Here is a 57,671-nt window from a genome sequence, read left to right on the forward strand (position 1 = left end):
TTAACCCGGGAGCAAGTTCATATACTGTTTCGCTTGTCAATAAAACGGATGGGCCAGCAGGATGTGTCTCTAAAGCAGTTTCAAAGGTAGTAAAACCAATAGATCTTAATTCGATTTCTATTAGTTCGAACCCTGGACCTTTCTGCCCAAGCAGTACTCAGACGTTTACAGCGAATTTAGGCAATATTGTTCCGGATTCTATAGAATGGAGTTTGTAAATCCTAATTTTGGAAGCTTTATATCTGGTCAAGATTCCCAAAATGTTACAGTGAATATCAATGAGGTTGCTAATAATATATATACAACAAATCTTAAATTAAGAGTTGTTGTATGTGGGCAAGAAAAAATAGTGACCATGCCAATAAGTAAGTTAGCACTTCCGGTAATAAACTTTACAAATGTTGGAAATATTTGTTTAGGTTCAAATTTACATTTTACAGTTAACCAAGGAATTATTACCTCTGCAACAAATGTAACATTTACTTTTGCGAATGGATCTACTTATACAACAACGTTCAATCCGTCTGGAGTTTATGATTTCCCAAATAACGGGTATATCCAGAATAATAGCGGGGGGAATGTTTCTCAAATAGTTACTGTAACGTATAGCGGAACTAATGGATGTGCCTATAAGCCTACAGCAAGTGCAAGTTTCATTATTCTTCCGGAGACCATCATTACTGTTTCTCCAGTATACAATCTTGAAGTTTGTGGGGATTATCCTATGCAGCCTTACACCCTTACAGCTAATAGCTCTACAGGGCTTACCAATACTACAGGTTGGCAGTGGTTCAAGGATGGTTTACCAATCGGGAATAATACCAATTCATATACTTTATCAGGAATGGGAGTTGCCGGTACTTATCAGGTAAGAGCAACTGATCAAAATGGCTGTGTTGTTTATTCACAGGAAATTCATGTGACAAATTCATGTCCACCTACAGGTAATTGTCCATCACCACCACCATTCTCTTTCGTTCCGAAATGGACAGGTTGTAACACAATTACTGTAAGTAATGTGAATTTTACCACTTCACCGGATGAGATTCAATGGGTGTCCAACGGTATACTTACATTGGTGAGTCCTCAAGGATTGCCTTCAGCTACATTCCAGACTAATCTTGCGGGAGCACATATTGTTTCCCTTAGAGTGAGATATGGTACATGTTGGTATTCTGTAAGTGTAGAAGTTAAAAAACATTATGAACCTAAGTTCAATGTTGCTCAGACTTGTAACGGTAATGGATATAATGTTACTTTATACAATACTTCTACAGTATTTGATCTTGGTGCCAATACCAATGCAGTTGTGTATAAATTTAGTTTGCCTGGATATCCTGATCAGATTGGTCAGACTGCTAATTACAACAATTTGGCGCCAGGTACTTACACCTTTACAATGAGAGTATCTGCGCCAACACTTGGGTATCCTGAATGTGTAATGACTAAAACAGTTACATTAGCACCAGTTCCGGATCTTAATTTTGCACTTCCGAATACAGCATGTAAAGGAAGCGGGGTGAGTCTTTCTGCGGGGTCATATACTCCTGGAAATATTTATACCTGGAATTTTGACGGAACAGCCTTTGTGACTTCACAAGCAAGTACTCTTGTTACATTCAATACGGCTGGAGTAAAATCGGTGAGTTTACAGGTTAGAACGCCACAAGGATGTGTATATAATTCTGTTGTTCGTACAATTACGATCAATGAGGCTAATTTAAATGGAACGATTACTCCTTTAAGTGTAGTAGCATGTGAAGGAACATCTCCGGTAATTTCATTTGTTCCGTCAGGTACTGCACCAGCAGGATATATGTGGATGAACGGCAGTTCGGTAGCATCTGGAGCATCTAATTCAATGAACTACATTCCTACAGAATCAGGGAATTATTGGCCAGTGCTGATTGCAGCAAATGGTTGTAGAACTTACGATATGAGTATCAAATCGGTAGGTGTAGCATTTAAAAAACCTGCATTTGTAAATATTTCAGGACAAACAAATGTTTGTGCTAATAGCTCCATAACATTGAGAGGTATTGTGGGGGATAATACCCTTGAATACAGATGGCTAAGAAACGGTGTTCCAGTAGCAACAGGTTGGTCTGTTACATATCCAATTGTCTATACTACAAGTGGATTGTCTGCTGGTACTTATACCTTTAGGCTAGAAGCTCGTACACCGGGAACTACAGATTGTGCGGGATCTAAAGAATTTGTGGTTACAGTGAGTAATCCTCCTGCAGATCCTATCGTGACGGCTACTCAAATAAGCTGCCAGCCATATAGAGTTCAGTTGACAGCATCAGGACCAGCTAATGGAGAATATAACTGGAGTAACGGAATGAATGGACAATCTATTACAGTAGAAGAAGGAGGAGTATATAGAGTAATCTATACAGCTCCAAGCGGTTGTAAAGTATTTGGCCAGAAAGATGTACCGTTGAGTATAGAAAGTCTAATGTGGGTATTCCCTACAGGCTGTTATGATTATTGTAGAGATAAAGAACGTTATATTCTAGGACCAAAAGGTAACTTCGATTATCACCAGTGGGAGAGATTTGGAGTTAACTTACAAAGTGGAGTTAATGATGTTATTTATCCATTCTACTATATTGATGCATCTGGAACTTATAGATTAAGAATTGATCAGAATGCACCTGGACTTCATTGTGAGTATTATTCAGGAGCCTTTAATTACTATCCTGGTGAAAAATGTGGAATAGAGACTCAATGTCAATTTGATGTCAATATTACAGCATTTAAATGGGATGGTGATCATTATAACGTTCACGGAACGATATACAATGCTAGCGGCCAGCCGGTGATGCTTACGGTTTCAAGTCTTAATGGGTATGGAACTTATTTCCCATCTATGATTACAATTCCGCCAGGAGGAACATATGATATGAATTCTAATCCATTGGTCTTCTATCCAAATTCCAATTTCCCTGGAGGAAGTGATGCGATCTTATTCAGGGGGCAGGGTGATTGTAAGTTTGTTGCTGAGCCGGAAATTAAAGGCAAGTCTATTGCTACAACGGCTAAAACACCAAGTCTTACTACGGCTTCATCTTTGAAATTGCTACCGAATCCTGCGAAGGATATTGTGAAAGTTTCATACAATACAGGTAATGAAAAATTACTGGCAACACAGATCAAGGTTTTTGATACCATGGGTAATATCAAATTCCATAAGGAACTGAAAGCAGCTTCCGGAGAGGTAAATGTAGATATCTCTCACTGGTTGCAGAGTACTTATATTGTCATTGTACAAGCGGGAGAAACCTCGTTGCAAGGCAAATTGATTAAAAATTAATCCATATTTCATTTTAATAAGCAATGCCCTCCTAAGAGGGCATTGTTTTTTATATAATGTGATCAATGAATGACCTTATTGATCTGATATTTCAGTGATATTTATGTATACTCCTATTTTTTACTGATAGACTTTAGTACGTTTCCTCGCTGTAGACCTGCTTTCCAAGATAGAAAAGTTCATGCTTTTTAAGATTCATATTATCCTCAAAAATATCATGTACAAAACGAACCAATTCATTTACTTTTTCCCTTTGGGTAATTCTGATTCGGGATTCAAAATTAGTAGTGAATCCACTCTTGGTGTAGTTCAAAGATCCAAGATAAGCAACTTTTCGATCGATGATGTAAATCTTTGAATGCAGAAACTTATTGTCATAACGGTTGTTCCGGATAAATTTAAAATTTAAATTTTCGGAGTAATGATAAGTGTAGATTTCCATTTTTTCCACTTCCGTTTTCTTTTCCCAACATCGGAAAAATCCATATAGGGAAGCAACAGCCACTAAAAGAGCCACAAAATTATTTGAATTGGTAAGGTCATCAACCAGATGGATCCCAAAATAAATAAGTGCAAAGATTCCCAGGCAGAATAATACAATCGAAGATAAAAAGAAAAGATTTTTTAAACTTTCCCTTTTATCTTTTTTCTTTACATCAGTCACCCGGTTCTGATGAATGAGCTTTCGTAAAATATTTCCATATTGCTCCGGACGAAGATCACTGAATGCTAATCTTACATTGATGTTCCTGTTTTTCAGCATAATAAGATCATCCAGCTTTACTTCATCAATATAAGGAGAGATAATCAAAACTTCTGCCTTTGCATTCAGAATATCTTTATTGAGCTGATTCCCCGCATTTTGTCCGACAAATACTTCAACTCCCTCACTGTTTTCAGTATCAATTTTAAAATAATATTTTTTGTTTTCCTTATAATACACGTTCGTCTCTCTTAAATTGTATTGAAATTTATAGGTTTCCTGATTTGTGTTTCTTTCAAAACAATACCTATTCAAAACTGGAAAATCACCCTAAGTTTATACTTTAGGCTCCAAATTTACACTTCTTTTTATTGTTTGTTTTACGGGAAAGCGTAAAAACTATACCATGGTAAGGGTGAATGAAGTGTTTTTCCAAATGAGTGTGTGAGTTTCATAACCCATATTTCTGATTATACAATTTTTTACTCGGTACTTTCATTGTTCTCCAGCTTCTGAAAATAGACAAAGAAATCCTCTTCACTCGGGATGTTAAGTTTCTTTCTCAATCTGTATTTCTTTTGTTGAGCAGATTTATGTTCAATAGACATAATCGCTGCAATCTGTTTAGAACTGAAATTAAGACTGATCATAGCAGAAAGCCATAGATCTGTGGAAGAAAGGTCACTATTTCTTTTAAGTAAAGTTTCAATAAAATCTGGATGTATTTCCTGAAACCGGGTTAGAAAAGAAGAGTCATTGTTTTTAGCAAGCAGTATCAGTTCATTATTATTTTCAATGATTTTATGACTTAAATTTTCATTTTCACTCTGTAAAAGTGTTATGCTATTTTTTAAATCAGCAGTTTCATTAATGATTTGCTTTTTACTATGTTTCAATCTTTTGTATAAAAGGAATCCTGCGAGGATGATCAGAAGCAATACGAGCCCGGAAAAAATGATGACGTTGAACTTAAAAGTCTGTGCAGAAACTTCTTTTTCAGTCAATAATTTGTCAATAAGAAGATTTACTGTATTGTTCTGATTTTTGGATAGCTGTTCTTTTGCGTGGGTAAACTTATTATTGAATTCTGCTTGCTTTTCCTTATCTCCCAGATAACCATAAGTGTCTGCCATGGCCTCGTAGATAAATGGAATATTATAAACCTTACGGGTCTTAATATAAATATCCAATCCTTTCTGATAATAGGTTAAGGCAAAAGCATCTTTTTCTCTGGTCCTATAATAATCTCCTGCAATACGGTAAACCTGTCCTCTTCGTGAATCCAGGATTTCTTTTCTTTGATTAGCAAGAATAAGGGCGCGTTCGAGATAAAAATTTACAGAATCTATTTGTTTTGTATAAAACATATGGTGCTTCGCAATCAGGCTATTGATGAGGTCTGTATTTTCAATATTCATTGCTTTATGAAAATAGATAAGAGCAGAATCACTTTGCTTAGCTTCATAAAGAAAATCCGCTCTGTTAGAAAATACTTTGGTGAGGATATATTTTTTTTGATCCTCTACAGAACACTTACGGGTATGATAAAGTGCTTTTGCATTATATTCAAGGGCTGTTTTGTGTAGTCTAGCTACCTTGCTCATTTGCCCATACTCTTGGAAAACTCTTGCTTTGAGTGCTTCATTATCCGATTTGTTGAGTAATGATTCAGCTTTTTTTAAAAATACCAATCCTTTTTCATAGTTTCCAACTATAATGGACAAATTAGCGATGTTGATATAACAGAGTGCTGCTCCATCTGTATACCCATTTTTTTGAGCAAGATGGAGATATTCACGGTTTAGTTCTAATGCTTTTTCGTAATTTCCAGCGAGACTGAGGGCTTCATTTTTCTGAAGAAGCGGATAATCAAAACTTTCTTTTTCCTTTTTTTTTGACGTACAGCTACTTAGTAAGCTACAAAGTACGATAAATGGAACGAGGTTTCTTTTTAAGAAATCGATATTTTTCATAAGGTAGGATCGATGACAAAATTAAGAATAAATCAGAATAATTTTATGTTAAATAATAAAGATTTAAACATAATTGATATGGTCTTAATATTATTGTACAATAGAATGAATTGAATAAAGGATTGTTAACGAGAAAGGAGGGGAGACTGGAGTGACAATATAATCATGTGGGATAAATATCAGATATTCTGTATTTTCGTATATAATAATGCTGTTTTAATTCGAAACAAAGCGACCATGGAAATAACCAATAAAAGAAAGGATGTTTATATCAATACAAAAGCAGAATGGCGGCAATGGTTGGCAGAATTTCATCAATCTCATCAATCAGTTTGGGTCATCTGTAATACCAAAAAATCAGGACTTCCAGCAGTAGAATGGAGTGAATTGGTGGATGAAGCTCTTTGTTTTGGCTGGATCGATAGTACAAGAAAAACCATTGATGAGAGCTCTTTCAAGCAATTATTCAGTCAACGTAAACCGAAGAGTACATGGTCTAGGATCAATAAAGAAAAAGTACAAAGGCTGATCGATGATCAACTGATGGCAGAAGCCGGTTATGAATGTATCAGAGTAGCTAAAGAAAATGGATCGTGGGTAATCCTTGATACAGTAGAAGATCTGATCATTCCAGAAGATTTGAATAAAGCCTTCACAAATTATACAGGTTCAGAAGAATATTTCAGGGCTTAAGCAAGTCGGTGAAAAAAATGATGCTTCAATGGATTATCCTTGCCAAACGGCCGGAAACCCGGGAAAGACGAATTACTGAAATAGCAGAACACGCAGCACAGGGCAAGAAACCCAAACATTTTTTGTAATCATCTTTTAAATAGATTTAGTCAACTTTGTTTTTAACAGAGTAGGACTGTAATAAAAGCTATTCCTTATTTTTGCAGAGAATAATGACAAAGATGTTTATTCCAACATATGAGCGATATATTTTCTGACAATCATCAAATAGGAATGGTTTCCACATTTTCTGAACTTGTAAATACTCCTTTTCAAGGGGATATCAATGCAATATGTTGGCACAGAAATGTAGAGGGAGATTTTAAAGAAATTGTTTCTAAACTTAAGCTGCAAGAGAATATTACGGAAGTTTCTGCTGAAGATCTTTTGGCATTAGCGTTATCTGAAAAGGGAAGTGTTGCGAGGGAAATTATTTTAAATGATTTACAATTACTCACTGATTTCGGTGCTTCGCCTTCTCTTAATTTGCTTAAAAACTACGAACGGGATGAAGAGTTCGATTTCATTTCCACCGATGTGTACTCCTACCATGTGGATCGTTCACCTATTGGAACAGATACTTTTTTATGCACCTATTATGGAGCCGCTAGTGATATATTGCCCAATCACCAGGCTGTACAAAAGATAGACGTGCCTGAAATCCGTGAGAAGCTTAAAGAACTGTACGATGGCCCGGAAGATGAATTTGAAACCTTTTTGAAAGATTGTTTTTTCGATCTGCATTATCAAGCCAAAACCGATTCCAAACCTACGAATCTGGGAATAGGGCATCTTTGGCGACTGGCAGTAGATCATCCGACACAGCAGGTTTTGCCTTGTGTTCACAGAGCACCTGTTGAAAATGAAGGAGAATATCGGTTGCTTTTGATTTGTTAGGAAATGGTATTTAGTGAACTAAATAACCGAATTTCATTCAAAAGTAGTATATTTATAAGATATTTCTTTATTTCACTATATTTTGATTTTTATATTCTTGAAATAATTGTATTGAATTTTGATGGCTAATGACTAGATCGATTGTAATTTTAATTTTCTTTTTAAGTGGTTTTTTCTTTTTAAATGCACAAGAGAAGAAAGACTCGCTTTATTATAAAATAGAAGAATTTTCAGATAAAAGAAAAGTAACCAAATTTCTTCATCGCTTCATATTCCGTAGAGAAGCGGATTCTACATCTGTTAAGTCCAGAATTGAAAAGCTACCGCAGGAAGCTTATAATAAAAAATACATCAGGAATGTCAGGATCGAAACCATTGACCCTTTTGGGTATGATTCAAAAGATCAGAAAGAAAAATTAAAATGGTACGATTGGTTTACAGATCATCTTCATTCCACTACAAGAACATCTACCGTTAATAACTATTTGCTTTTTAAGGAAGGTGAACAATATAATGCTCAGAAACTTTATGAATCCGAACGTTTGCTGAGAACCATGCCTTTTGTAAATAGAGTTAACATCAGTGTTGCAGAAGATACTTCCAGTAAAGATTCCATTGATGTTGTGGTAAAAGTTCTTGATTCCTGGAGCTTGAAGCCGAGAGTCAGTTATTCCGGAAGTAAAATCGGCTTAGGAGTCACTGAGGAAAATGTCTTAGGCCTGGGACATACACTTGATTTTCTTTATAGAAATGATTCTAAAGAAAAGCAGGACTACTTTTTAGGAAGCTATACCACTTATAATCTTTTTGGATCTTATATCAGTGCTCAAATTCTTGGAGAGCGGGATTTTTTTAAAAATGAAAGAATCAGTTTCAATGTCAGAAGAGACTTTTTCTCTCCTTTAACGAAATGGGCAGGGGGTTTTACTTTTGATTATTTTAAGCGAAATGTATTGCTTCCTATAGAAACAGATACGGCTTTTCCGGAAGTTCAGATCAAAGTGTACAGCCAGGATTTATGGGGTGGTTATCAAATACCGGTTTCATCGGATCCTAGTGAAAAAGTTACCAGTAATATTGCCGTGATAGGAAGGTTTCAGAACTATCAGTATAAAGATAGTCCCGGAATCGATCGGTATAAATATTTTAGCTCTTACAATAGTTTTTTGATGTCTATTGGGTTAATTAACAGGCGATTTTCCGTTCAGAAAAATATTTTTCAATATGATTTGCCGGAGGATATTGCTTATGGAAATTCAGTGAGCATTATTGCAGGTGGTTTATCTAGAAATAAAGAAGTAAATCCTTATGTAGGTGTTTCCGCATCTTACGGAAGCTTCACAAGGTTGGGTTATTTTACTTTGAAAGCACAGTTTGGAAGGTTTTTCAATGAAGACAATCAAAACAAAGAATCATTCCGTATAGATGGAACTTATTTTACGAATCTTATGGATTGGAAGTTTGCCAAAGTAAGACATTTCTTTTCCCCCACCTTGGCATTAGGAAATCCGCAGCATAATTATTCTTACAAAGATCGTATCAATCTCTCTTCTCCGGATGAGTTTCCGGTTTATAATGCTGATTATATCGGGACAAAAAAAATGGTTTTAAGATATCAGCTTCAAATGTTCATTCATAAAACCTGGAAAAACTTTCATTTCAGCCCTTATTTAACAATGGCAGTAGGCTGGCTGGGAATGCCTGATGAAAAATTATTGAAAACACACGCAAATACTAAAATAGGAGTGGGCGTTTTAATTAATAACCCATTTTTGGTATTCAACAGAATTCAGATTTCTTTCACTTATTATCCTCGGGTTCCATTTGATAATAACTCTGTTTTTGATTTTAACAGCAACCGAAATAACCTTCTGCCTATGAATAGCTTTGCAACAGAGGTACCCCATTTTGTGAATTTCGGGAATTGATAATATAGTAATCCTATAGATTGTTTTGTTAAAGAATAGAGCTTGCTTTATTCTTCTTTCATCCTGAAATTTCATATGAAGAATCGCTAACCATTGAAAAGGCTTTCTTGTGTTCAGATCCGGAGAATTTATAATTTTTAACGATTTGATCCAAGTAATAGTTTTTCCGATTATATTTGACTTTCTTTTGAAAAGTCACTTTATATAGAAAAAACTAATTCAACCATAACAATGCTTAATAAAACAACATTAAAAGATTTTATCTACTGGACAGCTATTTTTATCGTGTCTATCTCTATGCTTATCTATGGTCTAAGCAAACCATTTCAATTTGCAAGTGTTGAAAATACACAAGTGATGAATAAACTATCGGGTCAACAGCTTATGTGGGCTTTTTATGGCTATTCAAAATTATATCCGATTATCATTGGCTTTTTTGAAGTGACAGGAGCGTTATTGATCTTATTTAATAGAACAAGAATTTGGGTTGTTTACTTTTAACAACGATACTCATCAATATTATTATTCAGGACTATATATTTCATATTATAGCATTGTCATCTGCAGTTTACTATCAGTTATTGATAATTTTACTATTAGTCTTTGATAGGGATAAAGTGATAAATTTGTTAAAATATTTATTTTTTAATCCCCAAAAAGGGAGAATTAATGTAATTATTATAGCTGTTTCTCTGATAGTTGCATTGATTTTAAAATTTTATGAAACAAAAATAATTTAGGATTTGATATTATTTATTATATTTAGAAAAGTTTAATACCAAAATTTATTTATGAAAACCAAGAAAACAAAATTTGAGAAATTTTCAAAACTTCCTAACTTAAACAAGGATCTATTGAATAAAGTGAAAGGAGGTGTAGCGGCAATCGAAGAATCTGCAGAGATTACAATATCTAATAAGTGTGGCCATTTCTATACAATCAGTGGAGAGTGTAGAGCAGACGGTAGCAGCTGCTGGCCTTGGCCTTTTTAATTATCAGGCATAATTAACAAAGGGCTATTCTCTAATTTATTGAGAATAGCCCTTTGCTATTATAGGCCGTTAGTCATCAGAAATTACAATTAAAAAATCATCGTAGCTTTTTCAAATATCAGATAAACTTTTAAAAGTTTTCACTTATTATCACCTATATGGAATATAATTCACTTTTCATCGTAAAAAAAAGAAACCTTATTACAAATAAGAATTATAAAAAGACCTTGTTTTTAAATTTATTTTCAGATTGGTTAGAAGATGCTCAACAAAAAATCTTAATTGCAGACGGTTTTATATCTGAAAAAGCGATAACATTTTCTTTTAATTCCCTATACGATACCATCATCGAAATATCAGAAAGGGCGCTAGTTGTTGAGTATAGAGTCTTTGAAGAAGAGATCAATAAAGAACCCAGCGAAGAAAAATTAGTTGAATTTGAAAAAGAGCTTTTATCAGTAGAGTACAGAAAATATTTACTCGATGAATATCCGGAACTTTTTAGATTGGTTTTCGAAAATATTAACTATTTCGTTGAGAATCTTAATGACATTATTTCTAACTATATAAAAGATTTTGAAGAGATTAAACAAATGTTTAATATCAAAAACTCTGATATTGAATATATAAGAATCGGGCTCGGAGACAATCATAATAAAAATAAAAGTACCAGTTTATTAAAAATAAATAACGAGTCTCCCATCATATTTAAACCGAGAGACTTAGCCCTTGAAGTATGCTTTTCTAATTTTCTTACCTATTATAATAATTCTTGTGGTACCAATATCTATTTACCTAAGACTTTATACAGAAAAAAATATTCATGGACAGAATTTATTAAGTCGTCCAATCAGGAAGCCCAAAAAGCTTATTTATTCGAAGAAATAGGACATACAATTTGTATTCTGTACTTCCTTAATGGTACAGATTTTCATTACGAAAATATAATTGTCAATGATACAGAAGGGTTGGTGCTTATAGATTGTGAATCTCTTTTATATCCTATTGTTAATATTCGAAGAAATGAGCACAATGTGCTTTCTATAGGGCTTTTGCCTAAAAAGATTAAAGTTGGAAATCAACAGGTGGATTTTAGTGGGCTAAATCTCAATGCGGATATCACCCAAGACTCTCCAATAGAAAGAGAAGCTATTAGTATTGAAAATGGAGAAATAACCGCAGTTGAAGGGAAAAATATATTGGTTAAACCCAATAATTTTCAACTTGATAATCAGGAAAATGTCAATGATTATATTGATGAAATATTAGCCGGGTTTAAAAAATCATATCTTTTCTTAATGGAGAATAAGGATGAGTTGATGACATTTTTTGATACAGATTCTTCCGATTATCCTATACGTTTCTTACTCCGAAATACCTATCTCTATTCCCATGTATTGTATGAGTCTTTATCACCTATTCTACTAACGGATCAGGAAGATAGAATTTCATTTATGCAACAATTGGAAGAACCTTATTTTGGATTTAATAATTTATTAGATTCGGAGGTCGCAGATTTATATAATAATGATATTCCTTATTATTATTGTAATGCGAAATCAACGACTCTGGAAAACACCAGTGGATTAAGCCAGAATCAATTTTTTGAAAAAAGCCCGTTAGATGCTCTCCATTACAAATTGAATAACAAGATTTCAAAAAGAGATTTAGAGCAGCAGTTATTATTAATCAGATACAGTTTTGCTCAAAATACTTCTCAGAATTCTACTAAAATATTTCCCAAAGCATATGTTTCGGAGAATATCAACTTAATATATGATCATTTCAAAAATTTAGTAGGCGAGAGCAGTACTTACTTTACCCTTCAGGAATCTTATAAAGAAGCCAATCAGTATAATTTAGAATATACGCATCGCGATTTAATTAATGGTATGTTTGGAGACATCCTATTCTTAGCCGAAGCCAATAAAATATTCAAAAATTCTTATATAAGTGAAACGATATCCCGTCTATACAAAGATAATGTTCAACAATTACGCAGTTCTGAATATATAGGAATGGCCGGAATGGGCGGGGCAATATATTTTTTGTCAAGAATGTATAGGATATATAATGACGACCAATATATCAATGAGGCCCTACAATGTATTGAATCTCCTGATTTAATAAGCAATATTGAAAAATCTCAAAACAACGGAGTTATTTATGGGAGAGCAGGTTTATTAATTGCGTTAATAGAGCTTAAAAAGATAAGTGACAACTCAACGGTAGACCAATTAATACATCTTACTTACAATCAGATGATCTCTTCTGCTGTTGTAACACCGGAAGGGATACACTGGCTTTCAGAATTCCATCATCAGCCATTGTGTGGAGTAGCCCATGGATCGTCTGGTATTATTTTGTCACTTTTAAGATACTTTAAATTATTTGAAGATGCAGAATGTAAAAATATCATTCAACAGGCTGTATTGTTTGAAAATACCTTTTACAGTGCAAAACATAATAATTGGTCAGACAACAGAAGTTTCGTTTCAAAAGAATTGCAATATTCTACTTTTGGATGGTCACATGGTAGTCCTGGGATAGGATTGATTCGCTTGGAATTAATTGAATCCAATATATTTCAATCCGATGACTTTTTAGATACTCTGAAAACCGACTTGCAAAACTGTGTTGAATCTACTTATAAAAATGGTTTCAAAGGAAGTGACTCACTGATTTTCGGAAAATTCGGAAATTCTGAACTTCTCGTTCGTTTTTCAAATCATATTAATGATCCCCAGTTATTAGGCGAAATAGAAAGTCATCTCAATTCATTTAACAGTTTATCTTTTATTAAAAATAATAGGGGACTTATCATTCCGGGGCTTTTCAATGGCGTTTCCGGATATGGATATCAGTTACTGTTTTTTAATAAAGAGATCAAGAATTCTATACTTACATTTGAATGTAATTAAGCTTTTAAAGCTGAAGAAATAGAGATTGCATTAGGTAATCAATATGAAAAAGAAGACTCCGCTTTTTAAAAAGTGGAGTCTTTTTTTATTCCATAAGACTTTTAACAACTTCCGCTAAAAGATCTTTTCCGTTTTCAGGGTTATAAATAAACCCATGCTCACCTTCCTGTATAGAGCGAAGCTCCCAATCTTTAGCAGCAGCTTTGTGGTCTAGATAGGCCTTTTCAACCTCCTTAAAATTATAAACACTATCATCCTGAGAGTTTAATGTTATCAATTTTTTCCCTTGAGCCAGATTTTTAAACTCTATTTTCTTTGGAAAAGCATTCGGGTTTGCAGAGATGGCGAAAAAGCCTTTAAATAGGTTGGGTTTTTGTGAGGCAAAATAAAATGTTGCATTACCGCCATTAGACATTCCTCCTAACAATATATTCTTCTCATCAATCTTAAAATTCTTTTCAACATTATTAATAATGGTGAAAATATTATCAAACGCTTCCTGTTGATTAACCCAGCCGAAATCTTTCTTGCCTAAAGGATAGACAACAATTGTATTGAGTGTGTCTGCTATTGAGAAAATAGGCTCTTGCTGTAGCTGGTGCTGATCGTGATTAAATCGGTCTGTACTTACAATACCGCCATGAAGATACACGATCATTTTTGAGGGCTTTTTAAAATCAAACTTTTGAGGGATGAAAACTAAGTAAGGAACTTTTAAGTCTTTTACCTGTGTGAAAAACAAGGCATATCCGGAACCGGTAGTGAGGCTTTTCTTATCCATTAGCTTTAAGGCGTTTTCTTGAATCGATTGGTTCCACTCCTTATTCAGTTTGTCTTCTATAGCCTGTTTTTCAATCATGCTTTCTTTCATTTTCCCTATGATTTCATTCCATTCTTTCAGTTCATGTAATTTTTCGAAAGCACTGTCTTTTTCGATATGGTTTATTTCCCCTGGCTTATTGCCCAGTCCTTTTTTTTGAGCCTCTGATAACCATTGGATTGACTTATTATTATCGTTACAATAGCTGGCACTCTTAGCAGCATAATAAAAAGTATAAGGGTTCTTTTCACTTACTCCTTCATTCGTCTTTAAAGCTAAATTATAGTTGACAAGAGCTTTACAAAAATCTTTTTTTTGAATATTATCTTGAGCTTCTAAAATTAACTGTTCATAATTTTGTCCGGTAAGTGGTTGAAATATAAACATATAAAACAGGGGTAAATATTTAATACTCTTTATTTGAGAGTGCTTTTTCATAAAAAAATATTTTTTTTTCTAAGATAAGTATAAAAATATTTTTTCTATTCATTTTTTTTATATATTTACCAAACTAACCACATGAGCGTGAAATACTCAAAAAAATAAAGGTTATATATTCATGTTTTGTACTTTTGGCTTAATTTGTTGAATAATTACTTTTGGGTATTGTTTGAAGATTAAGAATAAAAGCAAGAATATTAGCTTTTTGTTTAAAGAAAAAATTTTATAAAACTTATTAACTATGAAAAAAACTAACAAAAATTCTAAAAAGATTGATTTAAACTCTTTAAAAGTAATCAACAAAGAAAATCTTAATTCAATACACGGAGGAGGTAGAGAATTATCCTTAGAGCAGTCTGCATGGTCTTCTCTTGTAAGTGATAATGACAATACTGATACTTTTTCCTCTCTATTCTCAGATATTGAAAAATAAAAATTAATTTATTCCAAAAAAATAATAATTCTTGGGGAAATAAGATCCAAGAGTCATTATTCCCTGAAAAAATATTCTCTTTACTCATGAATAATTGAGTAGGTAGGGATTCTCATCTTTTTTTCAGATATAATTAACCATGTAAACAGTTTTAAAAATCTTAAATATGAAAAAGAAATCCATCAAAACAATGAACCTTGATACGCTAAAGGTAATTGATCAAAACAAATTAAAAACGCTTCATGGAGGAGCTATTAATATTGAAGATACTATGGCCCCTTCAGCCTTTACATCACTTTTTGATGATACAGACAAAGGTTCTTTCTCCTCTTTATTCTCAGATATTGAGAACTAATTAATCATCATCAGCCTATTACAAAGAAAAGAAATTAATACCTAGAAGTAACCTCCTTGTTATTTTTAGTAGAGAAGTATTGTAGGATTTTATCTTTTCCCAGTGATAATGATATAACAAAATTTTAAAATTTTAATTACTATGAAAAAAAACGTGAACAAAACAATGAACCTTAGTACTTTGAAGGTAATTGATCAAAAGAAATTAGCAACACTTCATGGAGGACTTCAGCAAATGGAAGACTCTTTGGCTCCTGCAGCCTTTACATCACTTTTTGATGATACAGATAAAGGTTCTTTTTCTTCCCTATTTTCAGACATTGACAAATAAATGACATATTATGAAAAAGAAAGAAGTAAAAAAAATAGATCTTAAGTCTCTAAAAGTCATTGACAAGAAGAGCTTAATTACAGTTCTTGGGGGAGCAAGCGCTCCTGACGAGTCATTGGCTCCTGAAAAATTCTCTTCTTTATTCTCAGATATTGAACATGACGGAGGATTTTCATCTCTTTTCAGTGATAATGATGTATAACATTATAAAATCTTAATTATGAAAAAAAATGCTAAAAAAATAAACCTTAGTGCATTAAAGGTTATTGATCAAAAAGAAATGGCTACCCTGCATGGGGGTCTTCAACAAATGGAAGAAGTTGCAGATATTGGATTAACTTCGGTAGCATATGATTATGACAAAGGATCATTATGTTCTGTATTTAAAGATATTGACTTTTAAAATTAAACTGATATGAAAAAAGAAATGAAAAAGATTGATTTATCTAAAATGAAGGTAATCAACAAAAATCAGATGGCCAAAGCACATGGCGGACTTCAACAAATGGAAGAATCTTTTGACATTACAATGTGTTCATGGGATCACGACATAGACAAAAAAGGAGAGCAAACTTTGTGCTCACTTGTTGCTGATTTCGATAACTAAATATAAATGCACATAGCAAAAAAATAAAATACAGGATCTGATCTTGTATTTTATTTTTTTAATTTTTTTAATTTATGATTTTAATTTTTTCAAATGAAAAAGAGCCAACAACTGACATGGTCATTGATTGGCTTCTGTATAAAAAAGCACCATTTATTAGGCTGAATAGTGAAGATATTCTCAATAATAAGTCTTTATACGTTGATGTAGCAAAGGGGATAATAAAGATCAATGACATGGTAATTTCAATTGATGAAATTAATGTGGTTTGGTACAGAAGATGGAATGAATTCGGATTTCAGCTTCCTAAAGATATTCCTAATCGATCTCAATTGAATTTTGAATTAAGTTCGGAGCTCAATGAAATCAGTTCGTTTATATTCATGTTGCTCTCTGGTAAAAAAACCTTATGTAATCCTTTTGCCAACAAGAATCACAATAAGTTATATACTTTATATCTGGCCCATAAACATGGGATTAATATAGCTCCATCTTTTATTGTAAACTCCGTGACTCCGGAACTGGATACTGATATAGAATATATTACAAAGCCTATATCAGATTCTAAGCTTATTGTAGATAAAGACAAAGCGTTCTGCTATAAATCTTTTACAGAAAAAATAGATTTATCCTCAATGAATGAGAGTGGGGCATTCTTTCCATCATTATTACAAGGGAAAATAGATTCTGCTCACGAAATCAGATGCTTTTATCTGGATGGTAAATTCTTCCCAACAGCGATTTTGAATTCTAAGACTTTAGATATCAAAAGAAGTGTTGGTTTTGATGCGGAAACGGTAAGAATGGTTCCTTTTAAATTCCCTGAAGAAATTGAAACAAAGATCACTGGATTAATGAAGGATTTAGGGTTGAATTGTGGTGCCATTGATATTATCAAAACAACTTCTGGAGAGTTTTATTTCCTTGAAGTAAACCCGGTAGGGCAAATAATTGGGTATAGCACTCCTACAAACTATACCTTGGAAAAAGAGGTCGCAGAATGGTTAATAAATAATGATTATGAATGAATTTCAGTACTTCAGTGAAGATGAATTAAAAACACTTCCTTTATATTTTAGATTTATGTTTCAGATGGATTTTAAAAAAATCAGACAGATGGAATCTGGCTACGAAACATCTACTGCCAGTAAAATACATAAATCTTCAGCCTATCAAAGGTATGTAAGCTATAAGCCTACAACGAAACTTAAACTCAAAAAAATAGATGATGAAAACTCCTGAAAATTATTTCTTTAAACTTTTTGCGAATTGTATTCCTGTTAAGGGTGAAGAGGAGATTTTACTTTTTGATCTGCATAAGATTAGTTATCTTGAAATTGATGAGTATATCTATGATTTAATCACAAACACTTGTGAGATCAAAAATATTTCTGAAATTAAAAATGATTCGGAATTGAGAGAAGATTCTACTGATATTCTCGATTTTCTTGTAGAAAATGATTTCGGATTTTATGTGAATGATGTCAATCAGTATCCTAAAATCAATACCTCTTACGTAACACCTGATATCATCAATAATTCAATTATTGAAGTAGAAAACTTTGAAAACTACGATATTGAATCTGTACTTACTCTGCTTAACGATTTGTTTTGCGGTAAAGTTGAAATTTGGGTAAAAGATAAAATGGAACTTGAAAAATTAGTTTCTATTGTCAAAAAATTTGAAAATTCATTTATGAGAACAATACAGATTGTTCTTAATCATCATTTATTATCAGATGCTGATATAGCATTTATAGATCAGGGTTGGAAGGATTTGAACAAAACAGAGTTAATCATTTATAATCATACGATTAGTAAGTCTGAGAGAAATTTCTATTTTTCACAAGACGATTTATCGCTGTCTAATTATATTTCTCAAAGCCAAAATCCTATCTATATGAATTTACATTTTTATTTAGAGAGCTTAGAGCATAATGTATTTTTAAATAAAAAAGTATGTATCGATAAAAAGGGGATGATAAAGAATTTTATTTCTTTTGAAAAATCTTTCGGAAATGTGAATACCGATCGTTTATCTGATATTGTTGAAAGTGCAGATTTTCAAAAACTTTGGTTTGTAAATAATGATTATATCAATCAAATAAAACATTCAGCACTTAGATATTGTTTTCCGATAACGGATGAACTGTCTTTAGATAGCACAGCAGAATTCTATAATATTCCTGAACAGGATTCTTATCCTTGGAATATAAAAGCTGAATAAAATTTATATGATTAAAAAATCATATAGTCAATAAAATAAAATCCCCTTTAAACATCATGTTTAAAGGGGATTTGTATTATTGTAATGGAATTTCTTTAGGAGTTAATTTCATGGTGATTATAACAGGTTTATTATCAGCTTATTATACTGATGTCATATCTGTGTGGGATCTGTTTTTTTTGTTTTGTTCCTGCAATATTACATTTTTGATATAATATTATTAAAACAACAAACTATTCAGAGTAAATGGGTTTTATAGGTAGAGAGCAAAAATAGTGTTCCCTACTTTATTTCCGATTCGGTTTGACTGCTGGGGGCTTTGATAGTGGAACTATTTGGAATGGGTGTTGTTATATAAGAGATCAGTACAAGACAAGAAAATTGAATAGCTTAATTTCCGTTAAACAAAAAAAGAATATTATGAAAGCATTGCAACTAATATCTTATGGCGATCTTAATGATAGCCTTGCTTTTAATGAAACTGCCAAGCCTGAGATACTGCCCAATGATGTACTTATTGAAGTATATGCAGCTTCTGTAAATCCAATTGATAAATTATTTATTATCGGAAACTTAAAAAATTCCCAGCCTTTGGATCTGCCGGCAATGATTGGTTTTGATGTCAGCGGAGTCGTTGTTGACAAAGGCAGTGAAGCTAATGAATTTGAAATTGGGGATGAGGTCTACTCCCGGGTAGCACAGCGGCGTTTTGGAACAATTGCGGAATATATTGCTGTTGACAGTGGTATAGTCGCAGACAAACCAACTAATATTACGTTTGAGGAAGCCGCCAGCCTTCCGCTCATTGCTCTTACTTCGATTCAGTCTTTAGAACGGGTGGGTATAAAGGAAGGCGACAAAGTTCTGATCCACGCGGGATCAGGTGGTGTGGGCAGTTTGCCATCCAATTTGCCAAGACTAGGGGTGCGTATGTCTATACAACAACCAGTACTGAAAATCTGGACTGGGTAAAAGAACTTGGTGCGGATCGTGTTATTGATTATAAGACAGAGGATTATAGAACCATTGCAACCGATCTCGACATTGTTTTTGATACTTTGGGAAGAAATTACACGGAGGAAGCCTTTGAGGTCATAAAAAAGGGAGGAAGAGTAGTCAGTATTGTGGGGCCAATGGACGAAGAAACAGCAGAGCATTTTGGGATTCCCAATTATAAGCTTCCGGCTAATCTTTCGCAGGCGATTGAAAATAAAGATGCTACCTATAAGATGGTGATCATGAAGCCTGACGGAGGGCAGTTGGCCTGGCTTAAAATAGCGGTGGAAGAGGGGATGATAAAGCCGGTTGTTGATACTGTATATCCTTTTTCAGAGAGTATTAAGGCTTTTGAACATTTGGCTTCTGGCAGATCAAAGGGGAAAATAGTCATCAAAGTAAAATAAATGAGACAGGCAATCTTGATTGCCTGCCTTTTTACGCTTGTTGGCGTGAGTGTCACGCTCCTTGCTCATTATCAAAAAAATATAAAAACAAAAAAAGCGAGTTAACAACTCGCTCTAATTTTTATAAGGGACTCAATTATATCATTTAAAAAACTTCTACTTTCCGATACAAAACTTAGAAAAAATATTCCCCAATACTTCATCGTTGGTAACCTCTCCTGAGATTTCTCCAAGGTGTTCCAGGGCATTTCTCAGCTCATAGGCCAATAATTCTGTGGATATCTGGAAAGAAATGGCTTCTTTTACCTTATTGACAGCATCTAAAGACTTTTGTAAAGCCTCAAAGTGACGTTGGTTGGTAATGACTACATTATTTTCTTCCGATTTTAATTGTTCAACGTAAGAAGATAATTCATTTGTAAGATCCTGAATATTTTGGTTCTCAACAGCAGAAATCTTAATGAAGTCAAATTCATGAGAAATAGCCTTTCTGAAGATATCTTCTACCGTATCGTATTTTGTTGGAGTAACTTCGTCGATTTTCGTTGTACAGATGATTAATTTCAAATCTTCTCTTAATAATGACTGGATCATTTCAATGTCCTCAGAGAAGTTTTCTGTAGCGGCATCAGCCAGATAGACTAGAATATTCGCATTTTCAACCTTTTCTTTAGCCTTTTTTACTCCAATCGCTTCAATTTCATCCACTGTTTCACGCAATCCGGCAGTATCAATCAAGCGGAAGGCGTGGCCTTTAATATGAAGAACCTCTTCAATAGTATCTCTTGTGGTTCCCGCAATATTACTTACAATCGCTCTTTCTTCTTTTAACAAAGCATTCAGTAGAGTAGACTTTCCTGCATTGGGCTTTCCGATGATAGCAACAGCGGTACCATTTTTAATGGCATTTCCATACTGGAAGCTTTCAATAAGAGATTTAAGCTTCACATCAATCTTATCTAATAATCCGTTTAAAGCAGTTCTGTCCGCAAATTCTACATCCTCTTCTGCGAAATCTAACTCCAGCTCTATAAGAGAAACAAAATTCAGAAGATCGGTTCTCAATAACGATATTTCATTGGTGATTCCACCTTTTAATTGATTGATGGCTACCTTTCGGGAAGCTTCATTTTCTGAAGCAATCACATCCGCAATCGCTTCTGCCTGAGAAAGGTCAATTCTTCCATTGATAAAAGCACGAAGGGTAAATTCTCCGGCTTTAGCCATTCTGGCTCCATTTTTAATAAGGGTTTCAAGAATACGTTTTCCAATATGCGGTGAGCCGTGAAAAGCAATCTCCACAGAATTTTCTGTAGTAAAACTTTTCGGTGCCAGGAAAATAGAAAGCATAATTTCGTCAATTGCTTCCTCACCATCCATAAAATAACCGTAGTGAATGGTATGGGACTTCTGTTTTTCCAGTTTTTTTGCTGGAAAGCTTTTCTGAACTATGGGTAAAACATCATTTCCGGAAACTCTGATAATGCCTAAAGCACCTATTCCATTGGCTGTAGCCAGTGCACAAATAGTATCGTTATTCATGCTGCAAATTTACGCTTTTTAATGCAAATTTTATAGAGGCAGCTATATGTATTGTCTATATTTCTGATCGGGTTATACGACTCATCTATGATCAAATCGATATCTATTATAGGAGGGGATAGGATCTAAACGTAAATTTGACTGTATCCATATTTCTGAATAAGCAATCTATCCATATCAATGGGGTTGTTTTGATAGATAAATTTTATTATATCGGCTTTCCCTTGCTGATCACCCGAAAATCTGTAATTATTTACGATATACAGTAGGATTTCAGACAGTTCTATGCTCTCATTAAAGAAGATGTTTTTCAGTCTACAATATTGATATATATTGGTTTATGTTTTTTTTTGTTTATCCTTCTTCTGAGATTCATTAATCCCATATTGGGCATTACAATATTGAATTTTTAAATAATATAAAAAGGCTTCTTAAATATATGTAGTTTTGAATTATTTAAGACATTGTTTATCAATAAGTTGTTTTTGTTGCAAAATTGAATCCGGTAAAAATATATTTTTCATGAAAATATATTTCGGCATGGTATTGTATTGTTATTTACAACAGTATCGGAGTTTGGTATATTAATTGTTGAGTAGGGATTCGGTGATGTAGAAAATTTGATAATTTCTCATTAAAATACGAATAATTCGTTAATTTAGCATAAAAGTATATGAATAACTTAATTTTTTTCGATATTAATAAAAAATTGATTTTTTTATTAATGATAGCCTTTTGCGGTGTTGCCTATGCGCAGACATGTACACCCTATACGGGGCAGCCGATGGTAAGTGGGACTACTTATTGTCTTAATGGAAATCTTACTGTAGGAACTAATATCAGTATCCCTAATGGGGCAACACTTATTGTACAATCTGGACAGTTACAGTCTGTTAATATCCAGGTTGATGGAGTTTTAGAGATAGGAGACGGAGCGAGTGTAAGGTCTAATGGATCCATTCTTATAGGTACTTTTGGAACAAACCAAAACTCAAAAGTTAAATTGGGAACCAAATCATTCTTATCACTTGTAGGATCAGTTGTTCAGGGTGATACTTCTTTTTTTGGAACCTATCCAAATGTAAGTTCTATGTTAGAAATGGGGACTAATAGTGTGGTAGAGATATGTGGGACATTTACTCAACAATCAACAACTTATCCCTTTATTGATTATGTAGGTCTTCCTACTGGTAAAGCTTATTGTATTGCTAAAGGAGATGTGAGTGGTGGTAATGGTTCAATTTTAAGTAATGATAGCCAAATTACAGCCATTGCAATGGCGTCTGTTACAAGTCTTGGCCCTGGAGCTGCAAGTTTCTGCGGTCCGAATGCAACATCCGCTTTATGTCCGTCTCTTTGGCCAAAAGGACTATCTGATGACAAATCAAGCTGCGGTAATGCACCTACAATTATTGATGATATGGATAGTTTTTGTACAAAACTGGGAGCAACAGGAACGCCTGATGGATTTACGAAATTCGGAATTACCATACAGCAAAAAAATAATGCTTGGCCAGAAAATGTTCCTAATGGTTTCGTTGCTAGGGAAGCAAAAGATAAAGGTTTTGTAATTACAAGAGTTCAGCATGTAAGCCAAACCCCACAGCCAGGAGATGCTATTGCAGATCCGAAAGAAGGAATGTTGTTGTATGATTTGCAAGATAAATGTGTGAAGCTATATAATGGTACTGCATGGAATTGCATTGTAAGAAGTTGTAATAATTAAACTTAAAATTAGTAAAAGGATGAAAAACATAAAAAATATAAGCATAGCCATTGCCCTTGTTATTTTTAATCTTTCTGTTGCCCAAGTAGCTATTGGAAAGCAGATAGTGGATGGTAACAGTACGATTCTTGATTTCAACAATGTATCCGGAAATACCAAAGGATTAATTCTTCCTGCTACTTCTGGCCTTCCAACAGGTTCTTTGGTGAATGGAACATTTGTTTTTGACGTAACTGACAGTAAAGTAAAGGTATATGAAAATGATGCCTGGAAGCCTCTGTCTGATGCGGGAAGCTCCAGTGCTGTTGTGGTTAATAATTCTGCAGAGCTAGGGAAAGGAGTCGTAATCGGAGAATCATCCAGTACGGCAGATGGAGTATTGGTATTGGAGGCTGCGGATAAAGCAATGATCCTTCCTCAAATTGCAACTCCTCATATTAATGTAAAAAATCCATATCCGGGAATGATATGTTACGATACAACCAGTAAATCATTGGCGGTATATGATGGATCAGTCTGGAGTTATTGGAAATAATCTTGATGTGAAATAATTTCCGGGAAACCGGTTTATATAAGTTTATAATGTGTATTGAAGCAGTGGTATATGAATGTATACCGCTGCTTTTTTTTGTTGCATTTTATAAAAAAGTGAGAGATTACAACTTTTAAAGCGTAATCTCTCATTAAACAAATAATATAAATTGTAATATTCTCTAATTTTTATGAACGGACGAGGATCATAATACTGAGGTATTGTTTCATCATAGGATATTGTGTTAAATAGGCCTCTTTTTTATTTGTGTTTCTAGTTAATATTATTTGTTTGGTTTGTAAAAAATCTCACCCCTCCGGGTTTTCATCATTTGTGTTTTTCATTTGTGTTCTTAATACTTTTATTAGATTAAATTAAGTGGTGCAGAGGGGGAGTTTTTTATAATTATTCTTGAAATTATGTATGTTTTTTTTTAGTAATGTTTTTGATTGTAAGGTTTATATTTTTCACATGACAAACATATTCAATAATCAGAAGATTTTCCAAAAAACAGCATACGACATAGCTACACTATGTATACTACTCCATGTTTAACATGTTGTTTTTTAGTGTGTTGTGTTTTGTTAGGGAAAGGATTTATTATTTGTTTCTATAATGTGGAAGTTGAATACTTTCAATAGAAGTGTCATTTTTAACCTTTAAAATCAGTTGTTTTTTCAATAAAAAGAATCTTTATTATGTAAATTTTATGTATTGAATATCATTGAAAAGGGGAACTTTAATAATAATTAGATACAAAAAATCCTGCCGTTGAGCAGGAAGATATTGATATGTAAATATTTCAAAATTTAGAGGGATGTAAAGAAACTATAAAGATCTGTTTCAGAAGGAATATTGAGTTTTTTTCTGAGTCTGCCTTTTTTAGTTTGTACAGATCTATGCTGTATAAAAGTAAAATCTGCAATGTCTTTTGAGGAAAAACCTAACCAGATCATAGCGCATAAAGAGAGTTCTGATTTTGTCAATTGCGAATTGATTTTTAAAATACTCTGAAATAGATCAGGATTAATTTCTTCAAATCTTTTGATAAACTTAAGATCATTAGTTTTAGCAAGATCTAATAATTCTGCGAAATCTTCCTTCGATATCCTTTCCTTTGGGGAAAACGTTAAAGTATTGGCTTTTCCAGAGAGCTTATCCTCTTTTTTGTATTTTCTGTTCAGTAAAAATAAAATAGCTCCTGTAATAAGAACGGATACTCCGATAAGAATAAAGATGAGATTCATATTATCCTCGCTTTTTCTTCAATGATTTCACTGAGAGAAAGATCAATAGCTTCATTTCCTGATAATTTAAGCTTGTGATCCAATTCCTCAGCTTTAGAAGTGTAAATCTCCTCCATTTTATGGTCATTGAGGTTTTGATAAACAAAAGCTATCTGCCGATAAAGTTCGGGTAATTTGTTGATCCTTTTTGTTTTAACTAAAATATCTGATGCTTTTATGTAAAAGTCTAATGCTTTCTCGTATTCCTTTTTTTTAGAAAGAAGATCAGCGTAAAAAGAGTAGATAATACCTTGTCTTACTGTTCCATATTCATTTTCTTTAAGAAGATTTAGAGCTTTGGTATTATAAAAAGTAGCAGAATCAAGATTTTTGGTTTGTTGTAAATGATAATTACCAATCAGGGATGCATTGAGGGCGGAAGGGTCTACATTGAAACCTCTGTGACGGTAAATCAGCGCAGAATCTTTATATGATGAAGAAATAAAATCAGCTCTTTGTTCATACATATTTCCCAATAACCATCCTTTTTCATCTAGCTTTTTACCATAATAAATAGCTTTAGCATTATAGTTTAAAGCAGTATTGACTAATCCTGTAACATAATTGACCTGGCCATACTCATGGTAGAGCTTAGCGTATAGGAAATTGTCATTAAGACGGGTAATGATTTTTTCTGCCGACTTCAGATAGGCATGACTTGTCTTATATTTTCCCATCATGCCGTAAGTATTGGAAAGATTGATGTATCCCAGAGCTTCTCCTTTTAAATACCCTGCCTGTTTGGACTGTTTGATGTTTTCATTATTAAGAATGATAAGTTCCTTATCTTTTCCTTCAAGCCGTAATTTTTCATTTTTCTGAAGTAAAGCGTTGTCGATTTCTCGGGTGTCAGTTTTTTTACTGCAGCTCCATAGAGAGATTGCAATAAACAGGTAAAAAAATAAGGGGTAATTTTTTAAAGGGAGATCACCTATACAGCTCATGGATTTTTTGTGATTTGTAATCATTTATGGAATGATGAAATTATTTTCATAATCTCAACCTTAATACTTTGTATGAAAAGATACATTATGCCTTTTCAGAAGTCTGTTATTTCAGCTTTAATCCTTTATAAAACTGTGCGGATTCCTCTTATTTTGATATGGATTTATTGGTAACATAATACCGGACAACTTATTGCAGTTGCCTGAATTAATAAATTTAATGCTCATCATCTTTTTTGTTGTTTAATAAAATTGCCCTTTTTACAAGGAGAATTTGGAGGACTAAAATAGTGAAAAATAAACAATCATCCAATACCTGCCTGATTTATCAAGGAGCTAAATGGTGAATTTATTCAGATTAATTAATTGATAAACAGTCTGATACCGGACTGTTGTTCGCTCTGACTACGTGAAGCAGTATTGTCAATAAATTAATAATAAGAGGTACTGCTTTTGTCGGTTTTATAAGATTTGAGCACTTTCTTTAATGCTGCTCATGACGAAAATGCTTTTTGTTTGGCCAATTCCTTCAATTTCAGATAGTTTGTTAATGAAAAATTCGTGAAATTCATCCATGTTGGGAGCAAGGATCTTAAGCATGAAGTCGAAATCTCCACTGATGTTATAGAACTCAACAACTTCCTTTAATTTTCCTACTTCTTCAATGAATTTTCCAGCAGTTTTTTTATTGTGAACATTTAAAGCAATCATACAGATGACCATCATCCCCTTGTTTACTTTTTTGCGATCTACTACAGCTGTGTATTCCTTAATGATACCCAGTTTTTCCATACGTTTAATGCGCTCATGAGTGGGGGTTGAACTTAGGTTGATCCTGGTAGAAATATCACGTACACTCATCTTTGCGTCTTTCTGAAGAAGCCGTAGGATAGAAAGGTCTTTTTCGTCTGGGGTATAATTTTCTGTTGGCATTTGTTCTGTTTTTATAGGGTTAATTTTATTGTTTCAGTTATTTTGTTCTTTTTATTTTTCATATTAGGCATTATTGTTCCAAAATTAATGTAAAATTTCCAAATACGTTCTATTAATTTTAATTTTGCAGGAAATTTGAATACATGGATACAAGGAAAAATATAATATTAATTTTAGCATCGGTTGGAACTTTTGTAGAGGCTTTGGATATTGCCATTATTAATTTAACAATTCCTTCTATTCAAGAACAGTTTCATATTGGAGCAGGAACGGTACAATGGCTTCAAACATTGTATGTGCTGTTCTTTGGTGGTTTTCTAATCATCGGTGGAAAACTTTCTGATCAGATTGGGAGAAAGAAAATATTTTTATTGGGAGCGCTTATTTTTATGTTGACCTCATTAGGAGCAGGACTTTCCGAAAGCTTCAATGTGCTAGCTGTATTTCGTGCTTTGCAGGGATTAGGAGCGGCACTTGTGATGCCTGCGGCTTTATCAATTGTAACCAACACTTTCAGGGAGGAACAGGAAAGGAATCGTGCGATTGGAATATTTAGTTCCTTTGCGGCGATTGGTTCGGGAAGTGGTCTTTCGGTAGGAGGGATTATCAGTACCTATTTAAGCTGGCATTGGGTTTTTCTTATTAATGTTCCGATTCTTTTGGTCACCTTAATCTTGTCCTATTATTATTTACCAAGTGACGAGAAAAATGAGACTCCACAGAAAACAGATATTATCTCCGGAATGTTAATGGTGCTTGGGCTTTTGAGTCTTACCTATGGAACGCATGAATTGGTTCACATTAAAGAACAGCCATTCTTGGTAATAGGTTCTTTAGTAGCAGCGGTAGTATTGCTGATTATGGTATTCTTCAGATTGAGAACTGTTGCTGAACCATTATTTGATTTAAAATTATTCAGACATGGTTCATTGGTAGTTTCTAATGCTGCTTTCTTTATGTTGGGAGCGTTTTTTATCGGGTTTTTATTCCTGATTTCATTAATGCTCCAGAAAGATATGGGATATAGTGCAGCTTCGGCAGGATTGATGCTTGTTCCATTCAGTGTCTTATCGGCTTTGACAGCTAAATTTATTTTACCCCATATTTCAAAACGATTGAGTTCATCTCAAATGGGAGTATTGGGATGGTCTTTTATGTTAGCTGGTGGAATACTTTTATTGATTTCTGTCTATACAGGACATCCTTTAACCATTGTTTTATTAGGGTCGGCTTGTATCTCGGGAGTAGGAATGACGTTTTGCTTTACAGCGCTTTCTGTGATGGGAATTCAGGATGTTGAACCTGCTCATTACGGATTGGCATCAAGTTTGACTTCTACTACTTACTTCCTTGGAGCGGGGATTGGATTATCGTTCATGACTTTAATGAGTCAGGTTTTTCCTTCAGAATTTGCAGTGGGAAGCCTGAATCTGATTGTACTGATCAGTTATGCTATTTTAGCCCTTGGAATGTTATTTTATTTTATATTGAAAAGCTTAAAAGTGAAGCAGACAGAAATAGCTGTTTCCTGATAAGCGACCTTAAAATTACACAAACTATATGAATGGGAATCGGTGTTTAGGCATTGGTTCCTTTTTTTGTTTTTCAATATCAGATTCTTCTTTATTACTTTTGTATCATGAGAATACAAATCATTAGTGATCTTCATCAGGAATTTGGCCGCACTGAATTGTGCTTTGATAACGCAGATGTTATTGTTCTGGCTGGAGATGTTAATTTAGGAACGAAGGGAATAGAGTGGATTAAAGAAACGATCTCTGATAAACCGGTTATTTATGTTCTGGGGAATCATGAATATTATAAAGGTTCATATCCTAAGACACTCCATAAAATAAAAGCGGCTGCTGAAGATTCTCATGTTTTTGTGCTCGAAAATTCATGTGTAGATATTGAGGGAATACGCTTTCATGGGGCTACATTATGGACTGATTTTTCAATCTTTGGAAATCCCGTGGAATATGGAATGCTTTGTCAATCAAAAATGAATGATTATAAAATGATCAAACGCGATCCATCTTATTCAAAAATGAGAACAATAGATACTTTCAAGATTCATCAGTTTTCAAAAATATGGTTGCAAGAGAGCTTGGAGACTTCAAAAGAACTTACAAATATAGTTGTTACCCATCATGCTCCAAGTATTCAATCTGTGCCGGAGCACTACAAAGAAGATCCATTGACTTCAGCTTATGCATCTGATCTAGAGGAAATGATCCTTAAATATCAACCGTTATATTGGATTCATGGGCATATTCACACGCCGTGCAGGTATCCTATTGGAAATACAGAAATTGTTTGCAATCCTCATGGTTATATAGATGAAAGGTATAATGGGTATGAGAAGGAATTAATTATCGAAGTGTAAAAGGGTAAAAGGATGGTAAGGCTGTTTGTTCTTACTCTTCTTATTTTCTCCTTTTTTATTACCTTAGTGCCTTCATAATCCATTTCCTATGGCTAAAAGATCCCGCAAAGAACCTCCTAAAGAACCCGATTTTGTTTCTCAATTGGCTTTTGGTGAAGTTTTACAACAAGTAGAATTTGATCTCAGAATCAAGGAGTTTGTGGTGATGGAAATCGACAAGGCGAATTATATAATCAAGCCTAATATCCCTTACCGTTCCGATTACTTCTGTATCTTTTTGGTACAGGATGGAAGTGTAGGATTTAGCCTGGATGATAAAAAATATATGGTTTATAAAGGAGATGTTGTCTTTTGTCCAATGGCTGAAACTTTTTGGGTGGATAATATTGCAGACAATTATAATGCAAAATACATTTTCTTTTCAGTAGATTTCATTTCTCAGGCCGGCTTTAACTATAAATCTAATAATGTATTGAAAGCCTGTCATCTGATCCAACGCATATTGTAAGGAATGAGCCTGAGTTGTATAAAAGGTTACAGTTCTATCTTGACGAATTACGGTCGCTTAATAATAAGGAGAAAGATAATTATTACTTTAATGAAATGATCTGGCATCACTTTTCGTTGGTTATTTATGAGATTGATAATTATTTTAAAAAAATTGAAAAACCACATTTGGTTACCCCTAGAGAGGATGAGTTAACGACCAGTTTTTTTAAGCTTGTTCAGAAACACTTCAAAGAAGAGCACAATGTTCAGTTCTATGCAGATAAGTTGTTTATCAGCCGGAAGTATCTTACCAAAGTGATCAATAAAACGATGTTCAAAACGCCTCGGGATATTATTCATCAGGTATTGGCTGTAGAAGCCAGGTTGTTGCTCAGAAATCCAAACCTGAATATCAATGAGGTGGCTGTAAAGCTTAGGTTCTCAGATCAGGCTTCTTTTAGCAAGTTTTTTAAAAAACATACAGGGAGGTCTCCTTTGGAATATAGAAAAGATGATTTGTATTGATCCATAGAATTTTGATTTAGATGTCTTTTTGATAAAATAAGTGTTATTTTTGATTTAAAATTTCGAAATGTGTTATGTTATTTGTCTATGAATGATATATCTCATGTTTTTAAAAATAAGGTGTCTTTTTGACAAAATAAGGAGTTTTTTGAATAATCTTATTGAACTTTTTTCATTCGAATTTTGTGACGAAAATTTAAATGACTAGAGTTATGCAGAGATTTTTTATTCAGAAATCAACCATAATTTTCCTCTCGCTTATCGTCTTGGCGGGGTGTAGGAAAAATAACCAAAACCAATCTTATCAACAGCAGGCACCAGAACTTCCTGTAGAAATAATCAAGCAGGGAGATGCTTCTGTTTCCAGAGAATATGCGGCATCTATCGAAGGGGTTTCCAATGTAGAGATAAGACCTCAGGTGACGGGATACTTAAGTAAATCTTTGTAGATGAAGGAGATTATGTAAGAGCAGGACAGCCATTGTTTAAAATTGAAGATCAAATCTTCGGTGAGCAATTAAAAAGTGCACAGGCAGCATTGATTACAGCACAGGCAAATCTCGCAAGTTCAAGAATTGATCTAGACCGAAAAAAGGAACTATTTAAAAATAAGATGGTTTCCGATATTCAGGTGAAAGAAGCAGAAGCAGCTTACAATGCAGCTAGAGGTGCTGTAAGCCAATCCACATCATCAATTGAATCTGCGAAAATTAATCTTAATTTTTCAACTATTAAAGCTCCGGTAAGCGGATTTATCGGGAGATTCAACTATCGTTTAGGAAGTTTGATGACTCCAAGTAATCAGGAGCCCATTACCCTGTTATCTGATATCCACCAAGTGTATACTTATTTTAGTCTGAGTGAAAGTGACTTTAATAATTTCCAGAAACAATATGTAGGAAGCAATATTAATGAGGTTATTAAGAATACTCCGGCAGTATCTCTTCAGCTTTCTGCAGGTGAAAAATATGCAGAAACAGGAAGAATTGATGCTGTTGAAGGGCAGTTTAACAAGACTACCGGCTCTATTACTTTAAGAGCAAAATTCAATAACCCGAATAACCTTCTGAGAAGTGGAAATACAGGAAAGATCTTATTGGATCAGTTCTATAGCAATGTTGTTTTGCTTCCTATAGCATCTACCAGAACTATTCAGGATAAGGTTTTCGTATTCACCATCAAAAATGGAAAAGCAGAAATGCTTCCTATTGAAGTCAATGGAAAAGCGGGCGATAATTTTATCGTTACCAAAGGGCTAAAAGCGGGCGATCAGTATATCGTTTCCGGTTTCGACAGGTTGCAGCCGGGAACTCCTGTAGTGGCACAAAAGAAAAATGCTCAACAGAAAAAATCGTAAGAAGAAATCATGTTAAAGAAAATTATAAAAAGGCCCGTACTGGCAACGGTTATTTCCGTATTGCTGGTCATTCTCGGGATCGTCGGTATGGTCAGCCTGCCGATTACAAAATTTCCGGACATCGCACCACCTACTGTTATGGTAACAGCTGCGTATCCGGGAGCGAATGCTGAAACGATTGCAAGATCTGTGGCGCCGCCATTGGAAAATGCAATCAATGGGGTGGAAAATATGGATTATATTACTTCTACGGCAAGTAATGATGGTACATTGAGTATTACGGTGATCTTTAAATTGGGAACTAATCCCGATCAGGCAGCGATTAACGTTCAAACAGGGTAGCACAGGTAACCAATCAGCTTCCTGCTGAAGTGATCCAAGCCGGAATTACTACGGTGAAGAGGCAGAATAGTATGATTGCAATGGTTTCTCTTACGAGTAAAGATGGTTCAATGAGTGATCTTTTCCTTGAAAACTATGCAAAAATCAATATTGTACCGGAACTGAAAAGAGTAAAAGGAGTAGGAGATGCCATGGTATATGGGAATAAAGATTATTCTATGCGTGTTTGGCTTGATCCGAATAAACTGGCCTCTTATAACCTTACTCCATCTGATGTTTCCCGTGCTATTCAGACTCAAAACCTGGAAGCAGCACCCGGAAGATTTGGGGAAAGAAGTAAAGAAGTCATGGAATATGTTCTTCGATATAAAGGAAAATTTACAGAACCTGAGCAGTATGAAAATATTACGATCAAAGCTTTGAATGATGGCTCTGTTTTAAAATTAAAAGATATCGCCAAAATTGAATTTGGGGCATACAGTTATACTGTTTCTTCTAATTTTAATAAGAAAGCTTCAGTAACGATGGCTATTTTCCAGATGGCTGGCTCCAATGGGAATGAAGTTCAGATTGCGCTTCAGGAAAGAATGAAGGAGCTTGAAAAGTCATTTCCAGCAGGAATGAACTATGAAATTCCTTATGCCACTAAAGAAGCATTGGATCAGTCTATTGATCAGGTACTTCATACACTGATTGAAGCATTTATCCTTGTATTTATTGTAGTATATATTTTCCTACAGGATTTCAGATCAACATTAATTCCGGCCATTGCGGTTCCGGTATCAATTGTGGGAACGTTCTTCTTTATGAAAGTATTTGGCTTCTCGATCAACATTCTTACCTTGTTTGCTCTGGTGCTCGCGATTGGTATCGTAGTAGATGATGCCATTGTGGTAGTGGAAGCAGTTCATGCTAAAATGGAACATAAAAAACTGAATCCAAGAGCTGCAACGATGTCTGCGATGAGCGAGATTACAGGAGCGATTGTCTCCATTACCTTAATTATGTCTGCGGTATTCGTTCCGGTAGCATTTATGAGTGGATCTACCGGGTTATTTTATCAACAGTTTGCGCTAACATTAGCGATTGCGATTATAATTTCAGCGATTAATGCATTGACTCTGAGCCCTGCTTTATGTGCATTGTTCCTGAAACAACATCATGGGGGAGCTCATGAAAAGATGAATTTCAAAGATCGATTCTTTGCCGGATTTAACGCCAGTTTTAATAAACTGACATTCCGCTATGGAAAGGCGGTATTGTTCCTTTTGAAGAAAAAATGGATTGCATTAGCTATGATCGTTGCTTTTGGAGGATTATTCGCCTGGATGTCTATGACAACACCAAAAGGATTTATTCCAGATGAAGACCAGAGCTTTATTATTGTAACAGCTAATCTTGCTCCGGGAGCGTCTAAGGACAGAACGTCTAAAGTAGTGTCTGATACGGAAGATCTTTTGATGAAAAACCCTGCTGTAGATAAAGTGATTTCAGTAGATGGGCTGAACTTATTCAGTGGTTCAATGTCTTCTTCTGCGGCTTCTATTTTTGTTAAATTAAAAAAATCAGGAGAAAGAGGAGCTGTCAACAATATTAATGAGATTATCGGACAGACTCAGGGTGCACTTTCGCAGGATAAAAGAGCCAACTTCTTAGTGCTTAACACTCCTACGGTTGATGGTTTCGGAAACACCAGTGGAATGGAGCTTGTGCTTCAGGATCGTACAAATGGGGAACTTCAGAACCTTGGGAATATTTCTTATGGGATGATGGGTGCTTTGATGCAAAGACCGGAAGTAGCGGTAGCATTTACTACGTTTGATGTTACTTATCCGCAGTTTGAGGTGCTTGTAGACGAGGTGAAAGCAGCGCAGTTAGGGGTAAATGTTTCTGATGCATTAGGAGTGATGCAAGGATATTATGGAAGTATCCAGGCTTCTGATTTCAATAGATTCGGAAATATTACAGAGTTTTAGTACAGTCTACTCCGGAAATGAGACAGGATAAGGAGTCTTTGAATGGTGTTTTCGTTAAAAATAATCTGGGACAAATGGTTCCTATTAATACTTTAGTGAGCCTAAAACAAGTAACCGGAGCTGAGGTAGTAGATCGTTTCAACCTTTTCAACTCGTCTAACTTAACTGTAATGGCTGCTCCAGGCTACAGTACAGGTCAGGCGATGGCAGCTGTTGAAGAAGTGAGCAAGCAGGTTCTTCCTCCGGGATATACTTATGATTATAAAGGGATGAGTCGTGAAGAAGCAGGATCAAGTTCTCAATCAGTAATGATTTTCGGATTGTGTATCGTGTTTGTATTCTTCCTGTTGTCTGCCCAATATGAAAGTTATATCCTTCCATTTGCAGTATTGATCGCTATTCCAGTAGGTTTATCAGGTGTTTTTGTAGGAATTACTTTTGCGGAATTATCTAACAATATCTATGTTCAGATTGCCTTGGTAATGTTGATTGGACTTTTAGCGAAGAATGGTATTTTGATTGTTGAATTTGCTATTCAGAGACGTAGAGCAGGAAAAAGTCTTATTGCTTCAGCGGTTGAAGGAGCGAAAGCACGTTTACGTCCGATTTTAATGACTTCTTTGGCATTCATTACAGGATTACTTCCACTGATTTTTGTCGTTGGGCCGTCTGCAATGGGTAACCATTCTATTGGATATGCTGCAATTTCAGGAATGCTTTTCGGAACAATCCTGGGGATTTTTGTAGTGCCTGTACTTTTCGTCATGTTCCAGGCTTTGCATGAGAAAATTAACGGAAGAGTAGTAACGGATGCGGATTGGGAATATTAATTCAAATGATTTTAACAATGAAAATTAGAAATATAGCATATATCGCATTCATTTCAGGAACGGCTGTCTCATGCGGCGTTCAGAAATATGAACGGCCGGAGGTGAAGATGAATGAGGTTTTCAGGGGTGATAGTATTGTAGTAGAACACAATGAAAATATCGCAAAAATTGGTTACAAAGACTTTTTCAAAGATCCTGTTTTAGTTGGATTGATTGATAAAGCTATGGTACAGAATAATGATCTGCAGGTAGCTTTAAAACAGATAGAATTCGCTTCACTGGCGTATGATCAAAGTAAATGGGGAAACGTTCCCACGGTGAATGCTACAGCGAATGCTACGATCAATCGTGCTTCAGACAATAGTATGAACGGAATGATGGGAAGACAGTTCATGGGAAAGAGGTATACGGAAGATTATACTACAGCACTCAATTTTTCATGGGAAGCTGATATCTGGGGGAAAATTAAAGGAAGAAAAGAGCAGGCTTTAGCCGATTATCTTAAAACCCAGGAAGCGGCAAAGGCGGTAAAAACACAAGTGGTAGCTGCTGTTGTTCAAGGGTATTATAATCTTTTGATGTTGGATACCCAGTTGGAAATTACCAAATCCAATCTGATGTATGCCGATAATACTTTGAAGTTTTTGGTGAAACAGCAAGAACTTGGATTAACAACGGCTTTAGGGGTACAGCAACAAGAAATTGTAAAAGATCAGATTCTAAAAACTATCCCCGCTATTGAAAGTTCTGTGGCTACACAGGAAAATGCATTGAGCCTGTTAACAGGTTCAATGCCAGGAAAAATTGAAAGAAGTGCAAGTCTGAATAATGTTCAGTCACCGGATCATATTTCAGCAGGAATTCCGTCAGAATTATTGAGTTATAGACCTGATGTAAAAACGGCTGAATTAGAGGTAAGGAAAAGTGCAGCTGCGATTCATGTTGCTAAAATGAGCATGTATCCATCCTTGAATATTACCGCTCAAGGTGGAGTGAATGCTTTTCAGATCAGCAAATGGTTTAGCATTCCGGGGTCTCTTTTCGGAATGGCTGCCGGAGCCATTGCTCAGCCTATTTTAAATGGAAAGCAGCTGAAAACTCAGTATGAACAGTCTAAGGTATTGGCGGATCAGGCTGAAATAGGGTTTAAACAATCTGTTTTAAAGGCAGTAGGAGAGGTTTCTGATGCTTTGGTACAGATTCAAAAGCTTGAAGAACAGCAGAAAATTGCCGAAGGATTAGTGGTGAAATCTAATGAAGCTGTAAAAAAAGCTGATGTATTGTTTAAATATAATTCGGCAACCTATGTAGAGGTGATTATGACTCAAACCAATAAGCTTAATGCTGAATTGGAACTGGCTTCCCTGAAAGCTCAACGATTGAATGCAATAACTGCGCTGTACCGTTCCGTAGGTGGCGGATGGCAATAAAGTAAAATTAAACCTGCTTCGTCTTTAATGATGCAGCAGGTTTTTAAACTATGACATTATGAAGAATACAAATATACAGGAGGGTATCATTCTAATTCCGGATTTCAGCGGATTTACCGAATTTGTGTTCAGTACCAAACTTTATACAGGAGAATATATTGTAAGACAACTACTATCTACACTGATTGATGTGAATGATCAGTATTTTGAAATTTCTGAAATTGAAGGCGATGCGATTTTGTTTTATCGATATGAGGAAAATCCATCGTATCAGAATATTTCAAAGATGCTTTGGAAAATGAGAAATGCATTCAATAGGAAAATAAAAGAATTGAGTACAAGTTTAAGTACAACAATTGATTTGTCTCTGAAGTTCATTGTTCATTATGGAGCATTTTCACAGTATAATATCGGAAGTTTCAGGAAATTATACGGTAAGCCGGTGGTGGAGGCTCATCAGTTGTTAAAAAATGGTTGGGCAGAAAAACCTTCATATGCTTTATTCAGTAATTCTTTTTTAGAAAACAGCAACAATCAGGAAATTGATTTTAATAAGGATCAACACCATGTATCGGAAGTAGGGATGATTCATTATTTTGAAACTATAAACTAGCATATTTTTATTTTTTAATCCATGTAAATTTGCTATTGCTAGCGGCCCGGGTGAGATCCGGGCTTTTTTTATGGCAGGAAAAATAATTTTTTTATGTTAAAATTTAATCTTTAGAGAATTTTTTTTTCTTTGATTTTTTATATATGCTCTCGACGTAAGTAGATTTGATTGTTTATATTGTCTTAATAAATGTTATTTTTCTAAATTATCCCTAAAATGAAAAATTGTAAAATGTTAAAACATAGATATTTATTTCATTTTTTTAATTTTTTGATGTAACAAATATTAGGAGATAGTGGTCTTATAGATAAACTAAGATTTCACATGAAAATAATATTATTTCCTATAGCAGTATTAACAGGTTCTTTGGCATTGGCACAGACTCAAACTCCGGCTGCTAAGGATACTGTAAAAGGTAATGCAAAAGAGATTGAAGCAGTTACTATTGTGGCAAGAAAACCCACCGTAGAATCGAAGGTAGACCGAACTGTTTTTAATGTGGCAAACAGTGCTATTGTAGCTGGAAATACAACCTGGGATGTTCTGAGAATGACTCCTTTGGTGAGTATAGATAATAATGATGGCGTAAAGGCTGAAGGACAAACGGTAACAGTCTATATCAATGATAGAAAATCAGTTTTTACAGGAAAAGAACTAAAGGAATATCTTAAAACCATTCCGGCAGATAATCTATTGAAGATAGAAGTAATTACAAGCCCTTCTTCGAGATATGAAGCAGCAGGTTCCGTTATCAATATTGTACTGAAGAAACGTGATGATGAAGGTTTAAAAGGAAGTATTTCTCTAAGTAACAGGCATAGCACCAAAAATTCACAATACACTAATTTTAACCTGAATTATCATAAGAAAAAATTTACTCAGACTCTGATCGGCAGTTATGCTAATAACAACTATGTACAAAAAGGTTCCAGTAATCTTTTGTTCTATGCTGATAGTAACATGAACAGGGATTTGAGCTATGAAACGATATCCAGAAGCGAAACGCCTTCACTATCCTCTACTTCTGAATTTGAACTGAATGATAAAAATAATATTGGGCTTGTTATGGAATATTATCAAAGCCGAAATTCATCCTCATCAGATACAAATGGGAGAGAATATGATGATCTGAAAAAAGATTTTATTGATTACCACCAGGCTCAGAATGCTAATGGTTTTTATCGTAACCTGGGGACGAATGTTTTTTATAAGTATTATGATAAAGAAAAAAACAGAATTTTTGACGTTAATTTAGGAACCAATTATTCTGGAAATGATAATAATGAGCTCATCAATAAAACAATACTCAATGACCCAAACATTAAAGAAATTGGTTCAATAAACAATAGTCAGATGCGTAATTATTACCTGAAGATGGATTATACCCAGCCATTAGGTAAAAATGGAGGAACGATTGAAGTAGGGGCAAAAACAGAGTTTAACAACCATGTTATTCCTAATAATCTGTATGGATATAGTCTTGGAACTTCAGAATATACGGGACTTTCTACAGGGGATAAATTCCATTATGAGGATCATTTAACCTCTGTATATGCCAATTATAGCAAAACATTTTTCAAAAAATTGGAAACCCGTATCGGTGTTCGATATGAATATATTGATTTTAAAGTAAGACAGGATGTAGCGGGAACTAACAGAAAAGATGGCTATGGTACTTTTCTTCCTAATTTATTGCTGAAATACAGTTTTTCAGATAAATATGATTTGAGTTTAACTTACGACCGCAGAATCTGGCGACCATGGTATTCGGAGTTTAATCCTTTTTTAACACCATCTATTGATGGAACGTATTCCAGAGGAAACATGGATCTGAATCCTAATCCTAATGACAGGCTTTACCTGAAATTTGGTATTCTGAAAAAGTATTTTATTTCTGCAAGATATATGTATACCAATCAGGATTACTGGACAACTTATGCTACTGAAGGAGGGCGAAATGTTTCTTTCCCAGGGAATTTTAATGGGAGAGTTGAAAAATATTATCTTTTTGCCAATACCAACCAGAATTTCCTTAAAAATAAGCTGAATGTGAATGTCGGATTTGGATGGTACTATATTGATAATCATGACTTCAATCTAAAAAATGATATAGGAGGAAAGGCTTATATTAACTATTGGGGTGGTTCTGCCAATCTTTCTTATACGAACCTTTTCAATAAGAACATTAATGTAAGTGCCTGGATGGAGGTTTCTAATCAGAACAACGGAAATACTCAGGCTAAAAATACCAATGTGTTCCACAATATTTCAGTCACTAAAATATTCCCTAAAACACAAATGGAAGCCAGTATACAGCTAATGAATATCTTTAAGAGACCTTATTCTGATGATATAACCTACAATCAGGGAGGAACAGTAAGGAGATATGAATTATGGGACTGGTATGGTGTAAACGTAACCTTTGTAAAGCGTTTCGGAAATCAGAAAGTGAAAGAAAATACCAAAACGGATGTTGAAAAGAATGCCGGGGGAGGAAAATAAAAAAAGTTAGTTCAATATAAAAGCAGGTTTCAGTTTTGAATCCTGCTTTTATTGATGACAGGGTATGATTTGTCTTGGTTATATCGTTACATATACTTAAGTTTGTTAAAAATAACCATGAAAAAAACAACATTAAGCTTTATTGTTACGGCTGGATTAATTTTAGGGACAGCTGCTCTATTCGGTCAGAAACCATCTGACGTAGTGACTGAAAACTTCATTCATTTAGCTGAAAATAATACAGGTAGCGGTATTGAAGGTACTTGGAAAATCTATAAAATAGATGGTCAGAAAGTTGAGAATGATTTAACAAAGACATTTGCTCCTGGTGGTGTAATGATTAGCAAACAAGGGCGTGCTACCAAAAAAACGAAATGGAAAATGGAAAACGGAAAACTTTGTGTGAATGAAGTAGGAGACGATTTTTCTTGTTGTGAATATAAAGTCACAAAAACTACTTTGACATATAATATTATGGGTAGTGAGTTAAGTTTTATTCGTAAATAGTTTCAAGAAAATATATTAAAATTTGATATAAAAAATGCCCGAGTTTAGTCGGGCATTCGTTTTAGAAATATATAAGTAAGGTTACTTCAGCGTAAACTTCACCTTCGTTTTAATAGCATCAGAAGAATTTCCTATTTGAGCCTCAAAATCTCCAGGTTCTGCTACCCAGTCATGTTTCTGAGCATCAAAGAAACTCAAAGCAGATTTATCAATTGTAAACGTTACTTCTTTTTCCTCTCCAGGATTTAAATACACCTTTTCAAAGCCTTTTAATTCCTTAGCAGGGCGAGGGACAGATGATTTTAAATCAGAGATATATAATTGCGCAACCTCTGCTCCTGCCTTCTTTCCTGTATTTTTAACCGTTACCGTAAAAGTAATGGTATCATTGAGTGATAAGGTAGTTTTATCAGCTTTTGCTTTTCCGAACTCAAAAGTGGTGTAGCTCAATCCGTGTCCGAAGCTGAAAAGTGGTTTGATGTTTTTAGTATCATGCCAACGGTATCCTACAAATACACCTTCATTATAAGTAATATTAATTGGGTTTTTCTGATCTTTTCCTTTTCCGGCCGCCAATTCGTCCTTCTGACCTGGGTATTCTCCGAGTTGATGTGCCGAATTATCCTCAAGCTTTACGGGGAATGTAAACGGGAGCTTTCCCGAAGGATTAGCATCACCTGCTAAAATAGAAGCGATTGAATTTCCAGATTCAGAACCAAGATACCATGCCTGTAAAACCGTCGGAACTTCTTTAATCCAAGGCATGGCCACTGCATTTCCGGAAACCAAAACTACAGCCAGGTTTTTATTCGCTTTGGCGAGTGCTGAGATCACATTATTCTGATTGTAGGGAAGTCCATAGCTTTTTCTATCGTTTCCTTCACTGTCCTGGAAGTCTGCTTTATTCAGCCCGCCTACAAAAATTACATAATCTGATTTTTTGGCGAGTTCTACAGCTTCGTTTAGTAATTCCGCTTCAGAACGGGTATCCTTTAAATCCTGTCCGGATTTTACACCATTATATTCACCGCCAATATCTCCTACATATCCTCTGGCATATTGTACATCAGATTGTTTTCCGAATCTGGATTTTATACCATCTAATGGAAGCGTTTCATATTTTACTTTCAATGAAGATGAACCACCGCCAACAGTCATAATCTTGATGGCATTTTCACCGATAACGGCTATTTTTTTAGCCTTATTCACATCGATAGGAAGTATATTTCCTTGATTTTTTAATAAAACAATTCCTTCTTCTCCAATTTCCTTAGCCACTGCTTTATGCTCTTCAGAGGCTACATTTCCGAAAGGTTTGTTTCTGTTCATTGTTGTTTTATAGGCAAGGCGAAGAAGTCTGGTCACTTTGTCGTCCAGCTCTTTTGTGCCTACTTTGCCCGCTTTAATCAGATCCAGATAAGGTTTTGCCAGATAATAGTTATCGTAAGCATTTTTAGTTCCGGCAGAAAGACCATTTGTCCAGGATCCGAATTCAAGATCCAGTCCATTATGAATGGCTTGTTCCGTATTGTTAACAGCGCCCCAATCAGAAACTACTACACCTTTATAATTCCATTCTTTTTTTAGGATATCATTCAAAAGATATTGATTCTGGCTGGCATATTCGCCTTTATACATGTCGTAAGCCCCCATGATCGTCCATGAATCTCCTTCTGTAACAGCAGCTTTGAAAGGCGGCAAATAAATTTCGTATAGTGTTCTGTCGTCCACCTTCACATTGCTGGTATGACGAAACATTTCCTGATTGTTCAGGGCAAAATGTTTCACAGAAGTTGCGACCCCATTAGATTGTACTCCTTTGATGTAAGGAACTACCATCTTTGAAGTGAGATAAGGATCTTCGCCCATATACTCAAAGTTTCTTCCATTTAGAGGGGTTCTGTAAATATTGACACCAGGTCCCAACAGGATATCTTTTTTTCTGTAACGAGCTTCTTCTCCTAATGCTTTTCCGTAGTTCCAGGACATTTTTTTATTCCAGGTAGCAGATAAGGCTGTCAGGGCAGGGTAGGCGATAATAGAGTCATTGGTCCATCCGGCCTGATCCCATTCGTCCCACATCACTTCAGGTCTTACTCCATGAGGGCCATCGGTAGTCCAGAATTCCGGAATTCCTAATCTTGGTACCCCAGGAGAACTGAATTTTGATTGAGCATGAAGCATGGCTACTTTTTCTTCCAGTGTCATTCTGGATAAAGCATCCTGAATACGCTGTTCTACAGGTTTTGATTCATCTAAGTATACGGGAGTATTAGTCTGAGCCATATAAGAAACAGAAATAAGGGTGAATAAACTTACAATGGCGGTTTTCTTTAACATATTGCCTTTTTAATGGATTGAAGCAAAAATAAACAAAATTTTCATATTATCTCAAAATGAGAAAATAAATTTTTAACCATAAAAAAACTGCCTGCAAATTGCTGACAGTTTGTTATTTATTGAAAGGTAGAAATGTAATTGAAAGAGAAAAGATGTTAGAATAATAAAGATAATAGACGAATAGATAATAGACTGAGAGACGTTAAATTGGAGCCAATAGGCAATTTTGCTACAAGTGAATAGATAACAACTTAAATCTTTAACATTCTAAAACTCTCATACTCTTCAACTCTCCAACTCTCCAACTCATCACCATCCTTTCACCGCACCCCCTTTGAATACTTCCAGTGCTTTCTTTTCCACTTCATCGGATTGATATGCTTTCACAAAGTTTTTTACCTTCTGGCTGTTCTTATTATCTTGTCTTGCTACCACAAGGTTTACATAAGGAGAATCTTTATCTTCTTTAAATATGCCTTGTTTTTCTGAATCCAGCCCGGCCTGTGCAGCAAAATTATTATTGATGATGCCTACTACAACATCTCTATCATCTAAAACTCTAGGAATTTGCGCGCCTTCAATTTCCATAATTTTCAATTGTTTTGGATTTTCTGTAATATCGGTAACCTTAGGAAGTAATCCGACGCCTGCTCTTAGTTTCAATAAACCATTTTTCTGCAGTAGGAGCAGTGAACGTCCTCCGTTGGTAGGGTCATTGGGAATCACAACTGTACTCCCATTTTGCAATTGGCTAATATTTTGGATCTTTTTTGAATAAGCGATAATAGGGTAGACAAATGTGTTTCCTACAATAGCAAGATGATATCCTCTTTGTTTAGATTGTTCGGTTAAGTAAGGAGCATGTTGGAAAGCGTTGACGTCAATGTCACCATTCATCAAAGCTTCATTGGGAACTACATAATCATTGAAGGGAATCAGTTCCACCTCTAGATTGTATTTTTCCTTTGCTACTTTTTTAGCCACTTCAGCTACTTCCTGTTCCGGCCCATACGTAATTCCGACTCGGATAAAGTTCGGATCGTCCTTTCTCCCGGAACATGCGCTGAAAAGAATTACTCCTGCAGCTATTAAACCTAAAATCTTTATTTTTTTCATTCTATTCTTTTTAATAATATGTATAAAGAGTGTAGAACTCATTCGCTCACATCTCTCGCACTTACTCTAAAACCTATCTATGGTCAAATCTCTTAGACAACCTGTCTCCCATAAACTGGATGATAAATACCAAAAGCACCAATAAGATCAAAACAGTATTCATAATCACAATATCATAACCAATGTATCCATATTGATATCCTACCTGTCCAAGTCCTCCGGCACCTACGGCACCTCCCATAGCAGAATAGCCTACTAAAGTGATTAAAGTAATGGTAGCATTATTAATTAAAGAAGGAAGTGCTTCCGGAAGTAAAACCTTTCTGATGATCTGAAAAGGAGATGCTCCCAATGCTCTTGCTGTTTCTATTAATCCGTGAGGGACTTCGATAAGGCTGTTTTCAACTAATCTTGCAATGAATGGCGCCGCTCCCACGCTTAATGGAACTAATGCCGCATTCACTCCAATAGATGTTCCTGCTAAAATTCTTGTAAAAGGAATCATCCATACAATTAAAATAATAAAAGGAATTGCCCGGAATACATTCACAATAATGGATAATATTCTGTAATAGGCTGTATTTTCCAACAGCTGTCCTTTTCTTGTTAAGAATAATAGAATTCCAACCGGAAGCCCTAAAACAAATCCAAAAAATCCTGACACAAATGTCATATAAACTGTTTCCCAGGTTCCTTTTGCCAAAAGGGCAAGTACTGCATCACTAAGCATATCCTTTTACTGTATTTTGAATTTTATTCTGATTAAAATAATAAATGGCTTTTTGGTTTTCCTCAGCCTCTCCTTGAAGTTGCAAAAGTAGTTTACCAAAATTAGAATTCCCAAAATATTCTACATCTGCTTTCAAAAGTTTGTAAGGGATCTTATGTTCATTATATAACGCTGAAAGAATCTGTTCAACACTTATACTTTCGTTAAGTTCTATTTCGACCAGTGGAAATAAACCGTCTTTCGCTTCTTTCTGTAGTCTGCTATTGAGTTCCTGTGGCAGGGTCATGACGTCTGAATTTATAAATTGTTGGATCACCGGATTTTCCCGGTTTGAAATGATCTCGCTTAAAGTTCCTTTGGCTAATAATTTTCCTTTGTCTATCACGGCAACATGGTTACAAACAGCCTTGATGACTTCCATTTCATGGGTAATCAGAAGAATAGTAATTCCTAATCTTTGATTGATATCTCTTAATAATTGTAAAATGGATTGAGTGGTCACCGGATCAAGAGCACTTGTTGCTTCATCACAAAGAAGAAGATGAGGATCGTTAGCTAGAGCTCTTGCAATAGCTACTCTTTGTTTCTGACCTCCCGAAAGACTTTAGGATAATCATGGGCTTTATCTTCAAGGCCTACAATTTTCAATAATTCGTTGACCTTTTTATTGATTTGATCTTTACTGATGTGATCCAGTTCCAATGGAAGTGCTACATTATCAAAAACAGTTCTTGAAGAAAGAAGATTAAAGTGCTGGAAGATCATCCCTATTTTTTTACGTTCCTCAGCGAGCTGTTTTGAGCTTAATTGAGTGAAATCCTTTCCATTAATAATGATTTGCCCCTCTTCCGGTCTTTCCAATAGATTCACCGTACGGATCAGAGTACTTTTTCCTGCGCCAGAGAACCCTATGATCCCTACAATATCTCCTTTATCGATATTAAGGCTCACCTGATCTAATGCTTTAAAGGACTGTTTCTTCTGGTAAAATGTTTTTGATATGTTTCTGATTTCTATCATTCTGATGCTTTATACTATTAAATAGGCTGATATCTTCTGCCTGTTCTGTTAAAAAATCTTTTAACTCTTCTGATTTTTACCTTAGACCGTTTTGAAAGTTTAAAATACTTGGTGACATTAGTCAGCAATACTCCCAGCAATATGATTGCCAAACCATATAACTGGCCTCCATTGATGCTTTGATGAGCCACAATCCATCCTGCAATAACGGTAACAATAGGGTTAATGTAGGTGTGGGTACTTACTAATGCAGCGGGTTTCACAGACAGGAGCCAAATGTACGACAAATAAGCGACTATCGATCCAAAGAAGATCAAAAACAGAACCCCTGCCCAGGCTGAGACCGGTACCGTAGAGATCGAAAAACCAGTACATTCCCCTCTGATTAAGGCAATAAGAAAAGCGGCTACTCCGGCAACAATAAGTTGTTGGGCAATATTCATAAAGGTAGATTGTGAAGCTGGATTTTTCTTGGAATATAAAGAGCCCAAAACCCAGGCAATGGAGCTTACGCCTAATACAATAAAAGCAGTAATACGAAGATGACTGTCAGTAGCGCCATGCGCTGCATGTGAATGAACACTTCCTTTTAAGAAAAAGATCAAACCAACAAAGCCAATCATCAAACCTACGGGAATAAACTTATCTGAAAAATAGTATTTCCAGTTTTTTCTGTCGATGGCAATGAACCAGAAAGGCCCGGTTGCTATAGAGATAGCAGCTTCAGAAGCTGTAACATACTGTTCTCCCCAGGCTACAAGGCCTGTTCCTCCGGTTAGGATAAGAACGCCGGTGATCGCGTTTTTCTTCCAATTGATCAGGGAATTGGCTTTTTCCCCTTTAGACAGGAGATACCCGATTATCAAGATTCCTGCAACCAGAAATCTCAATCCTGAAAGAATGAATGGTGGGAAACCTTTCAAGCCAAATGAAATAGCTAAAAACGTAATCCCCCATATTACATAGATGTTTGTAAATGCCAATGGAACCAGCCATTTGTTTTTAGAATTGCTCATTTTTATTTTTTTTAATGTTTTGGTGTTTAAATAAAAAAGGCTCTACAACTCGGTAGGGCCTTTGAAAGTATGTCATATTAAAAGTAAGGTCACCCACAGTATTCTCGATGCACAGGCATACACATATCCTTCATCATGTTTTTAATGATGTGTTTATGGGTTGCATTATTATTTGTTTCTGTGCTCATTTTGTTTTGTTTCCTGAATACGTTTGCAAATATAGAATATAATTTTAAATAGTCTACTAAAAAAGTAGGGTTTTTGAATATTAATTTATTGTTAATGATTTAATTATTTGTTATTCAGTATTTTGTGTTATTTTATTTTTTGCTTTTTCAGAAATATTCAATTAGTTTTTTCTTTTTTTCTTTCATTTATAGTTAAAATGATTGTTTTTGTGTGTTGTGAAAAAGATAAAATAAATTGAAATTTTTGAGAATTATATAAAGTGTTTTTTTGAGGGCTTTTACGTTTTAAAGAAAAAATTCTTGCTGCATTTATTAAACTAGTTAAATGTGCAGGATTCTCCGTCGGTGTAACTTAGCATTAAAATTAAAGACATGGACAATAGAATATTAGGTCTGCATCATATCACAGCTATTGCAGACAATGCAAAAAGAAATTTAGATTTTTATACTCAGGTTTTAGGAGTAAGATTGGTAAAGAAAACGGTTAATTTTGATGATCCGGGAACCTATCATTTTTATTTCGGGAATGAAAATGGAACACCGGGAACTATCCTTACTTTCTTTCCCTGGGAAGGAGTGGGACAAGGTACCAATGGAAGCGGAATGGCAACTCATATCGGGTATTCAGTGCCTAAAGGAAGCTTGGAATTCTGGAAAAACCGTTTAAAAAATTTCAATGTAAATGTTGAAGAAAATGAAATCTTTGGCGAAAAGATGATTTCCTTTAAAGATCCCGATGGTCTTCAATTGCAATTCATAGAACCTTCCGGTGATGATCACCGAAAAGTATGGACTGCGGACGATATTAAAGACGAAAATGCCTTGAAGGGATTCCATAATGTAACATTAACCTTAAAAAGAGCTGAGCCTACAATCAAAGTACTGACTGATATTTTAGGATATGATCTTCAAAAACAGGAAGGCGAAAGATACCGATTGGCAACAGATGCTATTGATACGGCCAATCTCATCGATATTATAGAGAACGATACAATTCCAAGCGGAAGAAACGCTGCTGGAACCAACCACCACATTGCATTTAGAGTGAAAGATGACAATGTTTTGATGGAATATCGTGAAAAAGCTTTATCTGCAGGACTGAGCATTACTCCGAAAATCAACAGAGATTATTTCTATTCTCTGTATTTCCGTGAACCCGGAGGCGTTTTGTTTGAAATTGCGACAGATAATCCAGGGTTCACAGTAGATGAATCTTTAGAGGAACTCGGTAAAAACTTAAAATTGCCAGTTCAATATGAAGGAATGCGTGATAAGATAGAAGGTGTATTACCGAAGTTATCATAGATCATGATTCCGTTTTGATAAAGGAATTACCTTTGAAAAAAATAAAAAACATGGAAAGAACAGAAATCGTTTTAGAAGGAAGAAAAGGAGAGATTCAACTTTTCTCAGATGATCAGAAAGCCGGTAAAATGGATATTTCAGTCATTGGAAGAAAACTGACGGTATATCATACCGAAGTAGATCCGGAATTTGAAGGAAAAGGTTTTGCTAAAATTTTATTAGAAAAATTGATTTCCTATGCCAGAGAGAATGATCTGAAAATACTACCGTTATGTCCGTTTGTTCATGCACAGTTCAAACGTCATCCGGAACAATATAATGATGCGTGGCTGAGAGAGGAAAAATAAATACTTAGAGGATGTAAGAGGAAAGGACAAATAATTGTATTTCCTCTTGATCTTCTCTGCTTTCTTAAACCATTACAACAACCCATTAATAACAATCTACATCATGAAACTTATCACAGGATTGCACCATGTAACAGCAATCACAGGCAATGCACAGGAAAATATAGACTTTTATACCGGAGTTTTAGGGCTTCGTTTGGTTAAAAAAACAGTGAATTTTGACTACTCAGATGTGTATCACTTCTATTTTGGGGATGAATACGGGACACCAGGAACCATCATGACCACTTTTCCGTATGGTAAAGATCTGATTAATGGAAGACATGGAAAAGGAATGCTGAATACAACTGCTTTTTCAGTATCTATGGATGCATTGGATTACTGGATGAGCCGTCTGGATCAGTTTAATATTCCGTATAAACAACCACAACAAAGATTATCTGGTGAAGTATTCATTTATCTTGAAGACTTTGATGGATTGGGTCTTGAGTTGGTTTTTAATAGCAAAGATGAAAGAAAAGGATATTATAACGGATATATTCCCAGAGACTATGCTTTAAAAGGGATCCATCATGTTGAAATATGGTTGGCAGCCTATGAAAGAACTGCAGCGCTTCTAACCACTCAGATGGATCATCAAGTTATTTCTGAAAGCCCTGATAGATTAAGACTAGGCACAGAAGATCTTCCTGGAAAATATGTAGATCTTATCTATGCTCCCAATGCATTGAAAGGGCTTGCAGGAAGAGGGACTGTACATCACGTGGCTTTTGCAACTCCGGATGCACAGTCTCAGCTGGAAATGGTTGAAAGGTTAAATGCTTTTGGGTTGGAACATACTGAAGTGAAAGACAGAAAATACTTTACCTCAGTCTATTTTAAAGAGCCGGGAGGAGTTTTGTTCGAAATTGCCACTTCAGGCCCTGGGTTTGATATCGATGAGGAAGCCGCGTTTTTAGGAGAAGATCTGCAGTTACCCCAACAGTTTGAGGAACAAAGAGAACGTTTAATTGAAGTTCTTCCTAAAATCAATTATCCAACAGAAAAATACAGATAGAAAAATAATGAGCCATATTTTAAATATAAAAACAGCAGGTATACCATTAAGACAAGCAAAAAAAGCTTTGATTATGGTTCATGGACGAGGAGGAAGTGCTCAGGATATTTTGAGCCTTTCACAACATTTGAATGTAAAAGATTATGCCATAGTAGCCCCACAGGCTTTGAATCATACCTGGTACCCATTGTCATTCATGGCTCCGGTAGAGCAAAATGAACCATGGCTTTCTTCCGCATTGGAAATGGTTGAAGAGACGGTGCAAGCAGTGACAGATGCAGGAATAGCTCCAGAAAATATTTACTTTTTTGGATTTTCTCAGGGAGCTTGTCTTACACTGGAATTTTTAGCCAGAAATGCACAGAAGTTCGGTGGTGCAGTAGCCATTATTGGAGGAGTGATTGGAGATAAGATCAACCGTGAAAATTATAAAGGCGATTTTGCTGGAACTCCGGTTTTATTAGGAACCAGCAATCCGGATTTTCATGTTCCTGTAGAAAGGGTATATGCTACAGCCAATATTTTAAGAGAGATGAATGCAGAGGTAACGGAGAAGGTATATGCTAATTTCGGACATTCTATTAATCAGGAAGAAATTGAATTGGCTAATTCAATAGTATTTAAATAGGAAATCTCAATAATAATCTCTCGCAGATTTTACAGATTGGGCAGATCTTTATGCATGCATGATTACTTGTGCTATCTGTGAGGAAAAGAATCTGCTAGATCTACTCAATCCGCGAGAGTATTAATTCTTAAAAAATAAAACAATGAATATCACAAGAATTTTCAGTGACGAAAAAGGAGAAACTCATTTTGAAAACTTAGAAATTCCTCTTGTTGATCAGGGAAATATTGGTTTCCTTTCTGAAACGCTTGAGGTCAAGAAATTACAATTCAGACAAGTTTCTGCGTCCTACGATTATGATTTTCATTGTGCTCCACAAAAACAATATATCGTACTTTTGGATGGTGGAGTAGAAATAGAAACTTCACTGGGTGAAAAAAGGAAATTCAAGACAGGTGAAATTCTTCTGGTAGAAGATATTACAGGAAAAGGACATAAAACAAAAAACCTTGAACCTAAAGAGAGGAAATCGCTGTTCATTTATGTTTAATCATGAAATACCGGTTTCCATAATCAACTCCTAGCTTTAAATATAAAACCTTAAAAATCAGACCTTACAATGAAAACTTTGCATTTTTTAGTCATAGGAAAGAATCAGGAAATTCTGGATGTATTAAAACGGATTATTGAAAACAATGAAGGCTGGACGGCCGAAATTCAGAGTGATGAAAATTTCTGCTATGAATACATCAGGGAAAATCAAGTAGATATTGTACTGCTGAGTTCAGGATTAGAGGATCAATTTGAAAAAGATATTAAAATATTTTGTGCCGGGTTAGATAAAGATGTTAAGGTAATTGATCATTACGGTGGCGGAAGTGGACTTTTAAAGAACGAAGTTTACAGTCTTTTTCCTAATTTGCAGGAGTAAACCCTTACTCCATGTTTGAAAACATTATCAAAAACATTACAAGATTTATTACCATCACGCCGGAAGAAGAAAAAGTATTTACAGATGTACTGGTGTGCCAGAAATTTCCTAAGAAAACCGTATTGCTAAGAGAAGGAGAGATCTGCCAGTTTGAAGGGTATATTCATAAAGGGTGTGTAAGGATGTATTGTTTGGATGATAATGGGACTGAAGTGACCATACTGTTTGCCATTGAAGACTGGTGGATCAGTGATATTGCCTCTTTTCAGGAGCAAAAACCTTCTAAAGTTTATATTGAAACATTAGAAGATTCGGAAATCTATATGCTAAATCCGACAACAAAAGAAAAGCTATTAAATGAAATTCCTAAGTTTGAAAGGGTTTTCAGAATGCTGATTCAAAGAAATCTCACGACGCTTCAAAGTCGTTTGGTAGATACCATTTCCAAATCGGCCTCCGACCGATATCTGGAATTTATCAAAGTATATCCATCCATTCCACAAAGAGTAGCACAATATTATATTGCTTCTTATCTTGGAGTTTCAAAAGAATTTGTAAGTACGATTAGAAAACGCCTGGCTTCGAAAGAGAGGTAATAGGTAATAAAAATCTTGAGGTCTTTACATTTGTTGGGAAACGCTAAGGCGCAAGAAAACCAAAGATTTTCAGCAAAAGTGCTGTTTTATTTTTTGCCACAGATGCACGAATACCCTTATTCTATGTTACTATGTGGTTTAAAAAAACTTTAATTTTCACCACACAGCCACATAGAATTTACTTGTAAATAAAATAATTCGTGCATCCGTGGCAATCTCAGCAGCCTACAATTTTATCGGAGATAAACCCTCGCGGTTTGCAGCAGTAAGGTTGTCAAAAATCTTGAGGCTTTTACATTTGTTGGGAAACGCTAAGGCGCAAGAAAATCAAAGATTTTCAGCAAAAGTGCTGTTTTATTTTTTGCCACAGATGCACGAATGCCCTTATTCTATTTTACTATGTGGTTTGGAAAAACTTTAATTTTCACCACACAGCCACATAGAATTTACTTGTGAATAAAATAATTCGTGCATCCGTGGCAATCTCAGCAGCCTACAATTTTGTCGGAGATAAACCCTCGCGGTTTGCAGCAGTAAGGTTGTCAAAAATCTTGAGGTCTTTACATTTGTTGGGAAAGGCTAAGGCGCAAGAAAATCAAAGATTTTCAGCAAAAGTGCTGTTTTATTTTTTGCTACAGATGCACGAATGCCCTTATTCTATGTTACTATGTGGTTTAAAAAAACTTTAATTTTCACCACACAGCCACATAGAATTTACTTGTGAATAAAATAATTCGTGCATCCGTGGCGATCTCAGCAGCCTACAATTTTATCGGAGATAAAATCCTCGCGCCTTATATCCTCAGCATTTAAAAAAAATCCTCGCGCCTTCGCGTTTTCCAACAACTCCAACAATTAACATTTATTTTAAAATAAGCCAATTTATTAAACTAGTTAAATGGATAATCTTTTCCATCACCCTACATTTGTCTTATCAAAACAAACAAATAACAATTGAGATATGAACAGAAAAGATTTTTTAAAAAAAGGGTTACTTGGAACAGGAATGTTTGTAGCATCCGCTTCTCTGGGAAATACAATGGAAAACGAAATTGATGAGATTGAGCCATTAGAACCTATAGGATATAATCATTTGCCCAATACAGATTCAAAAATTAAAGAAAACTCTGTGATTCATAAAGCAGATTCAAGAGGAAAGGCAGATCATGGATGGTTATTAAGCCAGCATACATTCAGTTTTGCTAATTACCATAATCCGGAAAGAATGCACTTTGGAGTATTGAGAGTTTTGAATGATGACCGTGTAGAAGCTGGTCGTGGTTTCGGAACCCATCCGCATGATAATATGGAAATCATCAGCATTCCTTTGGAAGGCGATCTGGAGCATAAAGACAGTATGGGAAATACAGCCATCATTAGAAGTGGAGATATTCAGGTGATGAGTGCGGGAACAGGAATCATGCATAGTGAATTCAATAAAAACAGTGATCAGTTGGTGAAATTTCTTCAGATCTGGGTGTATCCTAAAAAAAGAAATGTAACGCCGAGATATGACCAGATTACTTTAGACAAAACAAAAAGTCACAACACATTCCAGCAGATTCTTTCACCTAATGCCGATGATGAAGGCGTATGGATTCATCAGGATGCCTGGTTTCATTTGGGAACTTTTGATCAGGGAAAAGAAATCAATTATCAGATCCGGAAAAAAGGGAATGGAGTGTATGCTTTCATCATAAAAGGAAGTGCAGAAATTGAAAATCAGCAAGTAGAAGAAAGAGACGGTTTCGGAGTTTGGGATATTAATGATTTAAGCATTAAAGTTACATCAGAAGGGACAGAGATTTTGCTAATGGAGGTTCCTATGACAATGTAAAATAATAGTATCATGAAAAATTTAGTAAATAAATTAATAGTAGCAGCTGTATTAGTGTTCTCAAACCTACTATTGGCGCAGACAGCAACTGTAGGTACAACTAAAAATTGGGGTTCTGTAGATGGAATTTCCATGATAGGATTGGTGCAAGGCCCTTCATCGGCAGATACTCAACTTCAGGTAGCTTGTGTTTTTGAATATACAGAGGGAGATATCTTTAATGCTCCTGCTTTACCTGCTAATCTGAACGGATTGATACATTTAGATGAAGCTTTAAAAGGTGAGCTTACAAATATCAGAAAATCAGGGCAATTTCTGGGACATTCTTTGGAAACCATTTTAATTACCCCTCCCACCGGATCTATGTCTGGAAAGAAATTATTATTAATTGGATTGGGAGACCGTAACAAATTCATTCCGGATATAATGATTTCTGTAGGAGAAGTTGCCGCTCGGGAAGCAATGAGGTTGGGTGTGTCCAATTTTGCTTTTGCCAGCGATTTAAAAGATGCCGGAATAGATTCTCCAACAGCCTTAATTGCAGGAAATGTAGTTCGAGGTATTGTTCAAGCCAATCGTTCTGAAAATTACCTGAAAGAGCACAAGTTATCGACAACCAAAAAATTAGAAAAAGTATATATGCTGGCCGGCCCTGCCTTCTTTGAAACAGCAGGTGGCGGAATTTCCGAAGCCATTACAGAAGCAAAAAAGAAATAATGAACTGGTTTCATTAATATTGTTGATCCTGCCTCCTTTTTTAAGGGGGCTTTTTGTTATTATTTTTCTATATTTAGAAAATAAAAACTGATAACTTAATATACCATATTTTAGTATGGGAGGAAATTTTGAATTTAATAGAGAAAATGTTAGGCAAGTAGAGCTGCTTCTACCTAAGCTCAAGTATTCTGTTTTACCAACTGATATTATTAAATGGTTAGAAAACTTTGAAGATAAAGATATTCCTCATGCTTTAGATATTTTAAAAGTCTTTGAATATATCCCATTCAATGAGTTTATGAATAGAATCAATAGCTTACTAAGAAAAATTTACGAAATGATTCCCATTGGTGAAAGAGCCATTATTTTTCCTTATGGAAAGGTTGGTAAAAGCGGGACTTTAGTTACTTATCCATTAAGACATACAAATTCTTATAAAAAAAGAGGGTATAAGGCTGTAACTTCGGGGCTTTTTCCTAGAAAAAGTAAACAGGACTATGATATTATCACTCATGATTTAAAAAATATTTCTAATCCAGATGATTTTCAACATATTATCTTTTTAGATGACTTTATTGGAAGTGGTAATACATTTCTCAAAGCCATTGAAGAGAAAGAGACTGAGGAATGGTTAAAAGTTAATAAGCTTAAAAAATATTTCTTATTAAGTTCAATTATAATGGAGGAAGGAGAGCAAAAAATTTTAAAAGACTTTCCTTTTGATTTAATCATTAAATCCGAAAAAAGATATAAAGCTTTTCATCCTAAAAATTCTATTTTTAATTTATTTAAAAATAATCAAGAAATTTCAAAACTTATTAAAACCTATGGGAATGAGATTTATGTAAATTATAACCCTCCTACCAAAACTCCTTTAGGGTATGATGATAGTGAGTCTTTAATATCTTTTTTTCACGGAACTCCCAACAATACATTTCCTATTATTTGGGGAGATAATAAATGGTATCCTCTTTTTCCTCGAAAAGCTGAAAGAAGAATCTCAGATGCTTCGAAATTTAAAAGGACTATAAAATATTATCTTTTATTATGTGAAAAGTTAGGGATTGATATTATTGAAGGAAAAAAGAAAATTGATGGTTTTACAGATCATCGTAAAGACGAAACGATAATTAGAAAAGAGCAGAACCATGCAGTTGTAGCTCTCCTATATTTAAAAAATCGGGGATTGGAAAATATATTTATTTGCCAATTATTGGGATTGACATTGGATGAGTTGCATGACGTTTATATTGAAGCAAAAAATAAAGGTTTGATTGGCATTGGTTATAAAGATATTACCAATAAAGGATTGGAGCTTTTAAAAGGATTAAGAAATCTATCTAGAAAATTTAGTATAAGGGAAGAAACGGAAAAAAATTTTTTAATAAAAGAAGAAAATAGTATATATATACCTTATACGTTCATGGGAATGAAATAATTTGTTAGCATTTATCTGCAAAGATTTCTCAGTGCCTTGTATTGAGAGTTAATAAAGAGTCTTTATGACAATCCTGATGATTGTATACTGTTTTATTGACAGTTGCAAAATCATATAGCAACCTATAGAAATAATAACTCCACTTTTGGAAAAAGATCATTTTCGATCAATGCTAAAAGAAAATATAGGAGGAATAAAATTATCATGATTAGGAATTGTTGGTATTTTAAATAAAATTTTAACATTCAAGTGAAGTAGTAACAATGAATTCATTCCCAATTGAACGTTTTATTGCATTAGCAAAAGAAAAAGGACATTCTGAAGATTATATCGAGGCTTGCGTTGGATATGCTAAAAAACTAATGACAAATCAATATCCAGTTCTTTTTACGTTAGAACATTTAGCTATTGCAATGGGAGTTAAGTCTAGCTTTCTTCGGTGGCTTATTGGAGATTTAAAAACCCAAGATATAGTAACAAACCCAATATTTGAACTTAAACAAAAGAGATATCAATTATTTTCAATTAAGAAGAGAAGAGGAGGTAGGAGAGAAATAATGGCTCCAGATAAAGATCTTAAATATATTCAAAAATGGATTACGTTTAATATCCTAGATAAATACCCATTAAAAGAGAGTTGTAAAGGTTTTAGACAGAATATATCGATAAAAGACAATGCCTTAGTACATGAAGGTGCATCTAAAATCTTAAAAGTAGATCTTTTGAAATTTTATGATACTATTACAGAAGAGCGAGTATATGGTGTATTTAAAAATATGGGATATCAAGGTAACCTAGCTGTAAGTTTATCAAAATTATGTACTTATAAACATAGTTCTAAATATTGGAATAGCTTTAAATCCAAAGAAAAAGAAATTCTATCTTATTATATAAAAGAAATGCCTGCAATTTTACCCCAAGGATGTCCATCAAGTCCTATGCTTGCAAATATTATTGCCTCTAAAATGGATTTTAGATTTGAAGAGCTGGCAAAGAAAATGAATTTTTCCTATTCTAGATATGCAGATGATCTAACTTTTTCAATTAAAGAGAATGGAATTTTACCATCAGTCTCGTTTATAAATAAGATTATTACAGATGAAGGGTTTTATATGAACTCTGAAAAAGTGAAATACATGTTAAAAGGGCAAAAACAATATGTCACAGGACTCACTGTAACTAATGGAGTTCATACTTCAAAAAAATATAGAAAAAAAATAGCAAGACATATCCATTTTTGTCGAAAATTTGGTGTCGAAAGACACCTCACTAAAGTTCGTGAAGATTTTTTAGGATACACAACATTGAATTTTCATGACTGGTTATATGGTCATATTTGTTTTATACATTCAATTGATAAAGAATATAGTGAACAATTATTAAAAGATTTTAATAAGATTAATTGGTTTATATAAATAAGTAGATAATCATCTAAATTAGCTAAATCCAAAAAAAATCCCGATTTTTGCACTCCTTCATTAAACCCGAGTTCATGAAATTATGTATTGCCGAAAAACCAAGTGTTGCCAGAGATATTGCCAAAGTATTAGGTGCTACCATGCCTAAACAAGGCTATATGGAGGGGAACGGCTATTGCGTAACATGGACGTTCGGACACCTTTGTACGCTTAAAGAACCTCACGACTACAGTCCACAGTTCAAATCCTGGAATTTATTTTCATTACCCATTATTCCCAGCAGTTTTGGGATTAAGCTGATTCCCAATAAAGGGGTAGAAAATCAGTTTAAAGTCATTGAAAGGTTAGTAGAGGAATGTGATGAGGTCATTAACTGTGGGGATGCCGGGCAAGAAGGAGAATTGATCCAACGTTGGGTGTTGCAGAAAGCAAAATGTAACAAACCTGTTCAGCGTTTATGGATCTCTTCATTGACGGAAGATGCGATCAAAGAAGGTTTTGCAAGTTTAAAGCCTGCAGAAGATTATAAAAATCTTTATCTGGCGGGTAATGCCAGAGCAATAGGCGATTGGCTGTTAGGAATCAATGCAACAAGGCTTTTTACTAAGAAATTTGGTGGAAATAAAGCCGTACTTTCTATTGGAAGGGTACAGACTCCTACATTAGCGATGCTGGTTCAACGTCAGAAAGAAATTGATGCCTTTACCACAGAGGAATATTGGGAACTGAAAACTAAATATCGTGAAGTAATTTTCAATGCGGCCATTGATCGTTTAAAAACATTAGAACGCGCAGAAAAAGGATTGGAATACCTTAAAGTAAATCCATTTGAAATCGTTTCTTTCGAAATTAAAGAAGGAAAAGAAAAGAATCCAAGACTTTTTGACTTGACAGGATTACAGGTAGAAGCCAATAAAAAATACGGATATTCAGCGGAAAGTACATTGAACTATGTTCAGAGTCTTTATGAAAAGAAGCATGTCACCTATCCGCGTGTTGATACCACTTATTTATCAGATAGTTTATATCCGAAAATAGAAGGGATT

General features: G+C 34.7%; 57 protein-coding genes and 1 pseudogene (2 of these 58 cut by a window edge). 45 read left to right on the forward strand and 13 right to left on the reverse strand.

Annotated elements, in window-relative coordinates; genetic code table 11:
* A protein-coding gene (locus tag QWZ06_RS07570; protein WP_290296940.1) for a PKD domain-containing protein crosses the window boundary here: on the forward strand, nucleotides 1–218 show its final stretch. 1,594 nt of this gene lie to the left of the window's left edge; only the last 218 of its 1,812 coding nucleotides appear in the window; its start codon lies beyond the left edge, outside the window; it ends in the stop codon at nucleotides 216–218.
* A 137-nt stretch (nucleotides 219–355) separates the two neighbouring features.
* Entirely contained in the window at nucleotides 356–3,319 is a 2,964-nt protein-coding gene (locus QWZ06_RS07575) for a T9SS type A sorting domain-containing protein (RefSeq protein ID WP_290296942.1), read from the forward strand.
* A gap of 133 nt (nucleotides 3,320–3,452) precedes the next feature.
* Here QWZ06_RS07575 and QWZ06_RS07580 read toward each other — a convergent pair whose 3' ends face one another.
* Together QWZ06_RS07580 and QWZ06_RS07585 are read right to left on the reverse strand one after the other, a co-directional pair.
* Complete coding sequence (locus QWZ06_RS07580) at nucleotides 3,453–4,262, reverse strand: phospholipase D-like domain-containing protein (protein ID WP_290296943.1); 810 nt, start codon at nucleotides 4,260–4,262, stop codon at nucleotides 3,453–3,455.
* A gap of 242 nt (nucleotides 4,263–4,504) precedes the next feature.
* On the reverse strand, nucleotides 4,505–5,995 hold the full coding sequence (locus QWZ06_RS07585; protein WP_290296944.1) for a helix-turn-helix transcriptional regulator: 1,491 nt from the start codon (nucleotides 5,993–5,995) through the stop codon (nucleotides 4,505–4,507).
* 237 nt (nucleotides 5,996–6,232) lie between these two features.
* On the opposite strand from QWZ06_RS07585, the gene QWZ06_RS07590 reads away from it, so the two are divergent.
* From QWZ06_RS07590 to lanM, 7 genes are all read left to right on the forward strand, one after another.
* Nucleotides 6,233–6,688 carry a YdeI/OmpD-associated family protein gene (locus QWZ06_RS07590; protein ID WP_353959943.1) on the forward strand — a complete coding sequence of 152 codons (456 nt, stop codon included), beginning with the start codon at nucleotides 6,233–6,235 and terminating at the stop codon, nucleotides 6,686–6,688.
* 20 nt (nucleotides 6,689–6,708) lie between these two features.
* A complete protein-coding gene (locus tag QWZ06_RS27740) occupies nucleotides 6,709–6,816 on the forward strand; it encodes a YdeI/OmpD-associated family protein (RefSeq protein WP_353960004.1) in 108 nt (35 codons plus the stop codon).
* A 109-nt stretch (nucleotides 6,817–6,925) separates the two neighbouring features.
* The gene (locus QWZ06_RS07595; protein WP_290296946.1) at nucleotides 6,926–7,624 is read left to right on the forward strand and encodes a DUF1826 domain-containing protein; all 699 of its coding nucleotides are present in this window, start codon (nucleotides 6,926–6,928) and stop codon (nucleotides 7,622–7,624) included.
* Between the two features lie 128 nt (nucleotides 7,625–7,752).
* Nucleotides 7,753–9,552 (forward strand): POTRA domain-containing protein, encoded by a 1,800-nt coding sequence (locus QWZ06_RS07600; RefSeq protein WP_290296947.1) that lies wholly within the window; start codon nucleotides 7,753–7,755, stop codon nucleotides 9,550–9,552.
* A 231-nt stretch (nucleotides 9,553–9,783) separates the two neighbouring features.
* A complete protein-coding gene (locus QWZ06_RS07605; protein ID WP_290296949.1) occupies nucleotides 9,784–10,053 on the forward strand; it encodes a hypothetical protein in 270 nt (89 codons plus the stop codon).
* Nucleotides 10,054–10,343: 290 nt separating this feature from the next.
* Nucleotides 10,344–10,544 carry a hypothetical protein gene (locus tag QWZ06_RS07610; protein ID WP_290296951.1) on the forward strand — a complete coding sequence of 67 codons (201 nt, stop codon included), beginning with the start codon at nucleotides 10,344–10,346 and terminating at the stop codon, nucleotides 10,542–10,544.
* A gap of 158 nt (nucleotides 10,545–10,702) precedes the next feature.
* Nucleotides 10,703–13,465 (forward strand): type 2 lanthipeptide synthetase LanM, encoded by a 2,763-nt coding sequence (lanM, locus tag QWZ06_RS07615; RefSeq protein WP_290296953.1) that lies wholly within the window; start codon nucleotides 10,703–10,705, stop codon nucleotides 13,463–13,465.
* An 85-nt stretch (nucleotides 13,466–13,550) separates the two neighbouring features.
* On the opposite strand, the gene QWZ06_RS07620 is transcribed toward lanM, so the two are convergent.
* Complete coding sequence (locus QWZ06_RS07620; protein ID WP_290296955.1) at nucleotides 13,551–14,723, reverse strand: alpha/beta hydrolase family protein; 1,173 nt, start codon at nucleotides 14,721–14,723, stop codon at nucleotides 13,551–13,553.
* Nucleotides 14,724–14,967: 244 nt separating this feature from the next.
* Here QWZ06_RS07620 and QWZ06_RS07625 point away from each other — a divergent pair, with 244 nt between their 5' ends.
* The 11 genes from QWZ06_RS07625 (at nucleotide 14,968) to QWZ06_RS27750 (ending at nucleotide 20,081) form a co-directional block, all read left to right on the forward strand.
* The gene (locus QWZ06_RS07625; protein WP_160138571.1) at nucleotides 14,968–15,159 is read left to right on the forward strand and encodes a hypothetical protein; all 192 of its coding nucleotides are present in this window, start codon (nucleotides 14,968–14,970) and stop codon (nucleotides 15,157–15,159) included.
* 166 nt (nucleotides 15,160–15,325) lie between these two features.
* Nucleotides 15,326–15,514, forward strand: a complete 189-nt coding sequence (locus QWZ06_RS07630) for a hypothetical protein (protein WP_290296959.1) — start codon at nucleotides 15,326–15,328, stop codon at nucleotides 15,512–15,514.
* Nucleotides 15,515–15,655: 141 nt separating this feature from the next.
* Nucleotides 15,656–15,844 carry a hypothetical protein gene (locus QWZ06_RS07635; protein ID WP_290296961.1) on the forward strand — a complete coding sequence of 63 codons (189 nt, stop codon included), beginning with the start codon at nucleotides 15,656–15,658 and terminating at the stop codon, nucleotides 15,842–15,844.
* Between the two features lie 10 nt (nucleotides 15,845–15,854).
* On the forward strand, nucleotides 15,855–16,046 hold the full coding sequence (locus tag QWZ06_RS07640) for a hypothetical protein (protein ID WP_290296962.1): 192 nt from the start codon (nucleotides 15,855–15,857) through the stop codon (nucleotides 16,044–16,046).
* Between the two features lie 18 nt (nucleotides 16,047–16,064).
* Nucleotides 16,065–16,247 carry a hypothetical protein gene (locus tag QWZ06_RS07645; RefSeq protein WP_290296964.1) on the forward strand — a complete coding sequence of 61 codons (183 nt, stop codon included), beginning with the start codon at nucleotides 16,065–16,067 and terminating at the stop codon, nucleotides 16,245–16,247.
* Nucleotides 16,248–16,259: 12 nt separating this feature from the next.
* Nucleotides 16,260–16,451, forward strand: coding sequence for a hypothetical protein (locus QWZ06_RS07650; RefSeq protein ID WP_160138566.1), 192 nt, complete (start codon nucleotides 16,260–16,262; stop codon nucleotides 16,449–16,451).
* Between the two features lie 74 nt (nucleotides 16,452–16,525).
* Complete coding sequence (locus QWZ06_RS07655) at nucleotides 16,526–17,479, forward strand: ATP-grasp domain-containing protein (RefSeq protein ID WP_290296965.1); 954 nt, start codon at nucleotides 16,526–16,528, stop codon at nucleotides 17,477–17,479.
* The gene (locus tag QWZ06_RS07660) at nucleotides 17,472–17,693 is read left to right on the forward strand and encodes a hypothetical protein (protein ID WP_160138564.1); all 222 of its coding nucleotides are present in this window, start codon (nucleotides 17,472–17,474) and stop codon (nucleotides 17,691–17,693) included. The genes QWZ06_RS07655 and QWZ06_RS07660 overlap by 8 nt, the downstream gene beginning before the upstream one ends.
* Nucleotides 17,677–18,678 carry a hypothetical protein gene (locus QWZ06_RS07665; protein WP_290296966.1) on the forward strand — a complete coding sequence of 334 codons (1,002 nt, stop codon included), beginning with the start codon at nucleotides 17,677–17,679 and terminating at the stop codon, nucleotides 18,676–18,678. Before QWZ06_RS07660 ends, QWZ06_RS07665 begins: the two co-directional genes overlap by 17 nt.
* Nucleotides 18,679–19,098: 420 nt before the next feature.
* Nucleotides 19,099–19,650, forward strand: a complete 552-nt coding sequence (locus tag QWZ06_RS27745; protein ID WP_353959944.1) for an NADP-dependent oxidoreductase — start codon at nucleotides 19,099–19,101, stop codon at nucleotides 19,648–19,650.
* Nucleotides 19,581–20,081, forward strand: coding sequence for a zinc-binding dehydrogenase (locus QWZ06_RS27750; RefSeq protein ID WP_353960005.1), 501 nt, complete (start codon nucleotides 19,581–19,583; stop codon nucleotides 20,079–20,081). Before QWZ06_RS27745 ends, QWZ06_RS27750 begins: the two co-directional genes overlap by 70 nt.
* A gap of 156 nt (nucleotides 20,082–20,237) precedes the next feature.
* Here QWZ06_RS27750 and mnmE read toward each other — a convergent pair whose 3' ends face one another.
* Complete coding sequence (mnmE, locus tag QWZ06_RS07675) at nucleotides 20,238–21,623, reverse strand: tRNA uridine-5-carboxymethylaminomethyl(34) synthesis GTPase MnmE (RefSeq protein ID WP_290296967.1); 1,386 nt, start codon at nucleotides 21,621–21,623, stop codon at nucleotides 20,238–20,240.
* Nucleotides 21,624–22,347: 724 nt separating this feature from the next.
* Between mnmE and QWZ06_RS07680 the strand changes: the two genes are divergently transcribed.
* Together QWZ06_RS07680 and QWZ06_RS07685 are read left to right on the forward strand one after the other, a co-directional pair.
* The gene (locus tag QWZ06_RS07680; protein WP_290296968.1) at nucleotides 22,348–23,349 is read left to right on the forward strand and encodes a phage tail-like protein; all 1,002 of its coding nucleotides are present in this window, start codon (nucleotides 22,348–22,350) and stop codon (nucleotides 23,347–23,349) included.
* A 19-nt stretch (nucleotides 23,350–23,368) separates the two neighbouring features.
* Nucleotides 23,369–23,884 (forward strand): phage tail-like protein, encoded by a 516-nt coding sequence (locus QWZ06_RS07685; RefSeq protein ID WP_290296969.1) that lies wholly within the window; start codon nucleotides 23,369–23,371, stop codon nucleotides 23,882–23,884.
* Between the two features lie 806 nt (nucleotides 23,885–24,690).
* Here QWZ06_RS07685 and QWZ06_RS07690 read toward each other — a convergent pair.
* From QWZ06_RS07690 to QWZ06_RS07700, 3 genes are all read right to left on the reverse strand, one after another.
* The gene (locus tag QWZ06_RS07690) at nucleotides 24,691–25,128 is read right to left on the reverse strand and encodes a helix-turn-helix transcriptional regulator (RefSeq protein ID WP_290296970.1); all 438 of its coding nucleotides are present in this window, start codon (nucleotides 25,126–25,128) and stop codon (nucleotides 24,691–24,693) included.
* Nucleotides 25,125–26,111 carry a tetratricopeptide repeat protein gene (locus tag QWZ06_RS07695; RefSeq protein ID WP_290296971.1) on the reverse strand — a complete coding sequence of 329 codons (987 nt, stop codon included), beginning with the start codon at nucleotides 26,109–26,111 and terminating at the stop codon, nucleotides 25,125–25,127. Before QWZ06_RS07695 ends, QWZ06_RS07690 begins: the two co-directional genes overlap by 4 nt.
* A gap of 462 nt (nucleotides 26,112–26,573) precedes the next feature.
* On the reverse strand, nucleotides 26,574–27,044 hold the full coding sequence (locus QWZ06_RS07700; protein WP_290296972.1) for an Lrp/AsnC family transcriptional regulator: 471 nt from the start codon (nucleotides 27,042–27,044) through the stop codon (nucleotides 26,574–26,576).
* A 143-nt stretch (nucleotides 27,045–27,187) separates the two neighbouring features.
* Here QWZ06_RS07700 and QWZ06_RS07705 point away from each other — a divergent pair, with 143 nt between their 5' ends.
* From QWZ06_RS07705 to QWZ06_RS07755, 11 genes and pseudogenes are all read left to right on the forward strand, one after another.
* Nucleotides 27,188–28,576, forward strand: coding sequence for an MFS transporter (locus tag QWZ06_RS07705; RefSeq protein WP_290296973.1), 1,389 nt, complete (start codon nucleotides 27,188–27,190; stop codon nucleotides 28,574–28,576).
* 107 nt (nucleotides 28,577–28,683) lie between these two features.
* Nucleotides 28,684–29,430 (forward strand): metallophosphoesterase, encoded by a 747-nt coding sequence (locus tag QWZ06_RS07710; protein ID WP_290296974.1) that lies wholly within the window; start codon nucleotides 28,684–28,686, stop codon nucleotides 29,428–29,430.
* Between the two features lie 88 nt (nucleotides 29,431–29,518).
* Complete coding sequence (locus QWZ06_RS07715) at nucleotides 29,519–29,938, forward strand: hypothetical protein (protein ID WP_290296975.1); 420 nt, start codon at nucleotides 29,519–29,521, stop codon at nucleotides 29,936–29,938.
* A 14-nt stretch (nucleotides 29,939–29,952) separates the two neighbouring features.
* On the forward strand, nucleotides 29,953–30,444 hold the full coding sequence (locus QWZ06_RS07720) for a helix-turn-helix transcriptional regulator (RefSeq protein WP_290296976.1): 492 nt from the start codon (nucleotides 29,953–29,955) through the stop codon (nucleotides 30,442–30,444).
* A 212-nt stretch (nucleotides 30,445–30,656) separates the two neighbouring features.
* Entirely contained in the window at nucleotides 30,657–30,893 is a 237-nt protein-coding gene (locus QWZ06_RS07725; RefSeq protein WP_290296977.1) for a hypothetical protein, read from the forward strand.
* Between the two features lie 32 nt (nucleotides 30,894–30,925).
* Complete coding sequence (locus QWZ06_RS07730; RefSeq protein WP_290296978.1) at nucleotides 30,926–31,801, forward strand: efflux RND transporter periplasmic adaptor subunit; 876 nt, start codon at nucleotides 30,926–30,928, stop codon at nucleotides 31,799–31,801.
* Nucleotides 31,802–31,810: 9 nt separating this feature from the next.
* Nucleotides 31,811–34,949: pseudogene (locus QWZ06_RS07735) on the forward strand (efflux RND transporter permease subunit).
* 17 nt (nucleotides 34,950–34,966) lie between these two features.
* Nucleotides 34,967–36,379, forward strand: a complete 1,413-nt coding sequence (locus tag QWZ06_RS07740) for an efflux transporter outer membrane subunit (RefSeq protein WP_290296979.1) — start codon at nucleotides 34,967–34,969, stop codon at nucleotides 36,377–36,379.
* A 58-nt stretch (nucleotides 36,380–36,437) separates the two neighbouring features.
* Complete coding sequence (locus tag QWZ06_RS07745) at nucleotides 36,438–36,992, forward strand: DUF2652 domain-containing protein (protein ID WP_290296980.1); 555 nt, start codon at nucleotides 36,438–36,440, stop codon at nucleotides 36,990–36,992.
* 324 nt (nucleotides 36,993–37,316) lie between these two features.
* Entirely contained in the window at nucleotides 37,317–39,494 is a 2,178-nt protein-coding gene (locus QWZ06_RS07750; protein WP_290296981.1) for an outer membrane beta-barrel protein, read from the forward strand.
* A gap of 117 nt (nucleotides 39,495–39,611) precedes the next feature.
* On the forward strand, nucleotides 39,612–40,001 hold the full coding sequence (locus QWZ06_RS07755) for a hypothetical protein (protein ID WP_290296982.1): 390 nt from the start codon (nucleotides 39,612–39,614) through the stop codon (nucleotides 39,999–40,001).
* A gap of 81 nt (nucleotides 40,002–40,082) precedes the next feature.
* On the opposite strand, the gene QWZ06_RS07760 is transcribed toward QWZ06_RS07755, so the two are convergent.
* From QWZ06_RS07760 to QWZ06_RS07785, 6 genes are all read right to left on the reverse strand, one after another.
* Nucleotides 40,083–42,341, reverse strand: coding sequence for a glycoside hydrolase family 3 C-terminal domain-containing protein (locus QWZ06_RS07760; RefSeq protein ID WP_290296983.1), 2,259 nt, complete (start codon nucleotides 42,339–42,341; stop codon nucleotides 40,083–40,085).
* Nucleotides 42,342–42,650: 309 nt separating this feature from the next.
* On the reverse strand, nucleotides 42,651–43,457 hold the full coding sequence (gene metQ, locus QWZ06_RS07765; RefSeq protein ID WP_290296984.1) for a methionine ABC transporter substrate-binding lipoprotein MetQ: 807 nt from the start codon (nucleotides 43,455–43,457) through the stop codon (nucleotides 42,651–42,653).
* 73 nt (nucleotides 43,458–43,530) lie between these two features.
* On the reverse strand, nucleotides 43,531–44,187 hold the full coding sequence (gene metI / locus QWZ06_RS07770) for a methionine ABC transporter permease MetI (RefSeq protein ID WP_290296985.1): 657 nt from the start codon (nucleotides 44,185–44,187) through the stop codon (nucleotides 43,531–43,533).
* Nucleotides 44,180–44,689, reverse strand: coding sequence for an NIL domain-containing protein (locus tag QWZ06_RS07775; protein WP_290296986.1), 510 nt, complete (start codon nucleotides 44,687–44,689; stop codon nucleotides 44,180–44,182). The genes metI and QWZ06_RS07775 overlap by 8 nt, the downstream gene beginning before the upstream one ends.
* 71 nt (nucleotides 44,690–44,760) lie before the next feature.
* Complete coding sequence (locus tag QWZ06_RS07780; RefSeq protein ID WP_290296987.1) at nucleotides 44,761–45,207, reverse strand: ATP-binding cassette domain-containing protein; 447 nt, start codon at nucleotides 45,205–45,207, stop codon at nucleotides 44,761–44,763.
* A gap of 17 nt (nucleotides 45,208–45,224) precedes the next feature.
* The gene (locus QWZ06_RS07785; protein WP_290296989.1) at nucleotides 45,225–46,223 is read right to left on the reverse strand and encodes an EamA family transporter; all 999 of its coding nucleotides are present in this window, start codon (nucleotides 46,221–46,223) and stop codon (nucleotides 45,225–45,227) included.
* A gap of 560 nt (nucleotides 46,224–46,783) precedes the next feature.
* Here QWZ06_RS07785 and QWZ06_RS07790 point away from each other — a divergent pair.
* The 12 genes from QWZ06_RS07790 to QWZ06_RS07845 all read left to right on the forward strand — a co-directional run.
* Nucleotides 46,784–47,716 carry a ring-cleaving dioxygenase gene (locus QWZ06_RS07790; RefSeq protein WP_290296991.1) on the forward strand — a complete coding sequence of 311 codons (933 nt, stop codon included), beginning with the start codon at nucleotides 46,784–46,786 and terminating at the stop codon, nucleotides 47,714–47,716.
* Between the two features lie 50 nt (nucleotides 47,717–47,766).
* Nucleotides 47,767–48,063, forward strand: a complete 297-nt coding sequence (locus QWZ06_RS07795; protein ID WP_290296992.1) for a GNAT family N-acetyltransferase — start codon at nucleotides 47,767–47,769, stop codon at nucleotides 48,061–48,063.
* A 103-nt stretch (nucleotides 48,064–48,166) separates the two neighbouring features.
* Nucleotides 48,167–49,120 (forward strand): ring-cleaving dioxygenase, encoded by a 954-nt coding sequence (locus tag QWZ06_RS07800; RefSeq protein WP_290296994.1) that lies wholly within the window; start codon nucleotides 48,167–48,169, stop codon nucleotides 49,118–49,120.
* 7 nt (nucleotides 49,121–49,127) lie between these two features.
* Nucleotides 49,128–49,748 (forward strand): alpha/beta hydrolase, encoded by a 621-nt coding sequence (locus QWZ06_RS07805; protein ID WP_160138529.1) that lies wholly within the window; start codon nucleotides 49,128–49,130, stop codon nucleotides 49,746–49,748.
* Nucleotides 49,749–49,890: 142 nt separating this feature from the next.
* Entirely contained in the window at nucleotides 49,891–50,238 is a 348-nt protein-coding gene (locus QWZ06_RS07810; protein WP_290296996.1) for a cupin domain-containing protein, read from the forward strand.
* 69 nt (nucleotides 50,239–50,307) lie between these two features.
* Nucleotides 50,308–50,619: a hypothetical protein gene (locus tag QWZ06_RS07815; RefSeq protein WP_290296997.1), complete on the forward strand. Its 312-nt coding sequence runs from the start codon at nucleotides 50,308–50,310 to the stop codon at nucleotides 50,617–50,619.
* An 11-nt stretch (nucleotides 50,620–50,630) separates the two neighbouring features.
* On the forward strand, nucleotides 50,631–51,215 hold the full coding sequence (locus QWZ06_RS07820) for a Crp/Fnr family transcriptional regulator (RefSeq protein WP_290296998.1): 585 nt from the start codon (nucleotides 50,631–50,633) through the stop codon (nucleotides 51,213–51,215).
* Between the two features lie 961 nt (nucleotides 51,216–52,176).
* The gene (locus QWZ06_RS07825; protein WP_290296999.1) at nucleotides 52,177–53,052 is read left to right on the forward strand and encodes a pirin family protein; all 876 of its coding nucleotides are present in this window, start codon (nucleotides 52,177–52,179) and stop codon (nucleotides 53,050–53,052) included.
* Between the two features lie 12 nt (nucleotides 53,053–53,064).
* A complete protein-coding gene (locus tag QWZ06_RS07830) occupies nucleotides 53,065–53,769 on the forward strand; it encodes a M17 family peptidase N-terminal domain-containing protein (protein WP_290297000.1) in 705 nt (234 codons plus the stop codon).
* Nucleotides 53,770–53,884: 115 nt separating this feature from the next.
* The gene (locus QWZ06_RS07835; RefSeq protein ID WP_290297001.1) at nucleotides 53,885–55,207 is read left to right on the forward strand and encodes a phosphoribosyltransferase-like protein; all 1,323 of its coding nucleotides are present in this window, start codon (nucleotides 53,885–53,887) and stop codon (nucleotides 55,205–55,207) included.
* A 263-nt stretch (nucleotides 55,208–55,470) separates the two neighbouring features.
* A complete protein-coding gene (locus QWZ06_RS07840) occupies nucleotides 55,471–56,622 on the forward strand; it encodes a reverse transcriptase family protein (RefSeq protein WP_290297002.1) in 1,152 nt (383 codons plus the stop codon).
* A 77-nt stretch (nucleotides 56,623–56,699) separates the two neighbouring features.
* Nucleotides 56,700–57,671, forward strand: the start of a protein-coding gene (locus tag QWZ06_RS07845) for a type IA DNA topoisomerase (protein WP_290297004.1). It continues 1,161 nt past the right edge of the window; 972 of the gene's 2,133 nt are visible here — the first part of the coding sequence; the start codon lies at nucleotides 56,700–56,702; its stop codon lies beyond the right edge, outside the window.

Source organism: Chryseobacterium tructae (genome assembly GCF_030409875.1).
GTDB classification, from domain to species: domain Bacteria; phylum Bacteroidota; class Bacteroidia; order Flavobacteriales; family Weeksellaceae; genus Chryseobacterium; species Chryseobacterium tructae.

What these genes read in the sequence shown, in the direction of transcription:
- QWZ06_RS07610 (WP_290296951.1), top strand. Translation starts at nt 10,344, where the DNA reads ATGAAAACCAAGAAAACAAAATTTGAGAAATTTTCAAAACTTCCTAAC.
- QWZ06_RS27740 (WP_353960004.1), top strand. Translation starts at nt 6,709, where the DNA reads ATGCTTCAATGGATTATCCTTGCCAAACGGCCGGAAACCCGGGAAAGA.
- QWZ06_RS07815 (WP_290296997.1), top strand. Translation starts at nt 50,308, where the DNA reads ATGAAAACTTTGCATTTTTTAGTCATAGGAAAGAATCAGGAAATTCTG.
- QWZ06_RS07725 (WP_290296977.1), top strand. Translation starts at nt 30,657, where the DNA reads ATGCAGAGATTTTTTATTCAGAAATCAACCATAATTTTCCTCTCGCTT.
- QWZ06_RS07590 (WP_353959943.1), top strand. Translation starts at nt 6,233, where the DNA reads ATGGAAATAACCAATAAAAGAAAGGATGTTTATATCAATACAAAAGCA.
- QWZ06_RS07600 (WP_290296947.1), top strand. Translation starts at nt 7,753, where the DNA reads ATGACTAGATCGATTGTAATTTTAATTTTCTTTTTAAGTGGTTTTTTC.
- QWZ06_RS07780 (WP_290296987.1), bottom strand. Translation starts at nt 45,207, where the DNA reads ATGATAGAAATCAGAAACATATCAAAAACATTTTACCAGAAGAAACAG.
- QWZ06_RS07690 (WP_290296970.1), bottom strand. Translation starts at nt 25,128, where the DNA reads ATGAATCTCATCTTTATTCTTATCGGAGTATCCGTTCTTATTACAGGA.
- QWZ06_RS07755 (WP_290296982.1), top strand. Translation starts at nt 39,612, where the DNA reads ATGAAAAAAACAACATTAAGCTTTATTGTTACGGCTGGATTAATTTTA.
- QWZ06_RS07700 (WP_290296972.1), bottom strand. Translation starts at nt 27,044, where the DNA reads ATGCCAACAGAAAATTATACCCCAGACGAAAAAGACCTTTCTATCCTA.
- mnmE (WP_290296967.1), bottom strand. Translation starts at nt 21,623, where the DNA reads ATGAATAACGATACTATTTGTGCACTGGCTACAGCCAATGGAATAGGT.
- QWZ06_RS07760 (WP_290296983.1), bottom strand. Translation starts at nt 42,341, where the DNA reads ATGTTAAAGAAAACCGCCATTGTAAGTTTATTCACCCTTATTTCTGTT.
- QWZ06_RS07715 (WP_290296975.1), top strand. Translation starts at nt 29,519, where the DNA reads ATGGCTAAAAGATCCCGCAAAGAACCTCCTAAAGAACCCGATTTTGTT.
- QWZ06_RS07630 (WP_290296959.1), top strand. Translation starts at nt 15,326, where the DNA reads ATGAAAAAGAAATCCATCAAAACAATGAACCTTGATACGCTAAAGGTA.
- QWZ06_RS07810 (WP_290296996.1), top strand. Translation starts at nt 49,891, where the DNA reads ATGAATATCACAAGAATTTTCAGTGACGAAAAAGGAGAAACTCATTTT.
- QWZ06_RS07840 (WP_290297002.1), top strand. Translation starts at nt 55,471, where the DNA reads ATGAATTCATTCCCAATTGAACGTTTTATTGCATTAGCAAAAGAAAAA.
- QWZ06_RS07835 (WP_290297001.1), top strand. Translation starts at nt 53,885, where the DNA reads ATGGGAGGAAATTTTGAATTTAATAGAGAAAATGTTAGGCAAGTAGAG.
- QWZ06_RS07710 (WP_290296974.1), top strand. Translation starts at nt 28,684, where the DNA reads ATGAGAATACAAATCATTAGTGATCTTCATCAGGAATTTGGCCGCACT.
- QWZ06_RS07650 (WP_160138566.1), top strand. Translation starts at nt 16,260, where the DNA reads ATGAAAAAAGAAATGAAAAAGATTGATTTATCTAAAATGAAGGTAATC.
- lanM (WP_290296953.1), top strand. Translation starts at nt 10,703, where the DNA reads ATGGAATATAATTCACTTTTCATCGTAAAAAAAAGAAACCTTATTACA.
- QWZ06_RS07805 (WP_160138529.1), top strand. Translation starts at nt 49,128, where the DNA reads ATGAGCCATATTTTAAATATAAAAACAGCAGGTATACCATTAAGACAA.
- metQ (WP_290296984.1), bottom strand. Translation starts at nt 43,457, where the DNA reads ATGAAAAAAATAAAGATTTTAGGTTTAATAGCTGCAGGAGTAATTCTT.
- QWZ06_RS07655 (WP_290296965.1), top strand. Translation starts at nt 16,526, where the DNA reads ATGATTTTAATTTTTTCAAATGAAAAAGAGCCAACAACTGACATGGTC.
- QWZ06_RS07795 (WP_290296992.1), top strand. Translation starts at nt 47,767, where the DNA reads ATGGAAAGAACAGAAATCGTTTTAGAAGGAAGAAAAGGAGAGATTCAA.
- QWZ06_RS07820 (WP_290296998.1), top strand. Translation starts at nt 50,631, where the DNA reads ATGTTTGAAAACATTATCAAAAACATTACAAGATTTATTACCATCACG.
- QWZ06_RS07750 (WP_290296981.1), top strand. Translation starts at nt 37,317, where the DNA reads ATGAAAATAATATTATTTCCTATAGCAGTATTAACAGGTTCTTTGGCA.
- QWZ06_RS07665 (WP_290296966.1), top strand. Translation starts at nt 17,677, where the DNA reads ATGATGAAAACTCCTGAAAATTATTTCTTTAAACTTTTTGCGAATTGT.
- QWZ06_RS07640 (WP_290296962.1), top strand. Translation starts at nt 15,855, where the DNA reads ATGAAAAAGAAAGAAGTAAAAAAAATAGATCTTAAGTCTCTAAAAGTC.
- QWZ06_RS07605 (WP_290296949.1), top strand. Translation starts at nt 9,784, where the DNA reads ATGCTTAATAAAACAACATTAAAAGATTTTATCTACTGGACAGCTATT.
- QWZ06_RS07785 (WP_290296989.1), bottom strand. Translation starts at nt 46,223, where the DNA reads ATGAGCAATTCTAAAAACAAATGGCTGGTTCCATTGGCATTTACAAAC.
- QWZ06_RS07705 (WP_290296973.1), top strand. Translation starts at nt 27,188, where the DNA reads ATGGATACAAGGAAAAATATAATATTAATTTTAGCATCGGTTGGAACT.
- QWZ06_RS07800 (WP_290296994.1), top strand. Translation starts at nt 48,167, where the DNA reads ATGAAACTTATCACAGGATTGCACCATGTAACAGCAATCACAGGCAAT.
- QWZ06_RS07635 (WP_290296961.1), top strand. Translation starts at nt 15,656, where the DNA reads ATGAAAAAAAACGTGAACAAAACAATGAACCTTAGTACTTTGAAGGTA.
- QWZ06_RS07645 (WP_290296964.1), top strand. Translation starts at nt 16,065, where the DNA reads ATGAAAAAAAATGCTAAAAAAATAAACCTTAGTGCATTAAAGGTTATT.
- QWZ06_RS07745 (WP_290296980.1), top strand. Translation starts at nt 36,438, where the DNA reads ATGAAGAATACAAATATACAGGAGGGTATCATTCTAATTCCGGATTTC.
- QWZ06_RS07680 (WP_290296968.1), top strand. Translation starts at nt 22,348, where the DNA reads ATGATAGCCTTTTGCGGTGTTGCCTATGCGCAGACATGTACACCCTAT.
- QWZ06_RS07685 (WP_290296969.1), top strand. Translation starts at nt 23,369, where the DNA reads ATGAAAAACATAAAAAATATAAGCATAGCCATTGCCCTTGTTATTTTT.
- QWZ06_RS07825 (WP_290296999.1), top strand. Translation starts at nt 52,177, where the DNA reads ATGAACAGAAAAGATTTTTTAAAAAAAGGGTTACTTGGAACAGGAATG.
- QWZ06_RS07585 (WP_290296944.1), bottom strand. Translation starts at nt 5,995, where the DNA reads ATGAAAAATATCGATTTCTTAAAAAGAAACCTCGTTCCATTTATCGTA.
- QWZ06_RS07695 (WP_290296971.1), bottom strand. Translation starts at nt 26,111, where the DNA reads ATGAGCTGTATAGGTGATCTCCCTTTAAAAAATTACCCCTTATTTTTT.
- QWZ06_RS27745 (WP_353959944.1), top strand. Translation starts at nt 19,099, where the DNA reads ATGAAAGCATTGCAACTAATATCTTATGGCGATCTTAATGATAGCCTT.
- QWZ06_RS07740 (WP_290296979.1), top strand. Translation starts at nt 34,967, where the DNA reads ATGAAAATTAGAAATATAGCATATATCGCATTCATTTCAGGAACGGCT.
- QWZ06_RS07625 (WP_160138571.1), top strand. Translation starts at nt 14,968, where the DNA reads ATGAAAAAAACTAACAAAAATTCTAAAAAGATTGATTTAAACTCTTTA.
- QWZ06_RS07830 (WP_290297000.1), top strand. Translation starts at nt 53,065, where the DNA reads ATGAAAAATTTAGTAAATAAATTAATAGTAGCAGCTGTATTAGTGTTC.
- QWZ06_RS07790 (WP_290296991.1), top strand. Translation starts at nt 46,784, where the DNA reads ATGGACAATAGAATATTAGGTCTGCATCATATCACAGCTATTGCAGAC.
- QWZ06_RS07575 (WP_290296942.1), top strand. Translation starts at nt 356, where the DNA reads ATGCCAATAAGTAAGTTAGCACTTCCGGTAATAAACTTTACAAATGTT.
- metI (WP_290296985.1), bottom strand. Translation starts at nt 44,187, where the DNA reads ATGCTTAGTGATGCAGTACTTGCCCTTTTGGCAAAAGGAACCTGGGAA.
- QWZ06_RS07620 (WP_290296955.1), bottom strand. Translation starts at nt 14,723, where the DNA reads ATGAAAAAGCACTCTCAAATAAAGAGTATTAAATATTTACCCCTGTTT.
- QWZ06_RS07595 (WP_290296946.1), top strand. Translation starts at nt 6,926, where the DNA reads ATGAGCGATATATTTTCTGACAATCATCAAATAGGAATGGTTTCCACA.
- QWZ06_RS07660 (WP_160138564.1), top strand. Translation starts at nt 17,472, where the DNA reads ATGAATGAATTTCAGTACTTCAGTGAAGATGAATTAAAAACACTTCCT.